The 55,337-nt window shown below is 71.1% G+C and carries 54 protein-coding genes and 1 tRNA gene (2 of these 55 running past the window's edge); 30 read left to right on the top strand and 25 right to left on the bottom strand.

What is annotated here, in order from left to right; genetic code table 11:
* The 9 genes in view from DVK07_RS01840 to trxA are tightly spaced (at most 58 nt apart) and all read left to right on the top strand, a layout consistent with a single transcriptional unit that may run on beyond the window.
* Window positions 1-1,049 carry the 3' portion of a cobyrinic acid a,c-diamide synthase gene (locus DVK07_RS01840; protein WP_121595449.1) on the top strand. Its footprint begins 280 nt before the window's first position, so 1,049 of the gene's 1,329 nt are visible here — the last part of the coding sequence; the start codon falls outside the window, past its left edge; the stop codon is at window positions 1,047-1,049.
* Window positions 1,046-2,065, top strand: a complete 1,020-nt coding sequence (locus DVK07_RS01835; RefSeq protein WP_121595448.1) for a CobD/CbiB family cobalamin biosynthesis protein — start codon at window positions 1,046-1,048, stop codon at window positions 2,063-2,065. The genes DVK07_RS01840 and DVK07_RS01835 overlap by 4 nt, the downstream gene beginning before the upstream one ends.
* Window positions 2,056-2,892, top strand: coding sequence for an adenosylcobinamide-GDP ribazoletransferase (gene cobS, locus DVK07_RS01830; RefSeq protein WP_121595447.1), 837 nt, complete (start codon window positions 2,056-2,058; stop codon window positions 2,890-2,892). Before DVK07_RS01835 ends, cobS begins: the two co-directional genes overlap by 10 nt.
* Complete coding sequence (locus DVK07_RS01825; protein WP_121595576.1) at window positions 2,892-3,611, top strand: NTP transferase domain-containing protein; 720 nt, start codon at window positions 2,892-2,894, stop codon at window positions 3,609-3,611. The genes cobS and DVK07_RS01825 overlap by 1 nt, the downstream gene beginning before the upstream one ends.
* A complete protein-coding gene (locus DVK07_RS01820) occupies window positions 3,608-4,663 on the top strand; it encodes an aminotransferase class I/II-fold pyridoxal phosphate-dependent enzyme (RefSeq protein WP_121595446.1) in 1,056 nt (351 codons plus the stop codon). The genes DVK07_RS01825 and DVK07_RS01820 overlap by 4 nt, the downstream gene beginning before the upstream one ends.
* The gene (locus DVK07_RS01815) at window positions 4,656-5,420 is read left to right on the top strand and encodes an adenosylcobinamide amidohydrolase (RefSeq protein ID WP_121595575.1); all 765 of its coding nucleotides are present in this window, start codon (window positions 4,656-4,658) and stop codon (window positions 5,418-5,420) included. Before DVK07_RS01820 ends, DVK07_RS01815 begins: the two co-directional genes overlap by 8 nt.
* A complete protein-coding gene (locus DVK07_RS01810; protein WP_121595445.1) occupies window positions 5,417-6,145 on the top strand; it encodes a cob(I)yrinic acid a,c-diamide adenosyltransferase in 729 nt (242 codons plus the stop codon). The genes DVK07_RS01815 and DVK07_RS01810 overlap by 4 nt, the downstream gene beginning before the upstream one ends.
* Window positions 6,146-6,164: 19 nt before the next feature.
* Complete coding sequence (locus DVK07_RS01805) at window positions 6,165-7,769, top strand: cobyric acid synthase (protein ID WP_121595444.1); 1,605 nt, start codon at window positions 6,165-6,167, stop codon at window positions 7,767-7,769.
* A 58-nt stretch (window positions 7,770-7,827) separates the two neighbouring features.
* Window positions 7,828-8,316 (top strand): thioredoxin, encoded by a 489-nt coding sequence (gene trxA / locus DVK07_RS01800; protein WP_121595443.1) that lies wholly within the window; start codon window positions 7,828-7,830, stop codon window positions 8,314-8,316.
* A 19-nt stretch (window positions 8,317-8,335) separates the two neighbouring features.
* Here trxA and DVK07_RS01795 read toward each other — a convergent pair whose 3' ends face one another.
* Window positions 8,336-9,052: a helix-turn-helix domain-containing protein gene (locus DVK07_RS01795; protein WP_121595442.1), complete on the bottom strand. Its 717-nt coding sequence runs from the start codon at window positions 9,050-9,052 to the stop codon at window positions 8,336-8,338.
* Between the two features lie 197 nt (window positions 9,053-9,249).
* Here DVK07_RS01795 and DVK07_RS01790 point away from each other — a divergent pair, with 197 nt between their 5' ends.
* Window positions 9,250-11,001: a globin-coupled sensor protein gene (locus DVK07_RS01790; protein ID WP_233565361.1), complete on the top strand. Its 1,752-nt coding sequence runs from the start codon at window positions 9,250-9,252 to the stop codon at window positions 10,999-11,001.
* Between the two features lie 49 nt (window positions 11,002-11,050).
* Here the strand turns inward: DVK07_RS01790 and DVK07_RS23200 are convergent, their stop codons facing one another.
* Both DVK07_RS23200 and DVK07_RS01785 read right to left on the bottom strand, forming a co-directional pair.
* A complete protein-coding gene (locus tag DVK07_RS23200) occupies window positions 11,051-11,221 on the bottom strand; it encodes a hypothetical protein (RefSeq protein WP_017342297.1) in 171 nt (56 codons plus the stop codon).
* A 184-nt stretch (window positions 11,222-11,405) separates the two neighbouring features.
* A complete protein-coding gene (locus DVK07_RS01785; RefSeq protein ID WP_017342296.1) occupies window positions 11,406-11,711 on the bottom strand; it encodes a MazG-like family protein in 306 nt (101 codons plus the stop codon).
* 113 nt (window positions 11,712-11,824) lie between these two features.
* Between DVK07_RS01785 and npdG the strand changes: the two genes are divergently transcribed.
* Together npdG and DVK07_RS01775 are read left to right on the top strand one after the other, a co-directional pair.
* Window positions 11,825-12,493: an NADPH-dependent F420 reductase gene (gene npdG, locus DVK07_RS01780; RefSeq protein ID WP_121595441.1), complete on the top strand. Its 669-nt coding sequence runs from the start codon at window positions 11,825-11,827 to the stop codon at window positions 12,491-12,493.
* A gap of 633 nt (window positions 12,494-13,126) precedes the next feature.
* Entirely contained in the window at window positions 13,127-13,969 is an 843-nt protein-coding gene (locus DVK07_RS01775) for a polyprenyl synthetase family protein (protein WP_121595440.1), read from the top strand.
* Window positions 13,970-13,996: 27 nt separating this feature from the next.
* Here DVK07_RS01775 and DVK07_RS01770 read toward each other — a convergent pair whose 3' ends face one another.
* Genes DVK07_RS01770 through DVK07_RS01750 form a run of 5 tightly spaced genes read right to left on the bottom strand, consistent with a single transcriptional unit; the run spans window position 13,997 to window position 20,034 of the window.
* The gene (locus tag DVK07_RS01770) at window positions 13,997-15,076 is read right to left on the bottom strand and encodes an ABC transporter ATP-binding protein (RefSeq protein WP_121595439.1); all 1,080 of its coding nucleotides are present in this window, start codon (window positions 15,074-15,076) and stop codon (window positions 13,997-13,999) included.
* Window positions 15,073-16,356, bottom strand: coding sequence for an ABC transporter ATP-binding protein (locus tag DVK07_RS01765; RefSeq protein ID WP_121595438.1), 1,284 nt, complete (start codon window positions 16,354-16,356; stop codon window positions 15,073-15,075). The genes DVK07_RS01770 and DVK07_RS01765 overlap by 4 nt, the downstream gene beginning before the upstream one ends.
* A complete protein-coding gene (locus tag DVK07_RS01760; protein ID WP_121595437.1) occupies window positions 16,353-17,372 on the bottom strand; it encodes an ABC transporter permease in 1,020 nt (339 codons plus the stop codon). The genes DVK07_RS01765 and DVK07_RS01760 overlap by 4 nt, the downstream gene beginning before the upstream one ends.
* A gap of 1 nt (window position 17,373) precedes the next feature.
* Window positions 17,374-18,366, bottom strand: a complete 993-nt coding sequence (locus DVK07_RS01755; protein ID WP_121595436.1) for an ABC transporter permease — start codon at window positions 18,364-18,366, stop codon at window positions 17,374-17,376.
* A 30-nt stretch (window positions 18,367-18,396) separates the two neighbouring features.
* A complete protein-coding gene (locus tag DVK07_RS01750; RefSeq protein WP_121595435.1) occupies window positions 18,397-20,034 on the bottom strand; it encodes an ABC transporter substrate-binding protein in 1,638 nt (545 codons plus the stop codon).
* A 168-nt stretch (window positions 20,035-20,202) separates the two neighbouring features.
* Here DVK07_RS01750 and DVK07_RS01745 point away from each other — a divergent pair, with 168 nt between their 5' ends.
* The 6 genes from DVK07_RS01745 to DVK07_RS01715 all read left to right on the top strand — a co-directional run bounded on the left by DVK07_RS01745 (window position 20,203) and on the right by DVK07_RS01715 (window position 26,580).
* The gene (locus tag DVK07_RS01745) at window positions 20,203-20,658 is read left to right on the top strand and encodes a hypothetical protein (protein ID WP_121595434.1); all 456 of its coding nucleotides are present in this window, start codon (window positions 20,203-20,205) and stop codon (window positions 20,656-20,658) included.
* A gap of 73 nt (window positions 20,659-20,731) precedes the next feature.
* Entirely contained in the window at window positions 20,732-21,445 is a 714-nt protein-coding gene (locus DVK07_RS01740; RefSeq protein ID WP_121595433.1) for a phosphoribosyltransferase family protein, read from the top strand.
* Window positions 21,446-21,571: 126 nt separating this feature from the next.
* On the top strand, window positions 21,572-22,951 hold the full coding sequence (locus tag DVK07_RS01735; RefSeq protein WP_121595432.1) for an NCS2 family permease: 1,380 nt from the start codon (window positions 21,572-21,574) through the stop codon (window positions 22,949-22,951).
* Window positions 22,952-23,443: 492 nt separating this feature from the next.
* Entirely contained in the window at window positions 23,444-24,931 is a 1,488-nt protein-coding gene (locus DVK07_RS01725; protein WP_121595430.1) for a glycerate kinase, read from the top strand.
* A gap of 20 nt (window positions 24,932-24,951) precedes the next feature.
* Window positions 24,952-26,010, top strand: a complete 1,059-nt coding sequence (locus DVK07_RS01720) for an ornithine cyclodeaminase family protein (RefSeq protein WP_121595429.1) — start codon at window positions 24,952-24,954, stop codon at window positions 26,008-26,010.
* Between the two features lie 69 nt (window positions 26,011-26,079).
* Complete coding sequence (locus DVK07_RS01715; RefSeq protein WP_121595428.1) at window positions 26,080-26,580, top strand: dihydrofolate reductase; 501 nt, start codon at window positions 26,080-26,082, stop codon at window positions 26,578-26,580.
* Window positions 26,581-26,637: 57 nt separating this feature from the next.
* Here DVK07_RS01715 and DVK07_RS01710 read toward each other — a convergent pair whose 3' ends face one another.
* From DVK07_RS01710 to gatB, 4 genes are all read right to left on the bottom strand, one after another.
* Entirely contained in the window at window positions 26,638-27,411 is a 774-nt protein-coding gene (locus DVK07_RS01710; protein WP_121595427.1) for a 23S rRNA (uridine(2552)-2'-O)-methyltransferase, read from the bottom strand.
* Between the two features lie 62 nt (window positions 27,412-27,473).
* Window positions 27,474-27,923, bottom strand: a complete 450-nt coding sequence (locus DVK07_RS01705) for a GNAT family N-acetyltransferase (protein ID WP_121595426.1) — start codon at window positions 27,921-27,923, stop codon at window positions 27,474-27,476.
* The gene (locus tag DVK07_RS01700; RefSeq protein ID WP_121595425.1) at window positions 27,920-28,153 is read right to left on the bottom strand and encodes a ubiquitin-like small modifier protein 2; all 234 of its coding nucleotides are present in this window, start codon (window positions 28,151-28,153) and stop codon (window positions 27,920-27,922) included. Before DVK07_RS01700 ends, DVK07_RS01705 begins: the two co-directional genes overlap by 4 nt.
* 610 nt (window positions 28,154-28,763) lie before the next feature.
* Entirely contained in the window at window positions 28,764-30,251 is a 1,488-nt protein-coding gene (gene gatB, locus DVK07_RS01695) for an Asp-tRNA(Asn)/Glu-tRNA(Gln) amidotransferase subunit GatB (RefSeq protein ID WP_121595424.1), read from the bottom strand.
* A 288-nt stretch (window positions 30,252-30,539) separates the two neighbouring features.
* Here gatB and DVK07_RS01690 point away from each other — a divergent pair, with 288 nt between their 5' ends.
* Entirely contained in the window at window positions 30,540-33,815 is a 3,276-nt protein-coding gene (locus tag DVK07_RS01690) for a PAS domain-containing protein (protein WP_121595423.1), read from the top strand.
* Between the two features lie 61 nt (window positions 33,816-33,876).
* Window positions 33,877-34,425, top strand: coding sequence for an orotate phosphoribosyltransferase (pyrE, locus tag DVK07_RS01685; protein ID WP_121595422.1), 549 nt, complete (start codon window positions 33,877-33,879; stop codon window positions 34,423-34,425).
* Window positions 34,426-34,453: 28 nt separating this feature from the next.
* Here the strand turns inward: pyrE and DVK07_RS01680 are convergent, their stop codons facing one another.
* The gene (locus tag DVK07_RS01680) at window positions 34,454-35,416 is read right to left on the bottom strand and encodes a MoxR family ATPase (RefSeq protein WP_121595421.1); all 963 of its coding nucleotides are present in this window, start codon (window positions 35,414-35,416) and stop codon (window positions 34,454-34,456) included.
* A gap of 153 nt (window positions 35,417-35,569) precedes the next feature.
* Between DVK07_RS01680 and DVK07_RS01675 the strand changes: the two genes are divergently transcribed.
* Window positions 35,570-35,654: transfer RNA gene (locus DVK07_RS01675), tRNA-Ser, on the top strand.
* Between the two features lie 60 nt (window positions 35,655-35,714).
* Here DVK07_RS01675 and DVK07_RS01670 read toward each other — a convergent pair.
* The 3 genes from DVK07_RS01670 to DVK07_RS01660 are packed head-to-tail and all read right to left on the bottom strand — an operon-like array spanning window position 35,715 to window position 38,982.
* On the bottom strand, window positions 35,715-36,338 hold the full coding sequence (locus DVK07_RS01670; protein ID WP_121595420.1) for a dolichol kinase: 624 nt from the start codon (window positions 36,336-36,338) through the stop codon (window positions 35,715-35,717).
* Window positions 36,339-36,342: 4 nt separating this feature from the next.
* Window positions 36,343-38,133, bottom strand: coding sequence for a glycine--tRNA ligase (gene glyS, locus DVK07_RS01665; protein WP_121595419.1), 1,791 nt, complete (start codon window positions 38,131-38,133; stop codon window positions 36,343-36,345).
* Window positions 38,134-38,982 carry a CBS domain-containing protein gene (locus DVK07_RS01660; RefSeq protein WP_121595418.1) on the bottom strand — a complete coding sequence of 283 codons (849 nt, stop codon included), beginning with the start codon at window positions 38,980-38,982 and terminating at the stop codon, window positions 38,134-38,136.
* 297 nt (window positions 38,983-39,279) lie between these two features.
* On the opposite strand from DVK07_RS01660, the gene DVK07_RS01655 reads away from it, so the two are divergent.
* Window positions 39,280-39,501 carry a hypothetical protein gene (locus DVK07_RS01655; RefSeq protein ID WP_121595417.1) on the top strand — a complete coding sequence of 74 codons (222 nt, stop codon included), beginning with the start codon at window positions 39,280-39,282 and terminating at the stop codon, window positions 39,499-39,501.
* A 53-nt stretch (window positions 39,502-39,554) separates the two neighbouring features.
* Here the strand turns inward: DVK07_RS01655 and DVK07_RS01650 are convergent, their stop codons facing one another.
* From DVK07_RS01650 to DVK07_RS01640, 3 genes are all read right to left on the bottom strand, one after another.
* The gene (locus DVK07_RS01650; protein WP_121595416.1) at window positions 39,555-40,457 is read right to left on the bottom strand and encodes a ketopantoate reductase family protein; all 903 of its coding nucleotides are present in this window, start codon (window positions 40,455-40,457) and stop codon (window positions 39,555-39,557) included.
* A gap of 75 nt (window positions 40,458-40,532) precedes the next feature.
* Complete coding sequence (locus DVK07_RS01645; RefSeq protein ID WP_121595415.1) at window positions 40,533-41,717, bottom strand: threonine synthase; 1,185 nt, start codon at window positions 41,715-41,717, stop codon at window positions 40,533-40,535.
* Window positions 41,717-42,673, bottom strand: coding sequence for a succinylglutamate desuccinylase/aspartoacylase family protein (locus DVK07_RS01640; RefSeq protein WP_121595414.1), 957 nt, complete (start codon window positions 42,671-42,673; stop codon window positions 41,717-41,719). The genes DVK07_RS01645 and DVK07_RS01640 overlap by 1 nt, the downstream gene beginning before the upstream one ends.
* A 149-nt stretch (window positions 42,674-42,822) precedes the next feature.
* On the opposite strand from DVK07_RS01640, the gene DVK07_RS01635 reads away from it, so the two are divergent.
* The 3 genes from DVK07_RS01635 (at window position 42,823) to DVK07_RS01625 (ending at window position 46,500) form a co-directional block, all read left to right on the top strand.
* On the top strand, window positions 42,823-45,015 hold the full coding sequence (locus DVK07_RS01635) for a caspase family protein (protein ID WP_121595413.1): 2,193 nt from the start codon (window positions 42,823-42,825) through the stop codon (window positions 45,013-45,015).
* Between the two features lie 344 nt (window positions 45,016-45,359).
* The gene (locus tag DVK07_RS01630) at window positions 45,360-45,608 is read left to right on the top strand and encodes a hypothetical protein (protein WP_121595412.1); all 249 of its coding nucleotides are present in this window, start codon (window positions 45,360-45,362) and stop codon (window positions 45,606-45,608) included.
* Between the two features lie 94 nt (window positions 45,609-45,702).
* Window positions 45,703-46,500 carry a winged helix-turn-helix domain-containing protein gene (locus DVK07_RS01625; protein WP_121595411.1) on the top strand — a complete coding sequence of 266 codons (798 nt, stop codon included), beginning with the start codon at window positions 45,703-45,705 and terminating at the stop codon, window positions 46,498-46,500.
* Window positions 46,501-46,517: 17 nt separating this feature from the next.
* Here the strand turns inward: DVK07_RS01625 and DVK07_RS24175 are convergent, their stop codons facing one another.
* Together DVK07_RS24175 and DVK07_RS01620 are read right to left on the bottom strand one after the other, a co-directional pair.
* Window positions 46,518-46,640, bottom strand: coding sequence for a hypothetical protein (locus tag DVK07_RS24175; protein ID WP_255410459.1), 123 nt, complete (start codon window positions 46,638-46,640; stop codon window positions 46,518-46,520).
* Window positions 46,641-46,737: 97 nt separating this feature from the next.
* On the bottom strand, window positions 46,738-47,271 hold the full coding sequence (locus tag DVK07_RS01620) for an inorganic diphosphatase (RefSeq protein ID WP_086220750.1): 534 nt from the start codon (window positions 47,269-47,271) through the stop codon (window positions 46,738-46,740).
* A gap of 448 nt (window positions 47,272-47,719) precedes the next feature.
* Between DVK07_RS01620 and DVK07_RS01615 the strand changes: the two genes are divergently transcribed.
* Window positions 47,720-48,070, top strand: coding sequence for a PadR family transcriptional regulator (locus DVK07_RS01615; protein ID WP_121595410.1), 351 nt, complete (start codon window positions 47,720-47,722; stop codon window positions 48,068-48,070).
* A gap of 94 nt (window positions 48,071-48,164) precedes the next feature.
* Here the strand turns inward: DVK07_RS01615 and DVK07_RS01610 are convergent, their stop codons facing one another.
* Both DVK07_RS01610 and rnhA read right to left on the bottom strand, forming a co-directional pair.
* Window positions 48,165-48,941: a hypothetical protein gene (locus tag DVK07_RS01610; protein ID WP_121595409.1), complete on the bottom strand. Its 777-nt coding sequence runs from the start codon at window positions 48,939-48,941 to the stop codon at window positions 48,165-48,167.
* The gene (rnhA, locus tag DVK07_RS01605; protein WP_007994899.1) at window positions 48,928-49,524 is read right to left on the bottom strand and encodes a ribonuclease HI; all 597 of its coding nucleotides are present in this window, start codon (window positions 49,522-49,524) and stop codon (window positions 48,928-48,930) included. The genes DVK07_RS01610 and rnhA overlap by 14 nt, the downstream gene beginning before the upstream one ends.
* A gap of 140 nt (window positions 49,525-49,664) precedes the next feature.
* Between rnhA and DVK07_RS01600 the strand changes: the two genes are divergently transcribed.
* From DVK07_RS01600 to DVK07_RS01590, 3 genes are all read left to right on the top strand, one after another.
* Window positions 49,665-50,660 (top strand): transcription initiation factor IIB family protein, encoded by a 996-nt coding sequence (locus DVK07_RS01600; RefSeq protein WP_049897700.1) that lies wholly within the window; start codon window positions 49,665-49,667, stop codon window positions 50,658-50,660.
* Between the two features lie 103 nt (window positions 50,661-50,763).
* Window positions 50,764-52,092, top strand: coding sequence for an Nre family DNA repair protein (locus DVK07_RS01595; RefSeq protein ID WP_121595408.1), 1,329 nt, complete (start codon window positions 50,764-50,766; stop codon window positions 52,090-52,092).
* A 69-nt stretch (window positions 52,093-52,161) separates the two neighbouring features.
* Entirely contained in the window at window positions 52,162-52,428 is a 267-nt protein-coding gene (locus DVK07_RS01590; protein WP_121595407.1) for a preprotein translocase subunit TatA, read from the top strand.
* A gap of 335 nt (window positions 52,429-52,763) precedes the next feature.
* Here DVK07_RS01590 and DVK07_RS01585 read toward each other — a convergent pair whose 3' ends face one another.
* Entirely contained in the window at window positions 52,764-53,060 is a 297-nt protein-coding gene (locus tag DVK07_RS01585) for a rubredoxin-like domain-containing protein (protein ID WP_121595406.1), read from the bottom strand.
* Window positions 53,061-53,586: 526 nt separating this feature from the next.
* Window positions 53,587-54,582: a radical SAM protein gene (locus DVK07_RS01580; protein WP_121595405.1), complete on the bottom strand. Its 996-nt coding sequence runs from the start codon at window positions 54,580-54,582 to the stop codon at window positions 53,587-53,589.
* 155 nt (window positions 54,583-54,737) lie between these two features.
* Here DVK07_RS01580 and DVK07_RS01575 point away from each other — a divergent pair, with 155 nt between their 5' ends.
* Window positions 54,738-55,337 carry the 5' portion of a DUF6517 family protein gene (locus DVK07_RS01575; RefSeq protein WP_121595404.1) on the top strand. 120 nt of this gene lie beyond the right edge of the window, so only the first 600 of its 720 coding nucleotides appear in the window; its start codon is at window positions 54,738-54,740; its stop codon lies off the right edge, out of view.

Below are 55,337 nucleotides of genomic sequence, written 5' to 3'. Positions count from 1 at the left end.
CCGCCAGCACGGCGGGAGTCGCGTCCGCGCTCGACCTCCCGGTCGTCCTCGTCGTCGACGCGAGCGCCGGGATGGAGAGCGTTGCGGCGACCGCGCTCGGCTTCGCGACGTACGCCGACCGGACGTCCCACGACGTCGACGTGGCCGGCGTGATCGCCCAGCGGGCGCACGGCGGCCGGCACGAGGACGGGATCCGCGAGGCGCTCCCCGACGAACTCGCCTACTGCGGCCGGGTCCCGCCCCGCGAGGACCTGGAGATTCCCGACCGACACCTCGGACTACAGATGGGCGAGGAGGCGCCGCTCGACGACGCCGCGCTCGACGCGACCGCCGAGACGCTCCGGACCGACCGCCTGCTCGACCTCGCTCGGGAGCCGACGCCGGCCGCGGAGGCGACGACCGAGCCGTCCGCCGGGAACTCCCCGGAGAGCGGCGACCGCCCGCGGGTCGCGGTCGCCGACGACGAGGCCTTCCGGTTCGTCTACCCGGCGACCCGCGAGCGGCTCGCCGAGCGGGCGACGGTCGTCCCCTTCGCGCCCGCGGCCGGCGACGACCTCCCGCCCTGCGACGGCGTCTACCTCCCCGGCGGCTACCCGGAGCTCCACGCCGCGGCGCTCGCCGAGGGCCCGGCGCTCGGGTCGATCGCGGACGCCGCGGCCGAGGGCACGCCCGTCCTCGGCGAGTGCGGCGGGCTGATGGCGCTCGCGGAGACGCTGACGACGGTCGAGGGGGTCACCCACGAGATGGCCGGCGTTCTCCCCGCGACCGTCGAGCGCCGCGAGCGGTACCAGGCGCTCGACCACGTCGAGCTTCGCGCGCGGCGGGACGCACTCACGGCGAGCGGCGGCGAGCGGCTCCGCGGCCACGAGTTCCACTACTCCGCGGCCGACGCCGCCGCCGACGCCCGGTTCGCCTTCGACGTCGAGCGCGGGACCGGGATCGACGGCGACCGAGAGGGGCTGACCGAACACCGCACCCTCGGCACGTACTGCCACGTCCACGCCGCGAGCGGCGCGTTCGACGCGTTCCTCGACGAGGTGGAACGGTGACGGGAGTCGGCTCCCTCCCGACCCCGGCCGTCACCCTGCTCGCTCCGCTCCTCATCGCCGTCGCGCTGGATCTCGCGTTCGCGGAGCCGCCCCGGCGAGTCCACCCGGTCGCGCTGTTCGGGCGTCTTGTCGGACCCTTCGACCGCGAGTGGGACCGTCCGGGGCTCGTCGGCGCCGCGGTCGCGCTTGCGCTCCCGCTCGCCGCCGCCGCGGTCGCCGGCGGGGGCGTCGCGCTCGCGGCCGCCTACGGGCCGCAGGTCGGGGGCGTTCCGGTCCTCGCCGTCGCCGTCGCCGCAGGTATCCTCTTCTCGGCCGCGAGCCTCCGGATGCTGCTCGACGTGACCCGTGACGTGGTCGCCGAGAGCGAGGCGGATCCGGACGCGGCCCGCGAGTCCGTCCGGGCGCTCGTCGGGCGCGACCCGACGGACCTCTCGCCGACCGACCTCCGGAGCGCGGCGGTCGAGAGCGCGGCCGAGAACCTCGCGGACGGGTTCGTCGCGCCGCTGCTCTGGTTCGCGATCGGAGCGACCGGGGGCGTCGCGCTCGCCGCGGTTACCAGCGTTCCGCCGGACGCCGCGAGCGCGCTGGCCGCAGGGGCCGCCGCCGCGGCCTGGGCGAAGGCCGTGAACACGCTCGACTCGATGCTCGGCTACCGGTCGAAGCCGGTCGGCCGGGCGAGCGCGCGGCTCGACGACGCCGTCATGTTCCTCCCGGCGCGGGCCGCGGCGTGCTGTCTCGCGGTCGCGGCCCGGTCGCCCGGAAGTCTGCGGCGCGCTCGACCGCTGGCCCGCGAGCCGGCGTCGCCGAACTCGGGGTGGCCGATGGCGACCGCCGCGGTCGCGCTCGGCGTCCGCCTGGAGAAGCCGGGCGCGTACGCGCTCGACGGGGGATCCGAGCCCCCGACGCCCGCGTCCGCCCGCGACGCCGTGCGACTCGTCGGCGTCGCTGGCGGCGTCGTGGTCGCGGCCGCGGCCGGGTGGCTCCTCGCGCTCGCGGGGGTAGTCGCGTGGTCCTGACGGTCGCCGCGCTCCGGGGCGCGCTCGGATTTCTCTCGCGGGTCCCCGTCGGTCACGCCGACGAGGACTGGGAGGCGTTCCGCCGGACGCCCGCGGCCATACCGGCGGCCGGGTACGCGATCGGCGCCCTCATCGCGCTGCCCGTCGCCGCCGCGACGCTGCTCCCGGTCCGAGTCCCGTCGCTCACGGTCGGGGTCGCGTTCGCCGCGTGGCTCTCCCTCGTCACCGGGATCACGCACCTCGACGGCGTCGCCGACCTGGGCGACGCGGCGGTCGTCCACGGCGACGCCGACCGGCGGCGCGAGGTCATGAAGGACTCCGCGCTCGGCGTCGGCGGAACGGTCGCGCTCGCCTTGGTCGTCGTCGGACTCGTGACCGCCGCGACGGTGATCGCGGACGTCGCCCGCCTCTCGCTCGTCGACGCGGTCGTCATCGTCGTCGCCGCCGAGGTGGGCGCGAAGGCCGCGACGGCGACGCTCGTCTGCGTCGGCGACGCACCGCACGAAGGGCTCGGGTCCGCGCTGACCGAGGCGTCCGGCCCCCGAGCGCTCGTCGGCGTCGCGCTCGCGACGGCGCCCGTACTGCTGCTCGGGTGGCCGGCCGTCCGTCCCAGCGCCGTCGTCTCTATCGCCGCGCCGATCGGCTCCGTCGGCTCCGTCGCCCCGATCGCCGTCGTGCTCACCGCTGCGTTCGCCGTCGCCGCGCTCGTGTTCGCGTGGGCGCGCTCGCGGCTCGGCGGCGTCAGCGGCGACGTCCTCGGCGCGACGAACGAGCTCGCCCGCGTCGTCGGGCTCCACGCGGGGGTGATCGCGTGGACGCTCTCGTGATGTGCGGCGGCCGCGGTACGCGGCTCGACGACGGCGAGAAGCCGCTCGTGACGGTCGCCGGACGGCCGATGATCGACCGCGCGCTCGACGCCCTCGCCGCGAGCCGCGTCGAGACCGCGTACGCGGCCGTCTCGCCGCACACCCCGCGAACGCGAGAGCGGCTGGTCGAGCGCCAGAACGGTGACGGGACCGAGCCGGAGCCGAGGTCGCTCGAACTCGTCGTCGTCGACACGCCGGGAGAGGGGTACGTCGCGGACCTTCAATCGGCGCTGGCCGAGGGACCGACGGCGCCGACCCTCACCCTCGCGGTCGACCTCCCGCTGCTGGACGGCCCGGCGGTCGACGCCGTCCTCGACGCCCACGGGGCGACCGACGCGGAGGCGCTGTCGGTCCGCGTGCCCGCGGCGCGCAAGCGGGAACTGGGCGCGAGCGCCGACGCCGCGACGCGGTACGACGAGGCGGAGGGTGGCGACGCGGCCGTCGACCACGTCCCGGCCGGCGTCAACGTCGTCGGCGCGCTCGACGGCGCGGGCGACGAGGCCGTCCGCGCGACCCGCGACGCCCGTCTCGCGGTCAACGTCAACCGCCCAGAGGATCGCCGGCTGGCGGAGCGGATCCTCGCCGGCGACCCGGACGCGCCCGCGCTCCCGAGCGGCGGGGTCGACTGGCTCGACGCGGGCGACGCGGGCACGGGGTCGGCGGGAGGTGAGCCCTCGTGAACCGCGAGCGCGCGGCGGCGCTCGGCCGCGAGCCGCACGGGAGCAGCGACGACCCCGACCTGCTCGACTTCAGCGCGAACGCGAACCCCGAGGTCCCCGAGGGGGTCGAGCGCGTGTACCGGGCGGCGTTCGAGCAGGCGCGGACGTACCCGCCCGAGCCGCCGGCGGCGTTCCGGCGGGCGGCCGCCGACTACGTGAACTGTGACCCGGAGCAGGTCGTTCCGACGCCCGGCGGGCTGGCGGCGATCCGGCTCGCGGTCTCGCTCGCGGTCGACGACGGCGACACCGCCCTGCTTCCGGCGCCGAGCTTCGGCGAGTACGCCCGCGAGGTCCGGCTTCAGGGGGGCGAGCCGGCGTTCGTCGACGCCGACCGCGTCCTCGACGCCGACCCGGGAGGCCACGCGCTGGCGGTCGTCTGTACGCCGAACAACCCCACCGGGACCGGATACGACCGCGAGGCCCTGCTCGCGTTCGCGGCGCGGTGCCGGGCGGCCGGGACCGTCCTGCTCGTCGACGAGGCGTTCCTCGGGTTCACCGAGCGCGCGTCGCTCGCGGGGACCGACGGCGTCGTCGTCGCGCGTGCGCTCACCAAGCTGTTCGGGCTGCCCGGGATCCGGGCCGGCTTCGCGGTCGCGACGGGCGACCTCGGCGCGGCGCTGCGGGGCGCCCGCCGCACGTGGAACCTGGGCGCCCCGGCGCTCGCGACGGGCGAGTACTGCCTCCGGCGGGAGGGGTTCGTCCGGGAGACCCGCGAGCGCGTCCGGCGGGAGCGCGAGCGGCTGCGGGCCGCGCTCGGCGAGCGGTACGAGGTGACGCCCTCGGAGGCGCCGTTCCTGCTCCTCGGCGTCGGCGACCGCGACGTCGACGGCGTCATCGAGCACGCCCGCGAGCGCGGTGTCGCGGTCAGGGACGCGCGCTCCTTCCGCGGCCTCGACTCGCACGTCCGAGTCGCGGTGCGCCGCCCGGCGGAGAACGACCGCCTGCTGGCGGCGCTGGGCGTCGGCGACGAGGAGCGGGACGACGGTAACCGAGGTGACGGCGCCGATGTTTGAGGCGACCGTCCGCGAGGGCGTCCTCCGGCTCCGACGACCGGGGACGCGCTGGCTCTCGACCGGGTGGGACGGCGGGCGGTCGCGGGCGGCGACCGCGTACAACGTCACCGTTCCGGAGGGGTTCGAACGGACCGACCTCGCGGCCTACCGCGACGAGCGGCTGGCCCGGGCGGAGTTCGGTGCCGAGGGGAACGTCGAGGACGACCGCGACGCCGCCCCGACGCTGTTCACGGGCGTCTCCATGGACCACGCCCGGGGCGCGCGGGTCGGGCCGGTCGTCGCGTACGCGACGGTCGGGCTCTCGAACCCCGCAATGCTGCCGGTGGAGTCCGAGGCGGCGTCGGCCGCGGGGACGGCGGGCGCGACCGAGTCGCGCGACGCGACGAGGCGCACCGAGGGGCGCCCGGACCCCGGCACGGTCAACCTGATCCTCGGGACGACGCGGCGGCTGGCGCCCGGCGCCGCGGCGAACCTCGTCGCGGTCGCGGCCGAGGCGAAGGCGGCGACGCTGCTCGCGACGGCCGGGATCCCGGGAACGACGAGCGACGCGGTCGTCGTCGCCGACGACCCGGCGGGCGAGCCCGCCGAGTTCTCCGGCAGCGCCACGGCGGTCGGCGGGGCGGCCCGCGCCTGCGTCCGGGACGCGGTCCGCGCGAGCCTGCGGTCGCGGTACCCGGACGGCGACGTGCCCGGCCCGGCGGCCGACGCCGAACACGGCGTCGTCACCGACGAGCGGGCGGAGGTATTCGACCCATGACACACGACACCGACACCGACGGCGACGAATCGGCGGACGAAGGACCGACCCGGAGCGACGACCGCGCCGCTCGCACGCCGGGCGGCGGTGCGGCCCCCGAGCCGCAGCCGATCGAGCCGGCCGCGCCCGAGGAGTTCGGGCTGGTTCAGGCGTTCTGGGGCGACGGCAAGGGGAAGACCACGGCGGCGATGGGAATGGGGTTCCGGGCCGCGGGCCACGGCTACCGCGTCCACATGCTCCAGTTCATGAAGGGCGGCGCCGACAGCGTCGAGGGCGTCAGGGGCGAGTACAACGCGATCGCGGCCGTGCCGGGGTTCTCCTACGAGAACGCCGGTCACTACGGCTGGCACGGCCTGCTCGACGGCTCGGCCGACGACGAACACGAGGCGAAGGCGGCGGCCGCCTTCGAGCGCGCGGAGGCGCTCGTCGCGGGCGCCGCCGACGCGGACCTCTCCGCCCCGCTCCCGTTCGACGGCGACCCCGAGGCCGGCGTCCACATGCTGATACTCGACGAGCTGCTGTACGCGGCCGACCGCGGGCTGGTCGACCCCGACGACGTCGTCGGGCTCGCCGAATCGAAACCCGAGGACCTCGAACTCGTCCTCACCGGGAGCCACGCCGAGCCCGAGTACCTCGACGGCGTCGCCGACCTGATCACGAACGTCCGGAAGGTCGCGCACCCGTTCGACGACGGCCAGCGCGCGCGGCGGGGCACGGAGTACTGACGATGGAGGGCGCGTTCGCGTGACCGATTGCGACGCGACGGCGGCTTCCGAGGACCCGACCGACGCGGACACCGTCCTGATCGCGGGCACCGCGAGCCACGTCGGTAAGAGCACGCTGGCGGCCGGCCTCTGCCGGCTGCTCTCGCGGCGGGGCGTCTCGGTCGCGCCGTACAAGGCCCAGAACATGAGCAACAACGCCCGGGTGGCGCTGACGCCGGACGGGGACTGGGGCGAGATCGGCGTCTCCCAGCACGTCCAGGCGCGGGCGGCCGAGGTCCCGCCGACGACCGACACCAACCCCGTGCTGCTCAAGCCCCGGGGCGGCGGGGAGAGCCAGGTGATCGTCGACGGCGAGGCGGTCGCGAACGCTCCCGCGTCGGCGTACTACGACGACCACTGGGACGACGCCCGCGCGGCCGCGGTCGCGGCCCACGAGCGCCTCGCGGCCGACCACGACGTGATCGTGGCGGAGGGCGCCGGCAGCGTCGCCGAGATCAACCTCCGCGACCGCGACCTCGCGAACGTCGAGTGCGCGCGGTTCGCGGACGCGGACATCCTGATCGCGGTCGACATCGAGCGCGGCGGCGCGTTCGCGAGCCTCTACGGGACCCTCGAACTGCTCCCCGACGACCTCCGCGAGCGCGTGTGCGGCGCCGTGATCACGAAGTTCCGCGGCGACCCGGACCTCCTCGAACCCGGCATCGAAGAGATCGAAGAGCGAACGGGAGTGCCGATCGTCGGCGTCGTCCCGCACGACGACCCGGGGCTCCCGGCGGAGGACAGCCTCTCGCTGCCGGACCCGACGACTCCCGGAGGGGAGAACGGGGGCGGGAGCGGGTGGGAGGGTGAGAGTGTTCTCGGCGCCGACGACGGCGTTCCCGAGGACGCGAGCGTCCGGGTCGGCGTTCCGCGGCTCCCGCGCATCTCCAACTTCACCGACTTGGAGCCGCTGTCGCGCGAGCCGGGGGTCCGGGTCGCCTACCTGCCGCTCGACGCCGCGCTCGACGGAGTCGACGCGGTCGTCCTCCCGGGATCGAAGAACACCGTGGACGACCTGCTCGCGCTGCGGGAGGCGGGCTTCGATGAGCGCCTCCGCGCGTTCGGCGGCCCTGTCGTCGGCGTCTGCGGCGGCTACCAGCTGCTCGGCGAGCGGCTCGTCGGCGCCGACGTCGAGGGCGTCGGCGACCGCGAGACGGTCCCCGGGGTCGGGCTCCTCCCCGTCGAGACCGAGTTCGCGACGGAGAAGCGCGTCGAGCGCGTGACGTGCGCCGTCGACGGCGTCGGTCCGATCGCGGGCGCCGACGGACGCGCGACCGGGTACGAGATCCACGCGGGGCGGACGCGGCTCCTCGATGACGCCGCGAGCGGCGACTTAGCGACAGCGCCCCTCGGCGCGGAGAGCGTCGCCACCGACCGCGTCCTCGGCACGTACCTCCACGGGCTCTTCGAGACGGCGGCGGTGCGAGACGCTTTCGTCGAGACGGTCTTCGCGAGCGCGGGCCGGACGCGCCCGGACGCGGAGAGCGCCGACCGCTCCCCGTACGAGCGCGCGGCCGACCTCGTCGCGGAGAGCGTGGACCTGACCGCGGCCGGGCTCGACGGCCTCGGCGGGTCGGCGGAGTGAGGCGTCGAGCGGATCCGGAGGCGGAAAGTATATTGTTCTAAGTACCCAATACTGAGGTATGAGCGACGCAGCCGACGCGAACGATTCGGCGGGGAACGACGCGAAGACGGAGCGCGAGCGCATCCGCGAACGGAAGCGCCGGGAGCTCGAAGCGCGTCTCGACGACGGAGAGTCGCTCGACGGCGGCGCCGGAACCGAGACCGGCGACGACGGCGGGGCGGCGACTCCGAACGAGCCGGTCCACGTGAACGGAACGGAGGAGCTCCAGCGGACGGTCGACGACCACGACGTGGTCCTCGTGGACTGTTACGCCGACTGGTGCGGCCCCTGTCAGATGATGGAGCCGACGGTCGAGGCGCTCGCGGCCGAGACCGACGCCGCGGTCGCGAAGGTCGACGTGGACGCGAACCAGGCGGTCGCCCAGCAGCTGGGCGCGCGCAGCATCCCGACGCTCGTCCTGTACGCGGACGGCGAGGCGGTCGACCGGTTCGTCGGCGCGCAGGACCGCGCGACGCTCGAGTCCGCGATCGACCAACACGCCGCCTGAGACGGCGCGGAGCGGAGGTTCAGTTCTTCCCGAGCGTCTCTTCGAGGAGCTTCCGCTGGGCCGTCGCGAGGTGTTCGGCGAACGTCGAGGGGGAGATGTCGAGCGCGTCGGCGACCGCGCTCGCGTTGGCGTCGCGGGGGCGCTCGAAGTAGCCCATGCGGTAGGCGGTCCGCAGCACCTCGCACTGACGGTCGGTGAGCCGGCCGCGGTCGACGAGCGTCCGATCCGACACCTCGTCGCCGCGCGACGCGCCGTGGACGAGGTAGCGGACCTCGACGCGCTCCGCGGTCCCGTCGAGCGCCGAGACGATGTCGCGCAGGCGTTCGAGGTCGGGGAGGTGGAGCGTTAAGAGGAGGACGCCGTCCTCGGCCCGCGCGTCCGCGATCGGACAGTCGAGCTCCTCGATGATCCGGCAGGCGCACTCCCGGTCCCGCGGGCGGTCGTACCGGTACACCCGCTCGTCGCCGAGATCGACGACCGACGCTGGCGACGGGACCCCCTCCGCGGCATCGACCGCGCCGGGGTCCCGGGCGCGAAACTCCTCGGTGTGCGTGTCGCCCGCGTGCGTCCAGTTGACGCCCGTGATCGGGCCGTCGTGGACGGTCGACGCGGCGACGACCGGGCAGTTCCCGGTCCCGTGGATCGCGACGCCGGCGCGAACGCCGTCGGGCGTGGCTTCCGGGCCGTCGGGCGCGTCCTCCGCGCCGTCGGGCGCCGATGTCCCTCCGGATCCCATCGGGTGCGGCTTAGAGTGACGGATACAAAGTCCTGATCCCCGGCTGACGGTTCCCGGGCAGACGGCGGGCCGTCGGCGGCCGATCCCGAAAAAACGGAGAGCCGGCGGTGGCCGATCCGGGCCGGCTGCGCGCTGTCAGTATCACGTGTGAGATGCGGGCGTTGATCCTTATATGACCCAGACGGAGAGCCTCCAGCATGCCAACATCGGGAGAGTACGGCCGCGGTGATTTCGGGCGGGGAGGCTTGAACGACCGACTCGACGTTTCCGAGCTGGTCGGCGAAATCGGGCTCGACGCCGACGAGATCGCGTGGCGGAAGGAGTTCGTCGGCTTCGACGAGGAGGACGAGCGGCGGCTGAGTCGGTACGAGGACGCGTTCGCGGAGAACGCGGACCAGATCGCGGACGACTTCTACGAGAACCTCACCGGCCACCAGCAGACGGTCGACGTGATCGGCCGGTCGGAGAAGGGGCTCGAACAGCTCAAGCGCACGCAGTCGGCGTACCTGGTGACCCTCGCGGAGGGCGACTACGGAGAGGAGTACTTCGAGGACCGGGCGCGGATCGGCAAGATCCACGACATGCTGGAGATGCCGATGAAACACTACCTCGGGCAGTACGGCGTGTACTACGACCTCATCCTCCCGCTCATCGGCGACCGCCTCACCGACTCGCTTACGGACCGGCTGGCTCCCGACGGCGTCGACGAGGAACTCGACGACGCGACCGCGGCGGCGGTCGAGGAGGAGGTCGACGACGCGATCGAAGACCTGCTCTCCGTCCTCCGGATCGTCAACCTCGACATGCAGGTCGTCACGGACACGTACATCCACTCGTACAGCGAGAAGCTCACGGAGGCGGTCGAGGAGAACGAGCGGCTGATGGCGGAGGTGGAAGACGAGGTCAGAGGACCGATCGGCGACCTCCGAGAGTCCGCGGGCGACGTCGCCGACCGCGCCGGCGAGGTCGGCGACGCGGCCGAGGACCAGTCGGACCGAGTCGCCGAAATCTCCTCCGAGGTGGCGAACCTCTCGGCGACGGTCGAGGAGGTGGCGTCGACCGCCGACGAGGTCGAACGCACGAGCAACCGGGCGGAGACGCTGGCTGAGGACGGCCGGGACGCGGCCGACGACGCCGCGGCCGCCATGGACGACATCGGCGACGCCGTCGGCGAGGTGGCGGAGGACGTCGAGGCGCTCCAAGAGCGCGTCGAGGAGATAGACGAGTTCGTCGACGCGATCAACGGGATCGCCGACCAGACGAACCTGCTCGCCCTGAACGCCTCGATCGAGGCGGCGCGGGCCGGCGAGGCCGGCGCCGGGTTCGGCGTCGTCGCCGACGAGATCAAGTCGCTCGCGGAGGAGTCGCAGGACCACGCGAGCGACATCGAGTCGATGGTCGACGGGATCCGCACCGACACCGAGGAGACGGTCGAGAGCCTCTCGGAGACGACGGTGCGGGTCGACGAGGGGAGCGAGCGCGTCGCCGACGCGACGGAGAGCCTCACGGCCATCGCCGAGGCGGTGACGGAGACGGCGGACGGGATCGACGAGGTCTCGGACGTGACCGACGAGCAGGCCGCCGCCGCCGAGGAGATCGCCGCGACGATCGACGGGGTGGTCGAGCAGTCCAACCGGATCAGCGAAGAGATGCAGGAGTTAGCGGCCGAAAGCGAGCGCCAGTCGGCGGCGGTCGAGGAGGTGGAACGGACCGTGCGCCGGTTGGCCCTTGACGGCGGGACCGACGGCGGTGTCGGCAGGGCGTCTCTGACGGACGGCGGAACGCGGGTGAAGCGGGCGGACGCGGAGGCGCCTACGGAGGCGGAGAAAGGTCGGTCGCTGCCGGCCGGGATTCCCGAAGGAACGCCCCGGTTCGTGATCGACCGCCTCTCTGACGCGGAACTGCGTGCGATCGCCGACGGAGAGCTAGAGATGGACGATCTGCGGTGAGTCGACGGGGCTGACCGCTCGACCCGCAGTCGGGGGACGCGGACAGAGATCAGGGCGCGAAGTACGCGTCCGGTCCCCGAACCTCGGGGAGTTCGCGGAGCGCCCGGACGCCGCACCGGCCGCAGACGGTCGGCTCGTCGGGGTCGGCGGGCAGCGCGAACACCGTCTCGCAGGCGTCGCAGACGACGTAGCGGAGTGCGAGCGACGGAGTCTCGGCCATGGGTCGGGTAGGTGGCCGACGCACTTGAACCGACGCCTCGGGGCGTCGCCGCTACATCGAGCCGGCGTCGTCGGCCGGGTCGCTATTGCCCGGAACCGGCGTCGTCGGCCGAGTCGCTATTGCCCGGAACCGGCGTCGCCGGCCGGGTCGCTACTGCCCCGAGCCGGCGTCGCCGGCCGGGTCGCTACTGCCCGGAACCGGCGTCGCCGGTCGACTCGATCCGCGCCTCGTACTTCGCCAGCGACTCGGAGAGCGCCGCGTCGGCGTCGACGTCGGCCGCCTCGGCGAGGGCGAGCAGCGCGAACAGCGCGTCGCCGATCTCGTCGGTCGCGATCGCGGCGGCCTCCGGATTCCGGCCGTAGTCGGTCGAGGTCGCCACTTCCTTCGCGACCTCGCCGACCTCGCTCTCCAAGTCGAGGACGCGGTAGGCGAGGTCGGTCTCTAACCCGTGCTCGGCGACGAACGCGGCCACGCGGTCCTGCTCGTCCATGGGCGTCGCCTCCGCACGTTCCGTCAAAAGTGCCCCGCTCTACGGTCGCCTTCGACCGTGGCGAGGACGGCCGGTCACGCAACCCCTAAGACGCGAGCGACCCCACGGATCGTATGAAAATCGCCATCTTGGGCGGAACCGGCGACATCGGCGAGGGGCTCGCGCTGCGGCTGGCGGCGGACACACCCCACCGGGTCGCGGTCGGGTCGCGGGAGGCCGAGAAGGCCGAGAACAAGGCGGAGGAGTACACGACCGAGCTGGAGAGCCGCGGGCTCGACGCGACCGTCGCGGGCGGCGAGAACGCCGCGGTTGCCGCCGACGCCCGGATCGTCGTCCTCGCGGTCCCGCCGTACCACGTCGGCGACACCGTCGAGGCGGTGGCGGGGGCGCTTGACGACGGCGACGTGCTGGTCTCGCCGGCGACGGGGATGAAACGCGACGACGAGGGATTCCACTACCACAAGCCGGGCGCGGGATCGGTGACGGCGATCGTCGCGGACGCGGCGCCCGAGGGCGTCGACGTCGTCGGGGCGTTCCACAACCTCGCGGCCGCGCGGCTCGCGAACCTCGACGCCGACCTCGGGGTCGACACGCTCGTCATCGGCGACGACGGGGACGCGAAGCGGACGGTCGCGGACGTCGCCGAGGGGATCGAGGGGCTGCGCGCACTCGACGCCGGCGGGATCGCCAACGCACCCGAAATAGAGGGGTTGACCCCGCTTTTGATCAACGTCGCCTCGAACAACGAGAAGCTCCACGACCTCGGCGTGCGGTTCCAATAAACGGACAGGCGCGAAGCCGACCGACCCGCGCACTATTTATAAGTAATCGGGCGACCGGTCGGCGTCGTTTATCACTCGAACCGAGCGGCGGCGACGGTCGCCGATCCGGTTGTTGGTCGCTTATAAATAACTGACCGCGGATCCGCGGCGGACACCGCCAAATCTCCAGCTGCTCGCTTATAAATAACCGATAGTAGCTCGGGGGGACACCACCGAAGCCCCAGCCGCGAGGCCGTACGTATTCGCTTATAAATCGCAGAGCGACACGACCACCACCGGAGCCCCAGCCGCGAGGCGGGCGCACGCTCGCTGCGCTCCTCGTCACTCGCTTCGCTCGTTCCTGCGGTGCTTACTTCACCTGCGCCCGCCTCGCGGCTGCCCCTTCGAGTCCCGCCCCCGCACCGCACAGCCCCGCACCTCACGCCTCCCCAGCCTCGTCGCTGGCGCCCTCCGCTTCGCTCCGGGAGCCAGCGACTCCCTCGCGCGTGCTCCTCGCGGCCGCCGAGGGCGGCCGCTCGCAGGCACGCGCCACCGCAGTGAGCGGGGACGAGCGAACGCCGTCGCCGTCGTCCGAATCGGCGTTCGGCGGGCGTTCCGTTAGGCCTTTGCGCGGCCGGTCCCTCCGGACGGTAGATGGAGTACTTGCAGCGTCGGGTCGGGCTGGTCGAAGACCGGATCGAGTCGGTCATCGACGACGTCGAGCCCGACGAGCTGTCCGACGAGGTCGGCCACGTCGTCCTCGCGGGCGGCAAGCGCGTCCGGCCCGCGGTGACCGTCCTCGCCTGCGAGGCGTTCGACGGCGACCCCGAGGAGGCGGTCGACTTCGCGGCCGGCATCGAGTTCGTCCACAACGCCTCGCTCGTGATCGACGACATCATCGACCGCTCGGAGGTCCGCCGCGGCACCGCGGCCGCGTGGGCGGAGTTCGGCTACGGCCCCGCGATCATCGCCAGCGACGGCCTGCTCGGCGAGGCGTTCGCGCTGTTCTCCGCCGAGCCGCGCGCGATGCGCACCGTCGCCGAGGCGATGGTCGAACTCGGCGAAGGCGAGGCGACGGAGCTCGCGGCGCGACCGACGAACGAGGAGGAGTACATGGAGCTCGCGCGCCGGAAGACGGGCGCGCTGTTCCGCGCCGCCGCCGAGCTGGGCGCGGTCGCGGGCGGCGCGGAGCCGCACGCGATCGACTCGTTCGGCGAGTACGCCGAGCGCGTCGGCGTCGCCTTCCAGATGCGCGACGACGTGTTAGACGCCACCGCCGACGCCGACGACCTCGGCAAGCCGACCGGACAGGACGCCGAGATGGACCGCCCCTCAGTCCTCCAGGTCACCTCGCTGTCCCCCGAGGAGATCAACGAGCGCGCCCGGGCGGAGTCGGAGCGCGCGCTCGCCGCCCTCGACGCGGCCGACCCCCCGGAGACCGAGGCGATCGAGTACCTCCGCGACCTCGCGGAGTTCGTCGTCGTCCGCGAGCGGTAGGCGCGAAAAAGGAACCCCGCGGACCGGTCAGTCGTCCGCCGGCTCGCCGGCCTCCGCCGCGTCCGACTCGTCGCCGGCCGCCGGGTTCTCGCCGATCGGCTCGCTGTCCCAGTACGCGTGGTCGTCGTCCGTCCGGAAGCAGGTCGCCGTCCGGCCGTCGCCCACGTCGTACCCCGGCGGCGCCGACTCCCGGCAGGCCGCGCGCGCCTCGGGACAGCGCGTGTGGAACCGACAGCCCGCCGGCGGGTTCCGCGGCGAGGGCACGTCGCCGTGGAGCGTCTCGAACTCCTCGTCGCGCGCCTCCGTGCTCGCCCGCGGGACGCTCGATAACAGCGCCTTCGTGTACGGGTGCGCGGGGTCGTCGAAGATCTCCTCGACCGGGCCGATCTCGACGATCTCCCCGAGGTACATCACGGCGACGCGGTCGCAGACGTGGCGGACCACGCCGAGGTTGTGCGCGATGAAGAGGAACGTGAGCCCGAAGTCCTCCTGCAGGTCTTCGAGCAGGTTGAGGATCTGCGCCTGAACGCTCACGTCGAGCGCCGACACCGGCTCGTCGAGCACGACGAAGTCGGGGTCCAAGGCGAGCGCCCGGGCGATCCCGATCCGCTGGCGCTGGCCGCCGGAGAACTCGTGCGGGTACCGGTCCATCTGGTCGGCGGAGAGCCCGACGCGTTCGAGCAGGTCCCGGGCCGTCTCGCGGCGCCCCTGCTTGTCCTCGATGTCGTGGATCCGGAGCCCCTCCGTGACGATGTCCCCGGTCGTCATCCGCGGGTCGAGACTGGAGAACGGGTCCTGGAACACGATCTGTGCGCGCCGCCGGAACTCGTTCAGGTCGCGGTCGGTCATCGCCCGGACGTCGGTCCCGTCGAAGGTGATCTCGCCCTCGGTCGGCTCGCGCAGCCGCAGCACCGTCTCCCCGGTCGTCGACTTCCCGCAGCCGGACTCGCCGACGAGCCCCAGCGTCTCGCCCTCCCGCACGTCGAAGGAGACGCCGTCGACCGCCTTCACGCTCTCCGACTCCTGGCCGAGCAGCCGGTCGACGAACGAGGGGTCGTCCGCGTAGTACTTCTTCAACCCCTCGACGGAGAGCAGCGGGTCGCTCATTCGCCCTCACCCCCGTCGGTCGCGGCTGGGTTGCCGTCGTCGGCCCCTGCGTCGCCGCCGGGACCGGCACCGAAGTAGTCGTCCGGGAGCGCGTCGGCCGGGTCGTACTCGCGGTCGGCGAGGACGCACTTGGCGCCGTGGTCGGCGGCGGCGTCGACAGTCGCCTCGGGCGGCTTGTCGAGGCACGACTCCATCGCCTTCGGGCACCGGTCCGCGAAGTAACACCGGTCGTCCATCTCGGCGTCGACCAGGCTCGGGACGTTGCCCGTGATCGGTTCGAGCCGCGCCTGCGGGTCGTCCACGTCCGGGATAGAGCCGAGCAACCCCTGCGTGTACGGGTGGACCGTGTCCTCGAACACCGAGTCGAGCGTGCCCCGCTCGACGACCTCGCCGGCGTACATCACGCAGACGCGGTCGCACATCTCCGCGATCACGCCGAGGTCGTGGGTGATGAGCACGATGCTCATCCCGCGGTCGGCCTGGATCTCCTTCAGCAGGTTCAGGATCTGCGCCTGGATCGTCACGTCGAGCGCGGTCGTCGGCTCGTCGGCGATCAGCACGTCCGGCTCGCCCGCGAGCGCCTGCGCGATCATCGCGCGCTGGAGCATCCCGCCGGAGAACTGTCCGGGGTACTCGTCGACGCGCTCCTCGGGGTCGGGGATCCCGACCTGCCCGAGCAGGTCGATCGCCCGGTCCATACTCTCCTCGCTCGTGTAGTCGCGGCCGGGGACGATCCCGTCGAGGAGGTACTTGCCGAGCCCGTACCCCTGCGTCCGCGAGCGCGTCGAGCGCGGGTTCGCCCGCGCCCGGCGCTGCACCTCGACCGCCTCGGCGATCTGCTCGCCGACCGTGATCGAGGGGTTGAAGCTGCTCATCGGGTCCTGGAAGATGACGCTGAACGAGGGGCCGCGCAGCGAGCGGCGGACGCGCGGCGGCACGGTCCGGAGGTCAACGTGGTCGCCGTCGACCCGCACCGACTCCGTGTCGCGGAACTCCTCGGCGAGGTCGGGGTCGCGGTACCACACCTCGCCCGCGGTGATCCGGCCGGGCGTCTCGACGAGGTCGACGAGCGACAGCGCGGTCACCGACTTGCCGGAGCCGGACTCGCCGACGACGCCGAGGATCTCGTCCTCGCGGAGGTCGAACGACACCGACTCCACCGCGTTGATCTGCCCCTCCTCGGTGAAGAAGCGGGTCGAGAGGTCCCGGACCGACAGCACGTCGTCCGGTCCGGGCGTTCCGGTCGGGGCCGCGTCGCCGCTTCCGAAGGCGTCGCTCATGCGGCACCCCCCTCGCCCTCGATGCCGGGGTCCAAGGCGTCACGCAGCCAGTCGCCGAGCAGGTTGATCCCGATCACCGACAGCATGATCGCGAGCCCGGGGATGGAGGCGATCCACCACTGGCCGGAGGAGACGTAGTCGCGCCCCTGCGCGATGTCGAAGCCCCACGACAGCGTGGTCCCGGAGAAGCCGAGGAACGACAGCGAGCTCTCCAAGAGGATGATCGCCGCCACCTGAACGGTCCCGAGGACGATGATCGGCGTGACCGCGTTCGGGAGGACGTGGCGGAGGATGATCGTGTTGTCGTCGGCGCCGAGCGCGCGCGACGCCTTCACGTACTCCTGCCCGCGCAGGGAGAGCGCCTCCCCGCGGGCGACCCGGGCGAACCACACCCAGTTGACGAGGCCGACGACGATCACCACCGTTATCGGCAGCACGAAGCTCTCGGGCATCTCCGGCGCGAGCCCGGCGGCGACGAACGGGTCGGGGATGTCCACCGCGGCCCGCCCCCACAGCCCGATCAGCGCGACCGCCAACACGAGCGAGGGGAACGCGAGGCTAATGTCCGCGATCCGCATTAAGGCGTCGTCGACGCGCCCGCGGTGGTACCCGGCGAGTAAGCCGACCGGCACGCCGATCGACGCCGCAAGCAGCGTGCCGAGCACGCCGACGGCGAGCGACGTCCGAGCGCCGTACACCACCCGCGAGAACATGTCGCGACCGAGCCCGTCGGTGCCGAACACGTGGTCGGGGTCCGCGGTGATCTCCACCTCCTCGGTGACCGTCTGGATCTCGCCGTCGACCATCTGCGAGGAGGTCCGCTCCGTCGTCTCCGAGAAGCCGATCGGCGGGAGCTCGCTCTGGTCGAGCTGTTGATCGGTCGGGTTGTGGGGCGCGATAAACGGGGCGAACACGGCGGTCAGCACGATTACCACCACCAGCGCCAGCCCGAGCTTCGCGAGCCCGCTCTGTCTGAACTCCTTCTTGAGATTGCGTATGACACGTGAAGAGACCATGTTAGTCGTTCACCACCTCCGGGTCGAGGTAGGCGTACACCACGTCGACGAGGATGTTGACGAAGACGAAGCTCGTCCCGATGACGATGAGGCTGCCCTGAAGCGTCGGCCAGTCCCGGTCGTTGATGCTGTCGATGACGAGCGAGCCGAGCCCCGGCCACGAGAACACCGCCTCCGTGATGACGGCGCCGCCGATCAGCGTCCCGAGCTGGAGGCCGAGGACGGTGATCACCGGGATCAGCGTGTTCCGGAGCGCGTGCTTGTACCGGATCAGGGTCTGCGGGAGCCCCTTGGCCCGCGCGGCCTGGACGTACCCCTTGCTGAGTTCGTCCAACATCCCCGACCGCGTCAGCCGGGTGATGAGCGCCATGAAGTACGTCCCGAGGGCGATCGCGGGCAGCGTGATGTACGCGAGCCACGTCAGCAGCGTCCCGAACACCGGCTCCGGCCCGACGAACGAGAGCGCGACGTCGCCGACGTTGACCCCGCGGCCGCTGGTGTTGAAGATGTTGAACTCCACGGCGAACACGAGGATGAGCATGATCCCGAGCCAGAAGTTCGGCGTGGAGATGCCGCCGAGCGAGAGCAGCGTCGCGCCGTAGTCGACCGGCTCGTTGCGACGGGTCGCGCTGATCACGCCCAGCGGAATCGCGAGGGCGATGGCGACGACGCTGGCGGCGACCGCCAGCTCGACCGTCGCGGGGAGGCGACCGAACACGAGCGTCGTGACGTCCTGTCCCTTGATGTACGAGAACCCCATGTCGCCGCGCAGGAGGTCGAAGATGTACTGGCCGTACTGGACGTACAGCGGCTGGTCGAGCCCCAGCTCGGCGGCGATCGCCTGCCGGGTCTCCTGGGAGGCGTCGAGCGGCGCGACCGCGTTGATCGGGCTGCCGGGCGTGACGAACCGGAGCGCGAACACGACGGTGACGACGCCCCAGACGACGCCGATCCCCTGGAGGCTTCTTTTGAGTACGAATCTTCCGAATGACATTAATAACGATGTGAGCGGGTGGAGACGGCGTTACTGCTGGGTCGCCGTGTCCGGGTCGATGAACTCGTCGGCGCGCGGCTCCCAGGAGATGGCGTTCGAGACGCCGTAGACGCTGAACTGCTGGTGCATGAACACCCACGGCGCGAGGTCGTGGGCGAGCTGGTTCGCCTCCTGGAGGATGTCGACGCGCTCGTCCGGGTCCTCGGTGGCCTCGGCGTCTTCGAGCAGCCCGTCGAGCTCGTCGTTCTCCAGCACGGTGAGCGCGCCGCTCGACGAGAGCAGCGGCGTCAGCGTCTGGCTACCGTCGAACTCCGCGTTCCCCCACCCGAGGAGGTTGAAATGCGGGCGGTCCTCGATGTCCGGCGCGGTGACGTCCTGAACCAGCGAGGAGAACTCGCGCTGCTCGACCTCACAGGAGACGTTCGACAGCGAGTCGATCTGGTTGGCCGCCGCCTGCGCGATCTCGACGTCGCGGAGGTAGCGCCCGATCGGCGTCTCCAGGGTGATCTCGACGCCCGCGTGCCCGGACTCCTCGACGAGGCGCTCGGCCTCGTCGGGGTCGTACGGGTACGGGTCGATGTCGGGGTTGTGGCCGACGTGGCCCTCGAGGGTCGGCTGCGCGGTGATGTTACCGAACCCGTTGAGCACGCTCTCGATGATGCTCTCGACGTCGACCGCGTGGTTCATCGCCTGCCGGAACTGCTGGCTGGAGAACGGCTCCACGTCGTAGCGCATCTGGAGGAAGATGATCCGCGCGCTCGCCACGGAGTTGATCCCGGCGACGTCGGAACCCTCGACGCGGGAGACCTCGTTCGGCGGGACGTTGGTCACGATGTCCGTCTCCTCGGCGAGCAGCTGGTTGACCCGCGTGCTCGACTCGCTGGAGGCGCTCATCCGGAGCTCGTCGACCTCGGGGGCGCCGTCCCAGTAATCCTCGAACGGCTCGTACAGCACCTCGTTGCCCGAGTCGTACTCGGAGAGTTGGAACGGCCCCGTCCCGTTGGCGTTCCGGTTGATGTAGTCGCCGCCGTTCTCCTCGACCCACGACTGCTGCATGACCGGGCCGTTCGTCGCGAACAGCTGGAAGGCGATCGGGTTGTATCCCTCGAAGGAGACCGTCACCTGCCCGTCACCGGTCGTGACCTCCGAGACCGAGCCGAGGTCGTTGGACTGCGGGCTGACGATCCCGACGTCCTCGAAGACGATCCGGCGGATGCTGTACCGGACGTCCTCCGGCGTGACATCGTCGCCGTTGTGGAAGGTGAGCCCGTCGCGTAGGGTGAAGCGGACGCTGCCGTCGTCGGTGCGCTCCCACTCGTCCGCGAGGCCGGCGATGATGCCGCCCTCCTTGTCGCGGTCGAGCAGGCCCTCGTACATCTGCCCGACGATGATCTCGGTGTTCGTCTCGGCGTGGTCCTGCGGGTCGAGCCCGGAGTCCATCTGGCCCATGGTGACGCCGACTTCGAAGGCGTTCTCCCCCCCGTCAGAGCCGTCCTCGCCGTCGGAACCGTCCGAACCGTCAGAGCCGTCCGACCCGTCGGAGCCGTCCGAACCGTCGCCGCCGTCGCCCCCGTTTCCGGAACAGCCCGCGAGACCGACCGCACCGGCCGTTCCCGCGTACTTGAGCACAGTCCGCCTGTCGACGTGATCGTCGTTGTCAGTAGGCATAGGCGATACCAAATCACAGAGCGTTATGAACCTACCGGCAGAGACCGCTCCTTTCGGGACGGCCGCTAGCGATCCGTTGACAGAACGCCCCGCCGAATCCCGGCCGGTCGGAGGCGGCGCGAGCGGAAACCGACGCCTATGTAGGGGCGCCGGCGGTAGGCGGGCGGTATGGACGCACCCGAGCCCGGACCGCGGTGGGACGCGGTCGAGGAGGACGCGGAGTCGACGGCGGCGGCGTACCGCGAGCGCGGCTGGACGGCGATCGCGGGGCACCCCGGGCAGGTGAACCCCGTCGCGGACGCCGCCCGAATCGACGTGCTGTTGCCCGGGTCGGAGTTCGACGCGGCGCTTTCGGCGGTCGACGAGGCCGCGATCGACGGCGTCGACGTGTACGCGGGCGCCGCCGACGGGGTCGCGTACCGGTTAGTGGTCGCGACCGACGAGGCGGCGCAGGTGGCGCTGTGCGTGCCGACGTACCTCGCGAGCGACGACCTCGCCGCGCTGCGCGCGGCCGCGGAGGCGGCGGGGACGCTCACCGTGCGGCTGCGCCCCCTCGACGACCGCGACCACGTCGAGATCGCGATCGACGAGCCGGCGGTCTTCTTCGACGCGCCAGAGGCCTGAAACCCACACACGTGGGTATCAGACGGTCGCGTAACTTCGACGTATTCATAGTTGTGCGATCGCGATCATTCCTATGAACCGCGCAGAGAAGGCGGCCCTCCAGCTACAGGCGGTCGCCGTGTTGCGGATGCTGAAGGAGACGCGAACGTACGAGGAGCTCTCCGAGGTGACCGGGCTGCCCGCGGGGGACCTGAACCGCTACGTGAACGGCCACGTGCTGCCCGGCACCGACCGCGCGAGCGAGGTCGTCGAGTCGGTCGGGCGCGAGGCGCTCGCCGACGAGTTGGTCGCGCGCGTCGATTTCGACGACGAGGGGTACGTGGACAACTCCGGGGTCGTCTTCGACCAGTCGTTCCTCGACCTCGTCGCGCCCGTCGCGGCGGAGACGTTCGAGTTCCAGTCGCCGGACGTGGTCCTGACGGCCGCGACCGACGGGATCACGCTGGGCGCGGCGATGGCCTCCTTCTTCGACGCGCGCTTGGCGTACGCGAAGAAGTCGAAGGAGACGGCGGTCGAGGAGTTCATCGAGTCGCGCCAGCGGCTCGCCTCCGGCATCGAGCTCACCTACTACCTCCCCGCGAGCGCGATCGACGCCGGCGACACCGTCCTCGTCGTCGACGACCTGATCCGCTCGGGCGAGACCCAGGAGCTCCTCCTCGACATCGCGCTCCAAGGCGACGCCGACGTCACCGGCGTGTTCGCGCTCATCGCGGTCGGCGACGAGGGGATGGACCGCGCGCGAGCGATCACCGACGCGCCGGTCGGGGCGCTGACGACGTTCGAGTAGCCACGTTCACGCATACTATTCGGATATAGACAGGAATTTACCCCACTTCGATCCACACTTATGTATAACTAAGCGCGGCGTTCAGCAAGGCTTATCATCCGATCCCGGGGAACACTCACCCGTTCAATGGGGCTTTCAGACACGCTGGCCGCGCGGTTCGACGTGGAGTCGCACGGGTCGGACGTTCGCACCGAACTGGTCGCCGGGCTCACGACGTTCCTCGCGATGTCGTACATCATCGTCGTGAACCCGTTCATCCTGGCCGACGCGATCCAGATCCCCGGGTACGAGTTCTTCGAGGTCGTCCAGATGATCGCCATCGCGACGGTCCTCTCGGCGGCGGTGGCGACCGCCGTGATGGCGCTGTACGCGAACCGGCCGTTCGGGCTCGCGCCGGGGCTCGGGCTCAACGCCTTCTTCGCGTACACCGTCGTCATCGGGCTCGGAATTCCGTGGCAGACGGCGCTCGCGGCGGTGTTCGTCGAGGGCGTCCTGTTCATGCTCCTGACCGCGGTCGGCGCGCGCGAGTACGTCATCCGGCTGTTCCCCGAGCCGGTGAAGCGCTCGGTCGGCGCCGGTATCGGGCTGTTCCTGCTGTTCATCGGGCTCCAGGAGCTCCAGATCGTCGTGCCGGACGACGCGACGCTGGTCACGCTCGGCGGGGTGTTCGGGAACCCGTGGGCGATCCTCGGGATCTTGGGGCTGGTGCTGACGTTCGTGCTGTGGGCGCGGGACGTCACCGGCGCCATCGTCATCGGCATCGCGACGACCTCGATCGCCGGGTGGGCGCTCACCCTCGGCGGCGTCTTCGCTCGCGGGACGGTCACCCCGGAGACGCTGCCGTCGGCCCAGTACGACATCACGCCGCTCGCGGGCGCGTTCGTCGACGGGCTGGCGAACATCGACCCGCTCACGTTCGTCTTGGTCGTGTTCACGTTCTTCTTCGTCGACTTCTTCGACACCGCGGGGACGCTCATCGGCGTCTCGCAGTTCGGCGACTTCCTCGACGAGGACGGCGACCTCCCCGACATGGACAAGCCGCTGATGGCCGACGCCGTCGGGACAACCTTCGGCGCGGTAGTCGGCACCTCCACGGTGACGACGTTCATCGAGTCGTCCGCGGGCGTCGAGGAGGGCGGCCGCACCGGGCTCACCGCCCTCGTCGTCGCCGTCCTCTTCCTCGCGTCGCTCGCCGTGATCCCCGTCGTCGCCGCGATCCCGGAGTACGCCTCCTTCATCGCGCTGATCGTCGTCGGCGTGATGATGCTTCAGGGCCTCGTCGAGGTCGACTGGCAGGACCCCGCGTGGGCCGTCTCCGCCGGGCTCACGGTCACGGTGATGCCGTTCGCCTACTCCATCGCCGACGGTCTCGCGGCGGGCATCATCGCCTACCCGATCATCAAGCTCGCGGTCGGCGAGGGCAACGACGTCGCGCTCGGCCAGTACGCCATCGCCGCGCTGCTCGCCGCCTACTACGTACTCCAGACGCGCGGCGTCATCCTCTGAGGCGGTCGACGCGCCGCGGTGAGTTTTTCAGCACACTGTTTTTCAGCTTATAAATGTCCACGAGAGAGTGCGGTTGATCTTATAAAAGCGGACGCGGTGGCGCGTGCCGACGAGCGCCCCTTGGGCGCGAGTCGCACGCGCGAGGGAGTCGGCCGGTCGGAGCGAAGCGGAGACCGGCCGACGAGGCTGGGGAGGCGTGAGGTGCGGTGCTGTGCGGGGTGGGGCGGGACTCAAAGGGGCAGTCGCGAAGGCGGCGCAGACGACGTAAGCACCACAGGGAGCGAACGGAGTGAGCGACCGAGGAGCGCAACGAGTGTGCGCCGCCTTCGCGACTGGGGCTTTGGAGGTGTTCGCCGTCGGTCCGCTCTCAGCTATTTATAAACGAGCGACTGGGGCTTTGGAGGTGATCGCCGTCGGTCCGGATTCGACTATTTATAGCGGCAGAACGCTCTTGAGCCAGCGGGACGCATCCAGACCGAGGCGACAGTAACGATGACCGACCAGTCCGACGACTCGACCGTGACAGTCGCCGACCGCGAGCGACACGCGAGCGACCCGGTCCGCGAGCTCGCGCTCGACTGCGTCGTCGCCGGGATCGAGGCGGCGCACCCGGAGCGAGTCGTCGCGGACGCGCTCTCGCTGAACGACGGGGAGCTCTCAGTCACGAGCGTCGACGACGAAACCGCGACCTACGGTCTCGACGCGTACGATCGCGTCCTCGTCGTCGGCGCCGGCAACGCCGCGGGGCACTTCGCGGCCGCGGCCGAGGAACTTCTCGGCGACCGGATCGACGGCGGCGCGGTCGTCACGGACGACCCCGTCGAGACCGATCGAGTCGCGGTCCTGCCCGGCGACCACCCGACGCCGAGCGAGGCGGGCGTCGAGAGCGCCAGAGAGGTCCGCGAGGTCGCGATCGACGCGGGCAAGGGCGACCTCGTGATCGGGCTGCTTACCGGCGGCGGGAGCGCGCTGTTGGCCGCGCCCGCCGAGGGGATCGATCTCGCCGACCTCCGCGAGACGACCGAGGCCCTGCTGGCGAGCGGCGCGACCATCGCGGAGATTAACGCGGTCCGGAAACACTGCTCGGCGGTGAAGGGCGGACGGCTCGCGCGGGCGGCCGCCCCCGCCGACGTCCTCGGCCTCGCGATAAGCGACGTCACCGGCGACGACCCGGCCGTGATCGCGAGCGGCCCCCTCTCGCCCGATCCGACGACCTACGCGGACGCACTCGGCGTCCTCGACCGGTACGGGATCGACGCGCCGGCGGCCGTGACCGACCGGCTCGAACGCGGCGCCGCGGGCGACCTCGCGGAGACCCCGAACCCGAGCGACCCTCCGTCCGACGGTGGCGGCGTCGACGTCCGCGTCGTCGCGAGCGCGCGCACCGCCCTCGACGCCGCGCGGGAGGTCGCCGCGGCGCGCGGGTACGAGCCGCTGGTGCTCTCCTCGCGGGTGCGCGGCGAGGCGCGCGAGGCGGCGAAGACCCACGCGGCGGTCGCCGAGGAGTGCCGGGCGGCCGGCGAGCCCGTAGAGCCGCCCGCGGTCCTCCTCTCGGCCGGCGAGGTGACGGTGACGCTCGGCGAGGATCCCGGCGAGGGCGGCCCGAATCAGGAGTTCGCGCTGTCGGCCGCGGTCGAGTTCGACGCGGCGGGCCCGGACGGCGCGAGAGAGGCGGGCCACGCCGCGGTCGCCGTCGCGAGCGTCGACACCGACGGGATCGACGGCGCCACCGACGCCGCGGGCGCGCTGGTCGACGACCGCCTCGTCGGGGACGGCCCCGACGGCGGCGCCGACGATGGCGGCAGCGACGGGTCGCTGGACCGCGAGACGGCCGCGGACGCGCTCGACGCGCACGACGCGTACCCGCTCCTCGACGGGGCGGGCACGCTGCTCCGGACCGGACCGACGGGGACGAACGTCAACGACCTGCGCGCGGTCGTGGTTCCGGGGTCCGGACCGCGTTCGGAAGACACTAAGTAGCGGCTGGCAAATTCTGCGGCATGCAGACGCTGCTCCTCAACGCGGACGACGTCGACGAGAACGCCGAGATGGACCGCGTGATCGACGCGGTCCGCGGCGCGTTCACGGCCTACGAGCGCGGCGACGCCAAGATGCCGGCGAAGTCGTACATCGACCTCCCCGAGTACAACGGCGACTTCCGCTCGATGCCCGCCTACCTCGACGTGCGCGAGGAGGACGTCGCCGAGGAGACGGCGACCGGCGACGGGTGGGACGCCGCCGGGATCAAGTGGGTCAACGTCCACACCGACAACCCCGCCGACCACGGCCTCCCGACGGTGATGGGAACGATGATCTACTCCGACCCCGAGACGGCGTTCCCGCTGGCGATCCTCGACGGGACGACGCTGACGATGAAGCGGACCGGCGCGGCCGCCGCGGTCGCGACCGACCACCTCGCGGTCCCCGACGCGAGCAGTCTTGGGATCGTCGGCGCCGGCGTCCAGTCGTACACGCAGCTGGAGGCGATCTCGACGGTACGAGACATCGAGGAGGTCGTGATCAGCGACCTCGACGAGGAGCGCGTCGCCGACTTCGTCGACGCCTTCGAGGACCGGTTCGACGTGCGCGCGGGCTCGATCTCGGAGGCGGGCCACTGCGACGTGCTCTCGACGGTGACCCCCGTCGAGGACCCGATCGTCGGCCCCGACGACGTGGGCGATCACACCCACATCAACGCGATGGGCGCGGACGCCGAGGGCAAACACGAGCTCGCGGACGACCTCCTCTCGGACGCCACCGTCGTCATCGACGACCACGAGCAGTGCACCCACTCCGGCGAGATCAACGTCCCGTACGCCGCGGGGACGCTCACCGACGACGACATCTACGGCGAGATCGGCGAGATCGTCGTCGGCCGCCGCGCGGGCCGTCCCGGCACGCCGGGTACGCCCGCGGACGCCGACGGCGTGACGGGCGTCAGCGTCTTCGACTCGACCGGCCTCGCGATTCAGGACGTGGCGGCCGCGCGCGTCGTCTACGAGCGCGCCGACGAGCTGGACAACGGCTACCCGTTCGACCTGCTCGGCCTCGACGGCTGAGATCGACCGACCCGCTCGGTCCCGGCGAGTCGACGCGCCGCTTTTGCCCCTCCGTCCCGTATACGGCCCGTGAAACTCGTCAGCGTCGCCGCGCTCGCGGAGAACCGGGTGATCGGGAAGGACGGGGAGGTCCCGTGGCCCCACATCGAGGCGGACGTCAGGCAGTACCGCCGGCGGGTCGCGGGGTCGCCAGTGATCTTAGGCCGGCGCACGTTCGACTCGATGCGCGACGACCTCCCCGGGAGCCGCCAGATCGTCGTGAGCCGGAGCGTCGACGCGGTCGACGTCCCGACCGCGACCGTCGCGAACGGCGCCGACGAGGCGATCGAACTGGCCCGCGAGGCCGCCGCCGAGGTCGGGGTCGACACGACCTACGTGCTCGGGGGCGGTGGGATATACGACCTCTTCCAGCCGCGCCTCGACGGGATGGCCCTCAGTCACGTCGACGGCGCCTACGAGGGTGACACGTACTACCCGGAGTGGGACGAAGCCGACTGGGAGGTCGACGAGGAGAGCGAGTACGACGGGTTCACGCTGCGCGAGTGGGTCAAACGCGGCGGGGCGAGCTGACCGCGCGCGACAGTGGAGCGTGACGCGGCGACGTGACGCCTCGCCCCGCGGGGCCCGTCAGTCCCCGTCGACGCACTCGGCGAAGCCGAACCGCGGCTTGACGTCGGTGACCTCGACCGCGAGCGTCTCGCCGACGTCGCCGTCGACGAACAGCGTGTACCCCTCGACGTAGGCGATGCCGTCGCCCTCGTCGCCCTCCTCCTCGACCGTCACCTCGACCCGGTCGCCCTCGGCGACGGGCGAGGTCGTGTACCCCTTCGCGACGAGGTACACCTCCGAGGAGGAGTCCCGCGAGGCGGGCGGCGAGACGGTCCGGACGTACTGGAACGAGTCCGCCACGTCGTCGCGGAAGGCGTCGAGGTCCTCCCCTTGGAACACCTTCACGACGAAGTCGCCGCCGGGCGCGAGCAGCTCGTCGGCGGCGTCGAGCGCCTGCCGCGCGAGGTGGACCGACCGGGCGTGGTCGAGGTGGTACTCGCCGGTCATGTTGGGCGCCATGTCCGAGAGGACCGCGTCCGCGCCGCCCTCGCCGACCGCCTCGCGGAGGTAGTGGCGGGTGCGCTCCTCGGTCATGTCGCCGCGGAGCGTCTCGATATCGTGGTCGTCGAACTCGTCGATCCGCTGGAGGTCGACGCCGACGACGGTGCCGCCCTCGCCGACCGCCTCGGCGGCGACCTGGAGCCACCCGCCGGGCGCGGCGCCGAGGTCGACCACGGTGTCGCCGGCCTCGAACAGGGACGCCTCCTCGTCGAGCTGTTTCAGCTTGTAGGCGGAGCGGGCGCGGTACCCCTGCTGTTTGGACCGGTTGTAGTAGTCGTCTTTTCCACTCATTGGCCGCTCGTAGGCCGGCCGGCCGTTTATCGGCGTCGTTCGCCGGTTGTCTCGGAGGCGGGTCACACCGAGCGACGACCGGTCCGTCGGCCCGCTGCCGCGCCGTCGGCGTCGACGGCGAACCCCAGCGCCTCGTAGAACTCGGCGAGACCGGCGTCGAACCGAGCGGTGACGGCCTCGACCGCGGGGTCCGACTCGCCGCGGTCGACGGCGGCCGCGACGAGCGCCGAGCCGATTCCGCGGCCGCGCCGCGCCCGCCTGACGGCGACGGCGTCGACGTGAAGCCGGTCCGGGTCGGGTCGCACGGCGACTAAGGCGCCGACGACCCCGCCGGTCCGCGTCGAGCGCGCGACGAGGGCGTCGCCGGCCGCGATCCGGTCGTCGACGGCGTCGGCGTCGGTCTCCAGCATCGCGGCGTCGAGAATTCGGAGCACGTCGAGCCGGTCGTCGGGGGTCGCGGGCTCGACGGTCACGTCCGCGGGCGGATCGGGGAGATCGTGATCTTCGGTCACGCGTCGGCGTCCATCTCGCTGGCGTCCGCCGCGCCGCCTTTTATAAGCCGCAGGACTCGCACCGTCTCGGCGTCGACGACGCGGTCGCCGGGGACCGGCGAGCCGTCGACCAGCGCCGACGCCTCCTGCGGGTGGTAGCCCGCGGCGCGGATCAGGTCGTCGTACGTCGCGTCGGCGGCGAGGCTGTGTTCCTCCGTCCCCTCGCCGACGACCTCGACGGTCACGTCCATGGGCGCCGTAGCGGGCGGGCGGGCGTCAATCGCACGGTTTCGGCGCGCTCAATAGTACGACGGTGGTTTTTATAAATAACTGACCGGCGCGAACACCACCGAGGCCTCAGCCGCTTACTTATAAACAGCTGCTCACTGACCGTCGGCGAACATCGCCAAAGCCCCAGCCGCTCGCTTATAAATAATTAACCGGAGATCGACGGTGAACACCTCCGAAGCCCCAGCCGCTCGTTTATAAATGATTGACCGGAGATCAACGGAGAACACCTCCGAAGCCCCAGCCGCGAGACGGGCGCACGCTCGCTGCGCTCCTCGTCACTCGCTTCGCTCGTTCCTGCGGTGCTTACGTCGCCTGCGCCCGTCTCGCGGCTGCCCCTTCGAGTCCCGCCCCGCACCGCACCTCACGCCTCCCCAGCCTCGTCGGTCGCCCGTCGCTTCGCTCCGGGCGACCGACTCCCTCGCGCGTGCTGCTCGGCCGCGGGGCGGCCTCGCAGGCACGCGCCACTGCGATTTTATAAGTAATCGCCGTCGAAGCTCACAGATTTAAATATCACGTCGCTGCTGTCGAGCCGATTCATCCAGTCCCGAAATCGCCCGACGCTCAACCCTCTCAGCCGTCTAACTCCTCGCGGAGCAGTCCGTTCACCTGTCCGGGGTCGGCGCTGCCGCCGGTCGCCTGCATCACCTGCCCGACGAGGAAGTTGATCGCGCCCTCGTCGCCGTCGTGGTAGTCGCTCACGGCGTCGGGGTTCTCGTCGATGGCGGCCGCGACCGCGGTCTCGACCTCGCCGCTCTCGGCCTTCCCGAGGTCCTCGCGCTCGATGACCGTCTCGGGGTCGTCGCCCTCGTCGAGCATCTCGCGGAGGACGACCTCCTCGGCGTTCTTCGTCGTGAGCTCGTCGGCGGCGACGAGCTCGATCAGGCGCGTGAACTCGTCGAGCCGCTCCTCGACGTCGGTGATCGCCATCTCGCGGTAGTTGAGCTCGCCGAGCAGGTTGTCGGCGACCCACGTCGCGGCGAGGTCGGGGTCGAACTCGCTCGCCACGTCCTCGAAGAAGTCCGCGACCGCCTTCGTGGAGGTGAGCTTCGAGGCGGCCTCGCGGTCCAGTCCGTACTCGTCGCGGAAGCGCTCGCGGCGGGCGTCGGGCAGCTCCGGGATCGCGATCCGGTCCTTCCAGTCGGCCACCTCTAAGGCGGGGAGGTCGCCCTCGCGGAAGTAGCGGTAGTCCTTCTCGGCCTCCTTCGAGCGCATCCCGACGGTGACGCCGCGGTCCTCGTCCCAGTGGCGGGTCTCCTGTTCGATCTCGCGGCCGCGCCGGAGGACGTTCTCCTGACGGGTGACCTCGTAGGCGAGCGCCTGCTCCGCGCCCCTGTGGCTGGAGATGTTCTTCACCTCGGCGCGGTTCACGTCGTCGAGCGCGTCGCCGTCGATCGACCCGTCGTCGGCGACGTGCTCGGCGGGGACGAGGGAGACGTTGGCGTCGACGCGCAGGCTCCCGTCGCGGCCGGGGTCGAAGACGCCGAGGTACTCCAGGACCTCCTCCAGCTTCGCGAGGAACGCCCGCGTCTCGGCCGGCGAGCGGAAGTCCGGCTCCGTGACGATCTCCATGAGAGGCGTGCCCGCGCGGTTGTAGTTGACGAGGGTGTGCGTCGCGGACTCGATGGAGCCGCCGGCGTGCTGGAGGCTGCCGGGGTCCTCCTCGAGGTGCGCGCGGGTGATCCCGATCGTCCGGGGGTCGCCGTCGACGCGGACCTCCAGCTCGCCGTCGGCGCAGATCGGCGCGTCGTACTGGGTGAGCTGGAAGTTCTTCGGGAGGTCGGGGTAGTAGTAGTTCTTCCGGTGGAACGTGGTGGTCTCGGGGATGTCGGCGTCGATCGCCTTCCCCACCTTCACGGCGGCCTCGACGGCGGCCTCGTTGAGGACGGGGAGCGCGCCCGGCAGCCCGAGGCAGGTCGGGCAGGTGCGCGTGTTCGGCTCCTCGTCGTCTCCGGGCTCCGTCGAGCAGCCGCAGAAGATCTTCGTGTCGGTCTCGAGCTGGACGTGGACCTCCAGCCCGATCACGACTGTCCGGTCCGCGGTCGCGGCCTGCGTGCTCATTACCGGGGGGTTGTGAGCGGGCCGCCTAAATCGTGTCGGGACGATCGCCGCGCGCGGCGCGACGCGGCAAAATCTCACGGCCGAAAGCTCGGAGGGAACGGTTATGAGGGGGCCGTTCGTACGTCACGCGATGAATGTACCGTCGATCCGCGGCGAGGGCGACTCGGAGGGCCCGAGGGCGCCGGTCGGGCGGCCGCTCGACTGCGCGAGACGGGAGGCCAGTCCGGCGAATGACCGCTGAGGAATCACCCCGTCGGGGACGGTCACCACGGAGTTCCTCCGTCACGGATGTTCGCTGAGTCGATCCTTCACGTCGGCGATCCGGTCGACGCCGCGTGGGGGAAGCTCCCCGATGAGACCCGCGTCCGCGGGGTGAGCGAGGTCGCGAGCGACGCCGGCGCGGACGGCGACGGGGACTCGGACGGCGGTCCGGAGCGCGTCGTCGTCCGGCTGCGCGACGACGGGGGACGAGTCGACGGCGACGCCGCCGGACCGAGCGGGGACGGCGGCGCGGCCGCGGACCTCGCGCTCGGGGACGACGCGGTCGCGGTCGATTACCTCGGATCGCTCCGGGAGCGGTACCCGGACGCGACGGTGCTGGCGTACACGGTCCGCGACGATCCGGACGCAGCCATCGACGCGAGCCGGCTCGGCGTCGAGTACGTCTCCGGGCGGCGGCTCGCGGCCGACGGCGAGACCCTCGCGGACAGGCTCGACGGCCGGGACGGGGGCCGGTCGGCGGGGCCCGCGCTCGACCCGGGGAGCGAGGCCGCGCTCGAACCGTTCATCCGGATCGTCTCGGACCGGACCACCGACCTCGACGAGAAGCTCGACGCGCTGTTACGGCTCGGCCGCGACCGGCTCGACCTCTCGATCGGCTACTCCTCGCGCGTCGACGGCGACCGGATCGAGCTCCGACGGTACAGCGACGGAACGGGGATGTTGGCGTCGCTCGCCGAGAGCGAACTGGACGACGACGGGACGATTCCCCTCGAACTGACCTACTGCCAGCGGACGGTCCGGAGCGACGACGTGGTCGCGTTCACCGACCCCGAAGCGGCGGGGCTCGGCGAGGACCCGGCCTACGAGCGGTTCGGGTTCGGGAGCTACGTCGGCGGGCGCGTCGTCGTCGACGGCGAGACGTACGGGACGCTCTGTTTCCTCAGCCCCGAGCGGCGCGACCGTCCGTTCGACGAGTCGGAGCGACTGTTCGTGGAGCTGCTCGCCGACTGGCTCGGCCGCGCGATTGAGCGCAGGATCGCGCGCGAGGAGCGCGAGGCGGCGGTCGAGCGGTTCGAGGACACGCTCGAACGGATCGACGACGCGTTCTTCGCGCTCGACGACGAGTGGCGGTTCACCTACGTCAACGAGAAGGCGGCGTCGCTGCTCGACCGCGAGCCGGACGAGCTGCTCGGCGCCGACGTCTGGGGGGAGTTCCCGGCAGCAATCGGCGAGGAGTACGAGACGAACTACCGGCGGGCGATGGAGACGCAGGAGCCGGTCTCCTTCGAGAGCTACTACGAGCCGCTCGACCTGTGGACCGAGGTGACCGCGTACCCCTCGCCCGACGGGCTCTCCGTATTCTTCGCGGACGCGACCGAGCGGAAGCGCCGCGAGCGGGTCCTCGAACGGCTCCTCGGCACCGTCGAGGAGCTCCAGCGGACCGACAGCAGGGAGGCCGTCGCGGACCGGCTGATCGAGGCCGCGGACGAGGTGCTCGGCTACGAGATCAGCGGCGTGCGGCTGTACGACTCCGAGGCTGACGAGCTCCGACTGGTCGCCACGAGCGGGGGCGTCGGCGACCGGTTCGCCGACAGCCGCGGCCCGCGCCGGCCCGGCGAGGGGATCACCGGTGAGGTGTTCGAGAGCGGGGAGCCGCGGGTGGACGACGACCTCGCCGGGGTCGAGGACGGGCGGCCCTACCACGGGATGCGGTCCGTCGCGACGGTCCCGCTCGGCGGGCACGGCGCGTTCGTCGTCGGCGCCGTCGAGCCGAACGCCTTCGACGAGGACGACGTCTCGGTGCTCGAACTGCTGGCGACGAACGCGGTCGCGGCGATGGACGCCGTCGACCGGCGCCGACGGCTCCGCACCTACGAGGACGCCCTCAAGAACGTCGACGACATGGTGTGCGTGCTCGACGGCGACGGTGCGGTCACGTACGCCACCGCGCCGTTCGTGGCGTGGGTCGGCGCCGACGACCTCGACGACGTCGCCGGGGAACCGCTCGACGCGCTCGTCGACGGCGACGACGCGCGGCGGGTGGCCGACGCGGTCGCCGCGCTCACCGACGCGACCGTCGAGGCCGGCGGGGCGCCGGAGCCGAGCCGGACGATCGAGCTGACCGCCGACGGCGACGACGACCGCCGACCGCGGCACGGGGAGCTGCGGCTGTCGCGGCTCTCCGATCACGGGGGCGGCGTCGTCGGGTCGCTGTCCGACACGACCGACCTGCGCCGGACGCGGACCGAGCTGTCCGCCGAGCGCGACCGCTTCCGGCGGCTGTTCGACCGTATCCCGGACCCGGTGATGGAGGTCGTCCTCGAAGCGGACGAGACCGTCATCGACGGGGTCAACCCCGCGTTCGAGACGCAGTTCGGCGCGGACGAGGACGCGCTCCGCGGTCGGTCGATCGGCGCGTTAGACATCCACGACGACCGGCTCGGTGACCGCGAGGAGCGCGGCGGGACCGGGACGGCGGACCTCGACTCGCTGGTCCGCGAGCGCGGGTTCGCGACGGAGGAGGTCCGGCGGCAGACCGTCGACGGGCCGCGGGAGTTCCTCTTCCGGGGGTTCAGCTACGAGACCGAGGGGACCCGCCGGGCGTTCGGCATCTACACCGACATCACCGACCGGAAGCGCCGCGAGCGGTACGTCCGGATCGTCAACCGGATCCTCAGACACAACATGCGCAACGAGCTGAACGTCGTGTTCGGCTTCGCCGGCGAGATCACAAACCGGACGGACGACGACCGGATCCGCGACTACGCCCGCCGGATCGAGGCCACGGGCAAGCGGCTGAGCGGCGTCGCCGAGGGGGCCGCCACCCTCCGGCGGGTCGTCGAGGAGGGGTACGTGACCGACCCCGAGCCGATCGACGTCGGCGCGGTCGTCGAGGAGGTCGCGTCGAGACACGCGGCCGACAGCCCGGACGCGCGGATCACCGCCGACGTGCCGGCGGGGATCGCGGTGCGCGGCGACGACCGCCTCTCGATCGCGGTCGACCACCTCGTGGAGAACGCCGTCGAACACGGCGGGGACGCCCCACGCGTCGCGGTGACCGCCGAGCGCGACCCGGACGACGGGGTCGTGGCGGTGCGCGTCGCCGACAGCGGTCCGGGGATTCCGACCGCGGTCCAGGAAGTGATCACCGGGGCCCGCGAGGTGACGCAGCTCCGGCACAACACCGGCGTCGGGCTGTGGATCGCCGCCTGGGTCGTCGAGGCGTACGGCGGCGAGATCCGGTTCGGCCCCGGGCTCGACGGGGAGGGGACGGCGGTGACGCTCGTCCTCCCCGCGGCGGAGCGGGGCGGTCCGGGGGTCGCCAGCGAGGAAGCGCGGTAGCCGGCCCGCGGCGTCCGCGCGTTCCGACCCGTTTATTGTCGCCGGCGGCCCGTCTCCCCGTATGACCGACGACGACCGACGACGCGAGCTGATCGCCGCGCTCACCGCCGCCGACGCCGTCCGGTTCGGCGAGTTCGAGCTGTCGCACGGCGGCACGAGCGACTACTACGTCGACAAGTACCTCTTCGAGACCGACCCCGACGCGCTGACGCTCGTCGCCGAGGCGTTCGCCGACCGGCTCGCCGAGACGGACGCGAAGCTCGCGGGCGTCGCGCTGGGCGCGGTCCCGCTGGTGGCGGTGACGGCCGCCGAGCTCGGCCGGCCGTACGTCATCGCGCGCAAGCAGGCGAAGGAGTACGGCACCGGCAACCGGATCGAGGGCCGGCTCGACGCCGGCGAGGAGGTCGTCGTCATCGAGGACATCGCCACGACGGGGCAGTCCGCGGTCGACGCGGTCGAGGCGCTCCGCGAGGCGGGCGCGACGGTCGACCGCGTGCTGGTCGTCGTCGACCGCGAGGAGGGCGCCGAAGAGCTGCTAGCCGACCACGACATCGAGCTGGAGTCACTGCTCACGGCGACAGAGCTGCTCGCCGAGCGGGACGCGGAGTAGTTCGCGGCTTCCTTTTTAAACCGGCGCCTCACGCCTCCGGCGCCTCGACCGTCGGCACCGCGACCCGGTCGAGGACGTCGGCGATCACGTCGCGCTCGTCGACGTCGTTGACGGCCGCGTCCGGGGTCAACACGAGCCGGTGGGCGAGCGTCGGCTCCGCGACGCGCTTCACGTCGTCCGGCGTGACGAACTCGCGGTCGGCGATCACCGCGGCCGCCCGCGCGGTCTCGAAGAGGCGCTGGGTGCCGCGGGGGGAGACGCCGGCCTCGACGCGGCGGTCCTCGCGGGTCGCCCGCGCGAGCGCCGCCGCGTAGCGCAGCAGGTCGTCGTCGACCCGCACCGACTCGGGCACCTCCCGCAGCGCCGCCACGGCGTCGGGGTCGAGCACGCGGTCGACCGTCGGCGACTGCTCGACGCGGCCGGCGCGCCGGCGGAGCAGCTCTAACTCGCCGTCCTCGTCGGGGTAGCCGATAGAGGTCTTGATCGTGAAGCGGTCGAGCTGGGCCTCCGGGAGCGGGAACGCGCCCTCGCTCTCGACCGGGTTCTGCGTCGCGATGACGTAGAACGGGCTCGGGAGCTCGTGGGTGTCGCCGTCGACGGTCACCTGTCCCTCCTCCATCGCCTCTAAGAGGGCCGCCTGCGTCTTCGGCGGCGCGCGGTTGATCTCGTCGGCGAGGACGACGTTCGCGAAGATCGGACCGGGCGAAAACGAGAAGGAGCCGTCGCGCTCGTCGAACACGTTGGTGCCGGTGACGTCGGCGGGCAGGAGGTCCGGCGTGAACTGGATCCGCGAGAACTCTAAGCCGAGCGCGGTCGCGAACGAGCGCGCGGAGAGGGTCTTGCCGGTGCCGGGCACGTCCTCTAAGAGGACGTGGCCGCGGGCGAGGATGCCGAGCGTGACGCGGTCGAGGAACTCGCGGTCGGCGACGACCGCGCCGCCGACCTCGTCGACGACGCGGGAACAGGCGTCGGCCGCTTCGGGGACGTCCATACCGACCGCACGGGAGCCGGGCCGAAAAGCGTTGCCGGAGTCGGCGGGGGCGACGCGGTCGGCCGACCGCGTCGGGACGGCGGCGCGCTCGCGGGAGCGTGGCGCGGGCGCGATCGAAACGCATAACAGCGGAACCGGTCAACGTGGAATCGAGCCGAGGTAGCCTAGCCTGGCCAAGGCGGTAGATTCGAAATCTACTGTCCATTCGGACACCGGAGTTCAAATCTCCGCCTCGGCGCTTCTCTCAGTCCCGTTCGGCGAGCGATGGCGCTACCGTGTCCGTTCGCTCGGTCGTCCCCTACGCGATCAGCGACGCCGCGAGGAACATCCCGCCGGCGGCCGCGGGCGGGATGGTGAGGTTGTCGTCGACGGCGACGCCGTAGATTAGCGGCGGGAGCCCGTCGGCGACCGCCGCCGGGAGCGCCCCCGCGAGCGCGACGATCACGCCGGGGTCGGGCCCGAACTCGGGGATCGCGTACGGGACGGCGATCCCGAAGCAGACGAACACCATCGCGGCCACCACGGGGAGCCGCTTCGGCTCCGTCGCCGCGTTCTCGCCGAGCCCGCCGCTTATCGGGTCGCCGATCGAGAGCATCCACATCGCGGGCACGGCGAACACCGGCGCGAATGCGAGCGCGGTCGCCGCCATCCCGACCTGATACAGCGCGTAGCCCGCGATCCCGTCGGCCTCGTACTCGCGGACGAGCGCGTCGTACAGGGGTTCGAGCGGACCGACCGAATCGGAGAGCCGCAGCGCCTCGAGGACGGCCGCGACCGCGACGCTCACGAGGAGCAGCCGCCCGGTCGTCCGCCAGGAGATCCAGCCCAGCAGGTACGGGACCGGGTAGAGGGTGCCGCTCGCGTGGACGAGCCGCCGCTCGAACTCCACGCGCTCGCGCCACGCGGCGGCCGGGAGGGTCACGCCCTCAGTTCCCCGCGGTCTCGACGTCGGTGTCGACCGCGTCGTACCGGTCGGCGACCGAGGCGAACGGCTCGCCCTCGCGCAGCGCGGTCAGCTCGTCGGCGAGCTCCGCGACCGGGATCCGGACCTGCGCCGCGGAGTCGCGCTCGCGGAGCGTGACGGTGTCGGGGCCGTCGCCCTCGATGCCGTCGCGGTCGACGGTGACGCAGAACGGGGTGCCGACCTCGTCCTGCCGGCGGTAGCGGCGGCCGATCGAGCCGGAGTCGTCGTACGCGACCGCGAGCCCCGCAGCACGGAGGTCGGCCGCGACCTCGTCGGCGAGCGCGGTGAGGCGGTCGTCGTTCGTGACGAGGGGGAAGACGGCGGCGTCCTGCGGCGCGACCTCGGGTTCCAAGGAGAGGTAGGTGCGCTCCTCGCCGTCGACCTCGTCCTCGCTGTAGGCGTGCGCGAGGAGGGTCTGGACCGTCCGTCCGACGCCGAACGAGGGCTCGACGACGTGGGGCGTGATGTGCTCGCCGCTCTCGGTCACCTCCTCGACGGCGAAGTTCGCGACGTCGGCGTCGACCTCGCGGGTCTCTCCGTTCACGTCGACCGCGACCGTCTCGCCGTCGAAGGCGTCGGGGTCGCGCTCGGCGAGCGCCTCCAGCGCCTCGGCGACCGCGGCGGCGTCGCCGCCGAACTCCGGCCCGAGGACGGACATGTCGGGGTCGACGGTCGCGCGCTCGACCGTCTTCGGCTCGTCGTAGCGCTTGAACACGGTGAACGCGTCGTCGCCGTACTCGTCGTGCTTCGAGAGGTCGTAGTCGCCGCGGTACGCGAAGCCCGCGATCTCGATCCAGTCGCCGTCGACCTCGCTCTCCGCGTCCCAGCAGTCGGCCGCGTAGTGGGCGCGCTCGCCCGCGAGGTGCTGGCGGAACCGGAACCGGTCGGTGTCGACGCCGACGCGCTCGTACCACTCCTGGGCGACGCCGAGGTAGTAGCCGACCCACGGGGAGCCGATGACGCCCTCGTCGACCGCCTCGCCGACCGTCGTGTTCAGGTAGTCGCCGTCGTCGGCCTCCTGCTCGGTCGCGGGGTACAGCCGGACCTCGACGTCGCGCACGCGGTCGAGCGGCGGCTCGTCCTCCTCGGGGTCGATGAACTGCTCTAGCTCGGCCTGCGTGAACTCGCGGAGGCGGAGCAGCCCGCCGCGCGGCGAGATCTCGTTGCGGTAGGCCGGACCGATCTGGGTGATCCCGAACGGGAGGTTCCCGCGGGCGTACTCCTTGAGCCGGGGGAACTCCACGAAGATGCCCTGTGCGGTCTCCGGGCGGAGGTAGCCGGGCTGGGCGTCGCCGGGACCGATGTCCGTCGCGAACATGAGGTTGAACGCCTCGACCGGCTCGCCGGCGAGCGGCGTCCCGCAGGCTGGGCAGGCGATGTCGTTGTCGGCGATCAGCTCGGCGACCTCCTCCCCGGGGAGCGCCTCGGCGTCCTCGACGTCGGTGGCGTCCTCGACGAGGTGGTCGGCGCGGTGCGACTCGCCGCACTCGGGGCACTCGACGAGCATGTCGTCGAACCCCTCCAAGTGGCCGGAGGCCTCGAAGACGGCCTCGGGCATGATCGTGGGCGCCTCGATCTCGCGGTTCCCCTCGCGGATGGTGAACCGGTCGCGCCACGCGTCCTCGACGTTCCGCTTCAGGGCGGCGCCCTGCGGGCCGAACGTGTAGAAGCCGGCGGTGCCGCCGTACGCGCCGTTCGAGCCGAAGAAGAACCCGCGGCGCTTCGCGAGTTCGGCGAGCGCGTCCGCGGCCATCTACAGCCCCTCCAGCAGGTCGACGTCGCGGACGATCCCGTCGAGATCCGTGCCCGAGACGAGCGGGACCTGCTCGATGTCGTTGCTGATGAGCTCCTGAGCGACCTCCCGCGCCGTCCGCGTGGCGTTGACCGTGATCAGGTCCTCGGTCATGAAGTGGCGGACCGCCTCGGCGGGGATCTCGACGTTCCGGGTCGGGAGGTAGCGCGCGCCGGTCGCCTTGATCCCCTCCCAGGACCACTCGGAGTCCTCCTCGGCGATCGAGTCGCCGGTGCTCGCCTCGCCCTCGACGACGCGGGCGACCTCCAGGATGTCGACCTCGGTGAGCATCCCCGCGACCGCGGCCTCGTCGTCGAGGACGACCGCGTACGGGACGCCGGAGAGCCCGATCTCGCGCTCGGCGACGGTCAGGGGCGTCCCGGCGTGGGTCGCGTTGACGGCGCGCGTCGCGAGCTCGCCGACGGGAGTGTCGCCGTCGACCTCGCCGCGGGCGATGGCCCGGACCACGTCGGTGACGGTGAGGATGCCGACGAGCTCGTCGCCGTCGACGACGGGGAGCCGCCGCGACTCCGCCTCGACCATCGTCCGGGCGGCGTCGACGATGTCGTCGTCGGCCCCGGCCGTCGGGACCTCGCGCATCAGCAGCGCGAGCTGGTCCTCGTCCGGCTGATCGATCAGGTCGTCGCGCGTGACGAGCCCGCGGTACACCTCGTCGCCGTCGACGTCTTTCACGACCGGGACCGAGGAGAACCCGTGTTCTTGAATGTACTCCAGCACGTCGTTCCGGCTCCCGGGAATCTCGACGACGACGAGCTCCGAGCGGGGCGTCATGGCGTCTGCGACGTTCATGCCCGTCTTTCAGCGTGCCACCTCTTGTATACTGCGAAGGTGTGCGGAGCCGGACCACCGGCCCGCGGCGTCGGAGCGCCAGCGGAGCGACGACGGATCGGCGGCGACCGGGGCCGGCCGCCGGCGTCCCGCGAGGGGACGCGAGGCGATGAGAAACTCGACACGTTCGGACAGATCGTCGCCCGAGCGGCGGTTTCTCGGGAGATACGTCGGTCGGCAGTCCCCGGAATCTCCGATCCGACGGCCGATCGCGGTCCGGTTCGCAACTCTTATACGTACTGTGAACTATTCACAACCATGTCACGGAGTTCCACTCCATGGGACGAGCCGGACCCCGACCGCCGCCGGACGGCGCTGCCGACGGACCCGACGCTCGACGCCGCCGACGCGCCGGACGTGATGGCGTCCATCGACTCCTCGTCGTCGCGATCGGAGCTCGTCATCGCGGACGTCTCGCGGGAGGACGCGTGGGTGTCGGTCGACGAGACCGACGCGACCGTCCTCGAAGAGTGGTGCTGAGCGCGTAGCGACCCGGATCGCCGACCGCGCGTCGTTCTTTTCGGAGTTCGTCGTCACCCCTGACGGAGCCCGCGCGCCGCCTCCCAGCCGCGGATCAGCGACCCGATCGTCCGACAGGTCGGCGCCGGGACGTCGTGGCGGTCCGCCCTGTCGACGACGGCGCCGTAGATCGCGTCGACCTCGGTGCGTCGCCCGTTCGCGACGTCCTCGTACATCGACGACCGGTTGGCGGCGGTGTCGGCGGCGACGCGCTCGACGGCCGCGACCGCGCGGTCGTCGGCGAGGTCGACCCCGACCGCCCGGGCGACGCGGGCCGTCTCGCGGGCCGCCTCGCGGGCGATCTCGCCCGCGGGCCCGTCGAGCGTCGTCCCGTTCTCGGTCCGCGCGAGCGCCGAGGGGCCGTTGATCCCGGCGTTGACCGCGAGTTTCTCGAAGCGGCGCGCCGGCATGTCCTCGGCGACGACCGCCTCGACACCGGCAGCCTCGAACGCCGCGCCGACCCTATCGGCGGCGGGGCTCGCGCCGCCGGAGAGCGCGCCGACCGTCACCTCGCCGACGCCGGTACAGGTGACGCGGCCCGGCTCCGCGAACCGGGCGCCGTAGCTCGCGGTGCCGGCGAGCACCGTCGCGTCGAGCGCGGCGACCAACCGCTCCTCGGTGAGCCCGTTCTGGAGCGAGCAGACCGCGTCGTACTCGCCGGTCGCGAGCGCTCGGGCCGCCGCGTCGGTGTCGTACGCCTTCGTCGTGACGAGGGCGAGGTCCGCGGCGCGGTGCGTCCCGTCGGTGAGCGCGCGCGGCTCGACGCGGGCGTCGACCTCGCCGTCGATCCGGAGCCCGTCCTCGCGGATCGTCCGCATGTGCGGGTCGCGGCCGACGAGCGTCACGTCGTGTTCGCGCGCCAGCAGCCCGCCCACGAGGTTCCCGAGCGCGCCGGCGCCGTAGACGAGCACCTCCATACGCGGTCGGACGCGCTCCGACAGAAAAGGGGTGACGGTGAGGTCGGCCCGCCTGCGCCTGCGAGCTCGCTCGGCTTACCCTTTTAAGCCGCTCCCCGTGAGCGGCACGACCACGTCCTCGTCGGCGCCGATCTCGCCGCGTTCGCGGAGCGTTCGCAGCGCCGCGGGCGCGACGGCGCAGGTCGGCTCGGTATAAAAGCCGGCCGCGTGGAGCCGGTCGAGTTCGCGGGTCGCGGCCGCCTCGGTGACCGCGAGCGCGTCGCCGCCGGTCGCGTCGATCGCCGCCCGGATCTCCCGGTCGCGGACCGGCTCGGCGATCTGGATCCCGTCCGCCGCCTCGTTGACTGCGCCGTCCGGATCGGCTGCCTCCGGACCGTGGAGCGCCCGGACGATCGGCGCGACGCCGGCCGCCTGCGCGCCGTAGAGCCGCGGGACGGAGTCGATCCAGCCGGCCCGTTCGAGCCGCCTAAACCCGCGGTGGGCGCCGAGGAACAGCGTGCCGTGACCGAGCGGCGTCACGACCGCGTCGGGGGCGTCCCAGCCGCGTTGGAGGGCGATCTCGTGCGCGACCGTTGCGGTCCCCTCGAAGAACGCCGGGTTCCAGGCGTGGCTGGCGTACCAGGCGGGTTTCTCCTCGTCGAGCGCCGCGACGCACGCGTCCGTCACGTCGCCCCGGCTCCCCTCGATCCGGACCGGCTCGGCGCCCGCGCGGCGGATCGCGCGGAGCTTCGACTCCTTCGCGTCGGCCGGGACGTATATTTCGGCCGCGATCCCGGCGCGGGCGGCGTAGGTCGCGATCGCCGCGCCCGCGTTGCCCGAGGAGTCCTCGACGACGCGCTCGACGCCCAGCTCGCGGGCCCGGGTCAGCGTCGTCGTCGCCCCGCGGTCCTTGAACGAGCCGGTCGGGAAGACGTACTCCAGTTTGAACGACGCGTTCCACGGGGAGAGGTCGGTTTCCGAGTCCTCACCGGACTCGCGCCCCTCGTCGGCGTCGACGAGCGGCGTCATCCCCTCGCCGAGCGTCACGCGGTCGCGGGGGTCGTCGCCGACCGCGAGGAAGTCGTCGAACGCCCACAGGCCGTCGCGCGCGTCGAACGAGTCGGGGGCGGGCGCCGCGCCGTCGGGCGTCGGCGAGTCAGCGAAGTCGAGCGGGGCGCCGCACCGGCAGCGCCAGCGGTCGCGGTACGTCTCGCCGCACTCGGGACAGCGGAGTCGGCGGAGATCGGAGTTCGAAGGGGCTGTGTCGTCGGGGTCGGCCATCAGTACTCGTCGACGTTGGTGCCGATCGAGCAGACGTACTCGCCGGCGGCCACCTGCGGGAGGCGGCGCGTCCGCCAGAAGATCCCGTCCGTGTCAGCGGTGACGCGGCCCTCTAAGGCGCCGAAGGTGTCGGTCACCTCGAAGAGGACGTCGCCCGCCGAGACGCGCTCGCCGAGCTCGCGCTCGAAGCGGACTAAGCCGCCGGCCGGCGAGCCGTACTGGTCGAAGCCGCGGGCGCGCGTCTGCGACTCGAGGGGCGCGTCGCCGTCGAGGAACCCGTAGTGGCGGAGCACGTTGAACACGCCCTCGACGCCGTACTGAATCGACTCCTCGTCCCAGCCGACGCAGCCGCCGAGCTCGGGGTCGACGGTGGGGATGCCGTGCTCCGGGCCGGCCCGGGCGAGCTGGCCGTCCGGGCCCTTGATGTCGAGGACGTGCCCGCAGCCGAACGCCTTCGCGAGCTCCAAGCACTCGCCGTGGAGGCGGTGGCGGACGCCGCAGCGCACGCGCGTCTCGTTTATCATCCGGCTCGTCGACCCCTGGTGGAGGTCGAGGATGTAGTCCGCGCGCTTGGCGACCTGGAACGTCTCGTGGGCGATCCGCTCGCTGGTCGTCCCGTCCGCGTCCCCCGGATAACCGCGGTTCATCTTCCGGTCGTCGACCGGGTTCCGGTGTTCCGCGGCCTGGAACGCGAAGTGGTTCACGATGCCGACGACGAGGACGGACCCCGACAGCTCGGCCGGGTCGAGCCGGGGGACGACGCGGTTGACGACGCCCAACCCGTTCAGCTCGTCGCCGTCGCTCACCGCTTGGACGTACAGCGTCGGCCCGTCGGCAGCGCCGTTGATCGCGGCGACCGGCAGCCGGACGGGGCTCCCGTCCCGCATCTCCCCCACCTCGAGACGGCCCGTGTCCGTCTCGCCCGGGGAGGCGCGGGCCGTTCCCAGCGTTATCATTACGCGGAGGTGGGGCGGCCGGGACTTTATCCGTTCGGTCCGCGGCGATCCGACCGACGCAAGCTTTATCGCCGCTATCGCCCAACCGGACGGTACTATCCCCGCGGCGTCGGTCCCGTCCGCCCCGACGACCGCCGCGGCGAGCCCCCATGAGCATCGACATCGACCCGCTGCGCGAGGCCGACGGGATCACCGTCACGGACCACATCGAGAACACGCAGTTCGAGGTGTACACCGATCGGCCGGTCGACCCGCGCCGGCGCCCCCAGTCGGACCACTACTTCCCGGTCGACGCCAGCGTCGCGGTCGAGACCGGATCGATCGAGATCCCGCGCGTCGCGGTCGTCGAGACGCGCGCCGGCGACGGGGAGCTGCTCACTCACGGCGACTGCTACGCGATGCCCGACGGGACGTACCACGTCGGGATCAACCCGGCGCCGACGAAGCTGTACCTCACCTTCGATTCCGGCTTCTCCGTCTCCACGACCGACCGGACCACGCGGATCGACCTCGACACGCCGGGTGCGGTCGGGCTCGGCTTCCGGTCGCTCCACCAGACGCCGGCGGGGACCATCACCACCCCCACGGACCCGGAATCGCTGATGGACGCCGTCTCGCTGCTCGGCTCCGCGCTCCAGACCACCAGTCCGGAGCGGTCGTTCCCCACCCTACGAGGGCACCCGCCGCTCATCGAGCCGGGCGACGAGTTCCGCGTTCCCGAGCGGGTCGAACCGATCGACAGCGGCGTCCGGATCGTCGTCCCCCCGGAGTACCGCTACCTCTACCCCGTCGTCTCGCTTGCGTACTACTTCGCGGCCGACCTCGTCCCGGGCGACGCTCCGCGAATCGAGGGCGACGGGTGGACGTATCCGCTCGAACCGGGGTTCGAGGAGCGGACCGCGCAGGTGCTCAGGCAGTCGTTCCACATGGACTGTCTCGCCCGTACGGAGGGCTTCTACCCGGTCGACCTCCACGAGCGCGAGACCACTGACCTCGACCTCGACTGGGAGCGGCTGTACGACCTCCCGCTCGCGGAGCGGCTCGGCGAATACCTCGACGTCCCGTTCGGCGACGTCGAGGCCGAACTGCCGCAGTGGACGCTGACGACCGACGTCCGTCCCGACCCGGAGAACGTGGAGATGCTCCCGTTCGTCGCCGGCGAGCTGTCGATCGTCCGCTCGCCGGAGACCGTCACGCCGGTGGACGACGACGGCGGCGTCGGCGTCGGCTTCTTCGGCGGTGCGGACCGAAGCCCGTCGGCGGCCACGAGGCGAGAGGTCCCGGTCGGCGGCGTCGCGCCCGACGGCGGCGGCAGCCTCGGCGGCGTCCTCGGCGACGACGAGTTCGTTCGCGGCGGCGCGAGCGCGGGCGCGGCGAACCCGGGAGCCACCCGCGGCGCGGACGCGACCGAGAACCGCGGCGCCGTGCCGGCCCAGACCGACTTCGTCCGGCCGGAGCCGGTCGACACCGTCGAGCACGCGTGGGTCGGCGACGGCGTCCCGCTGGACGCCAACAAGGCGACGCTCGACGCGTACCACCGACGGCTGGAGGCCGGGCAGGTCGAGCAGTCGCGCATCTCCGTCCTCGTGGTCTGTAACGACGACCAGATGCGCGAGGAGGGGAACGTCGCCGACCTCTACGGCCTCCGCGACATGGTCCAGTTCGACATCGAGGTGCGCCACGACCTCACCCGCGAGGAGATGCGCGAGGTGCTGGAGTCAGACGTCGACTTCCTCCACTACATCGGCCACGTCGACGACCGCGGGATGCAGTGCGCCGAGGAGTACCTGGACCTGACCGACGAGGACCTCGAGATCGGCGTCAGCGCCTTCCTGCTCAACGCCTGCCAGTCCTACCAGCAGGGCGAGGCCTTAGTCCACCGCGGCTCGCGCGGCGGCATCGTCACGCTCTCAGACGTGGCGAACTCGCCGGCAACGAAACTCGGTCGGATCATCGCCCGTCTAATGAACAGCGGCTTCAACCTTCGGACCGCGCTTCACGTGGCGAAGCGCGAGCTGATTACGGGTCACCAGTACATCGTGGTGGGGGACGGGGGGACGACGATCTGTCAGAGTCGGAGTGGGTCTGCGGTTGTGATTAATCTTAAAAGAGAGAGCTCCGAGGAGTGGAGAGTATCTGCAGATATGCTTCCAAACGGTCCGTACGGAAATGGAACTCTCACAACACTAAATCTGGCCACAGATGATTCAAACCATTACATTCCGGTGAAGCTAGACTACGAGGCGGTGAGTACTGAAGAACTTTCCAAATTCTTAGATTTAGAGACTGCACCCGTTTTCAAGTCTGATCAACTAGTTTGGAGTGACGAATTGAATTTTTAGGGTCCAGGGTTAGATGCAGCCATATTCGCCGCCGCGGGCGCCGCCTGCGTCAGCAGCAGGAGGGCGGTGAACAGGACGCCGGCCATCTTCGGGTGCTCTGCCACGTAGTCTGCCACACTTTCGTGCATATTCGAAAAGTATCAGGATAAATAAATATTAAGATTGTTCTGCGGTTGAGTAACAGGGATATTTGAAATGTAATTTTATTGTATTAAATAAGCAGGTCCGTTGAGCGTCGGAGAATCAGCCGTTTGCCATGCTGAATGGCGACGAGGACCAAACGCGCTCGCGACACCGACCGAGGACCGCGTTTTTTCACCGCGCGGCGCGGAACGGACCGTGCCATGACCGACATCGAAGCCGCGATCCGAGATGCGTTCGAGCACACGGAGTACGACCTCGGCGACGTCGCGGTCAACCGCCGGCAGGTCCGCGTGCCGGTGAGACAGGAGGGCGCCGACCCCGACGCGCTCCGGGCGGTGATCGAGGAGGCGCTCGGCGCGGACGCGCTCGCGACCGTGACGGTGACCACGGAGCGCATCGCCGGCGAGGACACCGTCGGCACCGTCGTGTCGTTCCGGTACCGGGACTGACGCGGCCGGCGGGCTCGGCGGGACCCGAACGCGTCGCCCGCGACCGCGACGCGGTACGATTAACAGGGCGGTACCCGTACACAGGGATCATACGATGACGGCCGAGGACGGACACGACGGCGCACAGTACCTCGCCGGCTCGCCCGTTCGGGTCGCGATACTCCGGGCGCTGCGCGAGGAGCCGCGGCGCCCGGCCGAGCTGACCGACGCGGTCGACGCCACCCGAACGACGGTCCAGCGGATCCTCGCGGGGTTCCGCGAGCGCGACTGGGTCGTGAAACGCGGCGCCGACTACCGGGTGACGCCGACCGGAGAACGCGTCCACGACGCGTACGAGACGCTGCTGACGGAGGTCGAACGCAGCGACCGCTACGGCCGGTTCGCCGAGACGGTCGAGCGCGTCGGCGTCGACTTCCCCGCGGAGGGGATCCCGGACAGCGACCTCACGGTCGCGTCCGACCAGAACCCGCTGGCGGCCGTCGACCGCCTCACCGAGCTCCTGCGCGAGAGCCGCGAGGCGGAGATCCGGGCCGTCTCCCCGGTCGTCCTCCAGCAGTTCAACGACGCGGCGGCCGCGGCGTTAGACGACGGCGCGAGCGTCGAGCTGATCGTCGACCGCGACGTGGTCGACGCGTCGGTCGCGGAGTTCGGCCCGGCGACCGACCGCGCGCTCACCGACGACGACGCGACGGTGTACGTGAGCGCCGAGCCGATCGAGTACGGGCTCGTCCGGTGTGGCGACGTCGCGTGCGTGACCGCGTACGACGAGCGGAACAACCCGCGGTGCGTGCTCGAATCGACCGACGATCCGGTGGTCGACTGGGTCGACGACGCGTTCGCGTCGCTTCGAGACGACGCGACGCGGCTCTCGGCGGTCGTCGAACGCGCCTGAGAAAGGGAAAGCGACCGCTACGCGTCGTCGCTCGCGGCGTCGTCGCCAGCGGCCGTCTCCGTCGTCGCGTCGTCCGGGTCGAAGTTCGCGGGCACGACCGTCGGGTGATCGATGCCGACGGAGGGTGTGGTGGCGCTCATGATTCTACGCGATCGTACGCGACTCCCGCCCTAAAAATCACCCATAGGCATAACGCATCCGGGCGCGGGCGACGGATGCGTTCGGGTTATATCGGCGTTAGGCGACCTGCTCGTCGTACAGGTCCTGCGCGTGTTCGATGGCCTCCTTGGCCGCCGCCTTGTCCTCCCAGCCGAGCGTTTCGACCTCCTTGCCGGCCTCGAGGTTCTTGTAGGTCGCGAAGAACTCGTCTATCTCGTCGAGGGTCTGCTGAGGGATGTCCTCGAGGTCCTCGATGTGGTCGAACCGGGGGTCCTCGGTGGGCACCGCGATCACCTTGTCGTCCTGCTCGCCGTCGTCGTCCATCTTCATCATGGCGACGGGGCGGGCCTCGATCACGCAGCCGGGGAACGTCTGGTCCTCGACGAGTACCATCACGTCGAAGGGGTCCTCGTCGTCGTAGTACGACTGCGGGATGAAGCCGTAGTCGTACGGGTAGTGGACGTTCGAGTGAAGCACGCGGTCGAGCACGACGCCGGGGATGTCCTTGTCGTACTCGTACTTGTTCCGCTCGCCTTTGAGACACTCGACGACGGCGTAGATCTCGTCCGGCGCGTTCGGTCCCGTCTCGAGATCCTCCCAGAGGTTGGCCATGTGTCCGTTGGTGGGTGGAAGTCGGCCAAAGTCCTTTCGGGATCGCGCGAGCGCGTCCGTCATCGATCCCCGTCGCAACGGTGGGGAGGCCGGCACCACTGACCCCCGTCGCAACGGCGGGGAGGCCGGCACCACTGACCCCCGTCGCAACGGCGGAGAGGCCGGCGCCACCGAACCACGAGGAGCCGAGGTCGCGAGGGCTGACACCGGGCGAGGCCGGATCTCCGCGGTTTCGATCGTGAGCCGTACGCCGAGCGCGACCGACGATCCCTCGGTCCACCCGCCGAAAGCGGAATCGATCAGTCGAACGCGTTCCATCGCCGGATACCACGAGCGTCCGCCGAGAGACCGTCGATACCGAGAGATCCGGACAACCGTGCGGGGTTACGCATCGCAACGGTCGTGAATGTTGAGAAAGATTATAAGTTCGGGTCCCCTCCCGTCAGGCATGTCAGAGGCACAAACAGTCACTGATGAATCGACGGCGGCAAGCGATCTCACGGCGTTCCAGCAGAACATCCTCACAATCCTCGCGGAGGAGCCGATGTACGGCCTCGCCATCAAGCGGGAGTTAGAGTCGTACTACGGCTCCGAGGTGAACCACGGCCGCCTGTACCCCAACCTCGACGACCTCGTCGACCACGGGCTCGTCGAGAAGAGCGAACTCGACAAGCGGACGAACCAGTACGAGCTCACCGACGAGGGCCACGACGTGGTCCTCGGCCAGATCGAGTGGGTCCTCGACCGGTTCGTCACCGACGAGGGGCGCGCGGACGAGGTCCGCGCGCTGCTCGAGTAAGCCGGAGCGCCGGCGCCCGCGCGGTATCGGTTTCCAACTGAAATTTTGGCACACGGCGCGGCGAAAGCCGCGTTCTCTCTCCGCCGAGCGACCGCTACGTCGAACCGTCGTCGGCCGACTCTCGGTCGTCGAGGGCCTCGACCGCGACGGACTCGTCCACGTCGGCGGCGACGGACTCGATCACGGAGAGCGACTCGTCGACGGCGTCGAGCTGCTCGTCGGTCGGCCAGCCGTTCCGGACTAAGTACTCCTCCCGGAACTCGGCGCGCATCTGCGGCGTGGCGTCGTCGACCGGGCGGACGTAGTGGTTGCTCATGAACGACGCGAACGTCTCCGCGGTCCGCGCGTGGACCTCGGCCTCGCGCTCGCCGACCGCCTCGGCGACCGCCTCGGCGACCGCCTCGTTGTACGCGGCCACCTCGCGGTAGCGGTCGGCGTCGCCGGGGCCGGACAGCGACACCTCGACCGCGCGGTCCGTGTCCTCCACCCGGTCGAGCTGAACGGTCCCGTCGTCCATCCACTCGTCGGGGTACAACACGAGCGCGTCGTCCTCGTCGCGGACGCGCGCGGTGTAGCCGTACTCGGCCGCGAGCGCGTCGCGCCGCTCGCGGTACTGGTCGGCCGCCTCCTCGATCTCCGGCGTCGGCTCCGCGGACTCGGCCTCGCGGGCGAGCCGCGTGAGCCGCTCCGCCTCGTCGACGGCCTCGACCGGCACGTCGGGGACGCGCTCGTCGTCGCGATCGGGGGACTCCGCGGCGTCGGCAGCGGCCGCGTCGTCGGGGTCGTCGCCGGTCCCCTCGTCTCCCGCCGCCATCATCTCTCGCGCCCGTTCCTTCGCCCACTCCGGCGGGTCGTCGTCAGTTCGCGTCATCGAGTGCCTCGTTCGCTAAGTCGTCGGCGCGCTCGTTTATCTCCCGCGGTACGTGGGCGATCGACCAGCGGTCGAACCGCTCTAACAGCTCCCGGGCGCGGACCCGCCGCTCGCGGAGCTCCGGGTCGTTGGCGTTCCACTCGCCGCGGACCTGCTTGACGGTGAGCTGAGAGTCGCCGCGGACGTCGACGGCGTCGAAGCCGTACTCGTCGGCCGCCTCCAGCGCGCGGATCAGCGCGGCGTACTCGGCCTGGTTGTTCGTCGCGCGGCCGATCCGCTCGCCGCCCTCGGCGACGACCCCGTCGGACGTGACCAGGCACCAGCCGACCGCGGCCGGACCCGGGTTCCCGCGGGACGCGCCGTCGAAGTAGACGTGCGCGCGGCCCCCGCCGTCGCGCAGCAGGGCGGTCAGTCGGGTGGGGTCGCTCCCCTGGACGACGACCTTGTCGTCGTACGCGACCGCGACGGCCCCGTCCCGCTCGGCGCGCCACCGCTCGTGGGGCGTGTTCCCCTCGTCGATCCGGACGCCCTCGCCCGCGAGGCGCTCGCGCGCGGCGGCCGGGTCGCAGTCGATCGTCGGCATTCGTCCGGTTTCCGCGCCCGCCGGACAAAGGGCTGTCCGTCCGCTGTCGACACGAGACCGACCGGGGGTCACAACCCGTGGTACTCCCCCACACGGTAACGAACTTTTAAGTTAAACCGTTTGGATAGTATATAAATGCGATGACACGGCCCACCCGGCAACGGGATCACGACCGGCAGCGCGTGGGGGACGAAGACGCCGAGGAAGACGAGATCGACGTCGAGGAGGTCGAGGACATCGACGAGTTGGACCCCGAGGACTTCGATCCGGAGGACCTCACCCGGACGGCCGACGGGGAGCTGATACACGAGGAGACGGGGATGATCATCGAGGACGAGCAGATCGATCCCGGCCCGGAGTGGCGCGCGTTCAACCACTCGGAGCGGCAGGAGAAGTCGCGCGTCGGCGCCCCGACGACCAAGACGATGCACGACAAGGGGCTGACGACGACGATCGACTGGAAGGACAAGGACGCCTACGGCCGCTCCATCTCCTCGAAGAAGCGGTCGCAGATGCACCGCCTGCGCAAGTGGCAGGAGCGCATTCGGACGAAGGACGCGGGCGAGCGCAACCTCCAGTTCGCGCTCTCGGAGATCGACCGGATGGCGAGCGCGCTCGGGGTGCCGCGGTCGGTACGCGAAGTGGCGTCCGTCATTTATCGACGCGCGCTCAACGAGGACCTCATTCGGGGGCGCTCCATCGAGGGCGTCTCCACCGCGGCCCTGTACGCCGCCTGTCGCAAGGAGGGTATTCCGCGGAGCCTCGAGGAGATCTCCGAGGTCTCGCGGGTCGACCGCAAGGAGATCGGCCGGACGTACCGCTACATCTCCCAGGAGCTCGGCTTGGAGATGCGCCCGGTCGACCCGAAGAAGTACGTCCCGCGGTTCTCCTCGGAGTTAGAGCTCTCCGAGGAGGTCCAGTCGAAGGCCAACGAGATCATCGAGACGACCGCCGAACAGGGGCTGCTCTCGGGGAAGTCGCCCACCGGCTACGCCGCCGCCGCCATCTACGCGGCCTCGCTGCTCTGTAACGAGAAGAAGACCCAGCGCGAGGTCGCCGACGTCGCGCAGGTCACCGAGGTCACCATCCGCAACCGGTACCAAGAGCAGATCGAGGCGATGGGAATTCACAGTTAGGGCGGTCTCGCGGTCGGTTCTCCCTCCCCTGCTTTCTCTTCCGGGCTTCGCGTCCCGTCGCGCCGGAAACGTTCAAGCCGCCGCGCCGCCAACGCCGATCCGAATGCGGCTCGACGAGTTCATCGAGGTCGAGGCGAACGAGCGCGCCGAGCGGCGGCGCCTCGCCGCGGAGAAGGACTACGGCATCCTCGACCACCTCGACTCCTTCGAGCGGCGCTTCGACGAGCACGTCTCCGACGACGCCGTCGTCGGCAGCGTCTCGCCCTCCATCTTCGTCGGCCGCGCGGACTACCCGAACGTCTCGACCGGACTGTTATCGCCGGTCGGCCGCGAGGAGCGCGCCGCGGCGTTCGAGACCTCTGCGGCGTGGTACGACGAGGGCGTCTCGATCTCGGACGTGTTCGACCGGCGGACCAGCCTGCTCAACTCGACGCGCGGCGTCGACGTGGCGGACGCGGGCGCGATGGGCGGCGTGAAGTCCGTCGGCGGCGGAGGCGGCCCGGCCGAGAGCGTCCACGACGCCTGGGACGGCTGGCTCGGCGTCCAACGCGAGGTCGCCATCGCGGACCGCCCTGTCGACGTGGAGATCGGGCTCGACGGCCGGCCGGACCTCGACTTCGAAGTCGGCACGGAGGACATCAAGACGCCGACCGGGCCGCGGGCGGCGGCCCGCACGGCCGACCTCGGCGAGAACCCGCACGTCCCGCGGCCAGTGAAGAAGACGCTCGAAGACGACGACTGGCGCGCCGAGGGGGCGATGACGTACCTCTACCGCCGCGGGTTCGACGTGTACGAGATCAACACGATCCTCTCGGCGGGCGCGCTCGGGCGCGGCGAGAACCGCCGGCTCGTCCCGACGCGCTGGTCGATCACGGCCGTCGACGACACGGTCGGGCAGTTCCTCCGCGGCTCGATCCGCGACAACCCGGCGGTCGACCGGATCGAGGTCCACCGCAACGAGTACCTCGGCAACGCCTTCTGGGTGATCCTCGTCCCGGGCCGGTGGGAGTACGAGCTCGTCGAGATGAAATCGCCGGGGTCGATCTGGAACCCCGACCCTGAGGCCGGCGTCTACCTCGCGGCCGCCAGCGAGGGGCGCGAGGGTCGGACCGGCTACGTCGAGGAGACGGCGGGCGCCTACTACGCGGCCCGACTCGGCGTCTTAGAACACCTCGACGACCGCGGGCGGCAGGCGAAGGCGCTCGTGTTGCGGCACGTCTCCGACGACTACTGGGGACCGGTCGGCGTGTGGCAGGTGCGCGAGGCCGTCCGGAACGCGTTCGAGGGCGAGTTCGGGGCCGCGGAGACGTTCGGCGAGGCGGTCCGCGGCGTCGCCGACCAGCTCCCCGTCTCGCTCGGGCGCCTCCGCCGGAAGTCGACGATGGCGGCCGGACTTCAGGCGAACCTCGGGGACTTCGTCGACGCCGACTGAGCCGAACGGGAGCGGACGGCGACCCCTCGCCCCCGATCCGCTTTAGTCGCGGGGGCGAGTGGACGGCGCATGGTCTCTCTCGTCCCCGCGTTCGGCGGCGTGCCCGGCGGTCCCGAGCTGCTGATCCTCCTGGTCATCGCCGTGCTCCTCTTCGGGGTTCCCCTCGTCCTCGTCGGGGGAGCGGTGTTGTACCTCACAACGCGCTCCGAGGACGAGACAGCCGCCGAGACGACGGACGACGACCGAATCGCGGAGCTGGAGGCGGAGGTCGAACGGCTCCGCGAGCAGGTTGGCGACGAACCGGACGAGCTTGAGGAGGAAGAGGAGAGCTCATAATTGCTCGAAGCGGTCGGCGCGCGCCTGCGAGGCCGCACCGCGGCCGAGCAGCGCGTGCGAGGGAGTCAGTCGCCGGAGCGAAGCGACGGCGACTGACGAGGCTGGGGAGGTGTGAGGTGCGGTCGCGGTCGGGTGGGACTCAAAGGGGCAGCCGTGAGGCGGGCGCAGGCGATGTAAGCACTGGAAGGAGCGAGTGAAACGAGCGACTGAAGCGCGCAACGAGCGTGCGCCCGCCTCACGGCTGGGGCTTTGGCGGCGTCAGCCGCGAGAGGGCCAGGCCGTCGGTATCGGACCGATCGGCCTCCACCATCAGCTCATCGCGGTACTACCCCCTCTCAGTCCTCGGCCCAGTAGTACAGGTCCTCGCGGGGCGCGTCGCAGCTCGGGCAGTTCGCGGGGAGCTGGTCGCCGATCTCGCCCATCTCGCCGCACTCCCAGCAGCGCCACATCACGTACGCGGTGCCGAACACGTCGCGGGCGTCGGTGAGCGTCAGCGTGTCCGTGCTCGACGGCGACGCGACGTAGAAGCCGTCGTCGTCGACCCCCCGGATCGAGCCGAGCCGCTCCCCGTCCTCGTTGTACACCGCCTGTCCGATACTCACGTCGGCGAACACGGGTTCTTCGGAGGCCATACGCGGCTGTACGCGCTGATCCCCTATAAGTGTGGGAGTAGATAACACGACTCGTGATGAATGTCCGACCACGGATCGGCGGCGAACAGCGCCAAATACCCAGTCGCCTGCTTATAAATAGTGACCGCAGATCGGCGGCGAACACCGCCAAAGCCCCAGCCGCTCGGCTGTACGACACTACTGTTTATAAACTGCTCATCGACACGAACGCCGCCAAAGCCCCAGCCGGGAGGACTCGCGCGGCTTGTTGCGCTCCTCGTCACTCGCTTCGCTCGTTCCTGCGGTGCTTACTGCGCCGTGCTTCGTCCTCCCGGCTGCCCCTTCGAGTCCCACCCCGCACGGCGACCGCACCTCACGCCTCCCCAGCCTCGTCAGTCGGCCTCCGCTACGCTCCGGCCGACTGACTCCCTCGCACGCGCTGACTCGCGGCCTCCGCTTCGCTCCGGCCGCTCGCAGGCGCGCGCCACCGCCGTCCCTGCGGGTAACGAACGAGAGTCGTTGACGATGAGAATCGAAATCCGCTCGTTCAGGCGACCGGCGTGCGTTCGACGACGGTACCGTCGACGGTCGGGTACTGCTCGACGATCTCGCCCTCGTCGAGGTCGCCGTCCTCGACCATCTCCTCGAGGAGCCACCACGCGACCTCGACGTGGTTCGATTTCACGGTGTAGAACTCCTCGGGGACGCCCAGCGACTCGAACCGCTCGCGGTCGGCGAACGCCTTCCCGTAGACTAAGGTTCCGTCGTCGGTCACCTCGTCGAACTCCCGACGGATGTTCTTCGCCATGCGCTTCAGGCGGTTCCGGTGTTGCGCGGCGTCCTTGAACACCGACGTACAGAAGTACACCTTCTCGTGGCTCGCCATCTCCTCGAGGATGGCGTCCTTCGACCCCTCGACCGCGGACATGTGCCCCTCCTGAAGCTCGAACCCCTCCTCTTGCATCCGGCGGTAGTTCCCGTCGGACATCTCGAACTCGTTGATGTTACAGAACTCGGCGGCGCCCTCGTCTAAGAACTCCAGGAACTCCGGTTCCGCGCGGATCCCGGGAATCTCGAAGGCGGGCGTGAGCCCCTCCTCGCGGGCGATGTACAGTATCTCCTCCCACTCGGTGCCGTGCATGTCGCCCCACAGCTCCACCGGCGGATGGAAGCGGATCTCGTCGAGGCCGGCCTCCGAGAACTTCCGCATGTTCTCGCGACCGCCCGTAATTCCGGTGTAGAGGTGTGTGTGGTGGTCCTCGCCGAACTCGTCTTTCAGCAGTTCGAGGTACCGGGTCGTCTTCGCCATCGCCTCCTGCGGCTCGCCGCCGGTGATCGACGTGCCGAGCGCGCTCATGCGCTTGGCCTCCTCGATCACGTCCTCGTCGGACTCGACCTTCCGCTCGTTGGCGTACACGTCGGTGACGTTCTTCCGGTTCTCTCCGAGGGGGCAGTAGAAGCAGTCCCGCTGGTCGCAGTAGCCGTAGACGAAAAGCACCATCTTTCCGCCCTTGGCGCACTGTTCACAGCCCTTGGAGATCATCTACCCCCTTCTACCGGCCGCGGCCTCAAAAAGCGTCCGAACCGCGCTGTCCCGAGAGATCCGTTGGCACGACCGCGGATTCGGCGGTCGAGCGACGTCGAGGGAGGAGGTGACCGAACACAAAGTATGTACCCCCGCCGCCGCCAGTGGCGGGCATGGATCGAGACCCGACCGCCGACGACGTCGAGAACGAGACACCGAGCGACGCGGTCACGCGCCGCCGAGCGCTCGCGGCCGGCGGCGCGGTCGGCCTCGCCGGGCTCGCCGGCTGCACCGCGCTCGACGTCGCGACCGGCGACGGGCCCGCGGAGTTCGCGGCGGGCACCGCGACCGTGAGCGACGCGACGCTCTCGGAGACGGGGTACGAGCTCAACGAGGTGTCAGACGAGCCCATCTCCCGCGAGGTGGAGGTCGCCGGACAGACCCGGGAGGTGCGCGTGACGAACACCGTCGCCGAGTACGACAAGGCCGTCGAGCTGTTCGGCGAGCGCTATCAGGCGGCCGTGTTCGCCGCGGTGACGACGCCGCAGATCGAGGTACTCGGCCGGGCGCTCAACCCGATCGCCGAGATGGGAACCCGCGAACGCGCCGAGCTCATCCTGAGCCGCTTCGAGAACGTCGAGAGCCTCGAACGGGGCTCGGAGTACTCCACCGAGGTCCTCGGCTCAGACGCCGCGGTCGTCGTGTACACGGCCGACGCGGAGATCGAGGGGACGGGCGTGACCACCGAGCTGGAGCTTCACATCGGCGAACCG

This window comes from Halorubrum sp. Atlit-26R, assembly GCF_003666015.1.
Classification (GTDB): domain Archaea; phylum Halobacteriota; class Halobacteria; order Halobacteriales; family Haloferacaceae; genus Halorubrum.
The sequence above is the reverse complement of the archived record's forward strand: the minus strand, read 5'-3'. Positions and strand labels throughout refer to the sequence as shown.

What these genes read in the sequence shown, in the direction of transcription:
- pyrE (WP_121595422.1), top strand. Translation starts at nt 33,877, where the DNA reads ATGACCGACGACGACCGACGACGCGAGCTGATCGCCGCGCTCACCGCC.
- DVK07_RS01700 (WP_121595425.1), bottom strand. Translation starts at nt 28,153, where the DNA reads ATGGACGTGACCGTCGAGGTCGTCGGCGAGGGGACGGAGGAACACAGC.
- DVK07_RS01610 (WP_121595409.1), bottom strand. Translation starts at nt 48,941, where the DNA reads ATGACGCGAACTGACGACGACCCGCCGGAGTGGGCGAAGGAACGGGCG.
- DVK07_RS01600 (WP_049897700.1), top strand. Translation starts at nt 49,665, where the DNA reads ATGACACGGCCCACCCGGCAACGGGATCACGACCGGCAGCGCGTGGGG.
- DVK07_RS01725 (WP_121595430.1), top strand. Translation starts at nt 23,444, where the DNA reads ATGACCGACCAGTCCGACGACTCGACCGTGACAGTCGCCGACCGCGAG.
- DVK07_RS01690 (WP_121595423.1), top strand. Translation starts at nt 30,540, where the DNA reads ATGTTCGCTGAGTCGATCCTTCACGTCGGCGATCCGGTCGACGCCGCG.
- DVK07_RS01680 (WP_121595421.1), bottom strand. Translation starts at nt 35,416, where the DNA reads ATGGACGTCCCCGAAGCGGCCGACGCCTGTTCCCGCGTCGTCGACGAG.
- DVK07_RS01735 (WP_121595432.1), top strand. Translation starts at nt 21,572, where the DNA reads ATGGGGCTTTCAGACACGCTGGCCGCGCGGTTCGACGTGGAGTCGCAC.
- DVK07_RS01760 (WP_121595437.1), bottom strand. Translation starts at nt 17,372, where the DNA reads ATGGTCTCTTCACGTGTCATACGCAATCTCAAGAAGGAGTTCAGACAG.
- DVK07_RS01790 (WP_233565361.1), top strand. Translation starts at nt 9,250, where the DNA reads ATGCCAACATCGGGAGAGTACGGCCGCGGTGATTTCGGGCGGGGAGGC.
- DVK07_RS01620 (WP_086220750.1), bottom strand. Translation starts at nt 47,271, where the DNA reads ATGGCCAACCTCTGGGAGGATCTCGAGACGGGACCGAACGCGCCGGAC.
- trxA (WP_121595443.1), top strand. Translation starts at nt 7,828, where the DNA reads ATGAGCGACGCAGCCGACGCGAACGATTCGGCGGGGAACGACGCGAAG.
- DVK07_RS01590 (WP_121595407.1), top strand. Translation starts at nt 52,162, where the DNA reads ATGGTCTCTCTCGTCCCCGCGTTCGGCGGCGTGCCCGGCGGTCCCGAG.
- DVK07_RS01785 (WP_017342296.1), bottom strand. Translation starts at nt 11,711, where the DNA reads ATGGACGAGCAGGACCGCGTGGCCGCGTTCGTCGCCGAGCACGGGTTA.
- DVK07_RS24175 (WP_255410459.1), bottom strand. Translation starts at nt 46,640, where the DNA reads ATGAGCGCCACCACACCCTCCGTCGGCATCGATCACCCGACGGTCGTG.
- glyS (WP_121595419.1), bottom strand. Translation starts at nt 38,133, where the DNA reads ATGGCCGCGGACGCGCTCGCCGAACTCGCGAAGCGCCGCGGGTTCTTC.
- DVK07_RS01580 (WP_121595405.1), bottom strand. Translation starts at nt 54,582, where the DNA reads ATGATCTCCAAGGGCTGTGAACAGTGCGCCAAGGGCGGAAAGATGGTG.
- DVK07_RS01655 (WP_121595417.1), top strand. Translation starts at nt 39,280, where the DNA reads ATGTCACGGAGTTCCACTCCATGGGACGAGCCGGACCCCGACCGCCGC.
- DVK07_RS01645 (WP_121595415.1), bottom strand. Translation starts at nt 41,717, where the DNA reads ATGGCCGACCCCGACGACACAGCCCCTTCGAACTCCGATCTCCGCCGA.
- DVK07_RS01745 (WP_121595434.1), top strand. Translation starts at nt 20,203, where the DNA reads ATGGACGCACCCGAGCCCGGACCGCGGTGGGACGCGGTCGAGGAGGAC.
- DVK07_RS01635 (WP_121595413.1), top strand. Translation starts at nt 42,823, where the DNA reads ATGAGCATCGACATCGACCCGCTGCGCGAGGCCGACGGGATCACCGTC.
- rnhA (WP_007994899.1), bottom strand. Translation starts at nt 49,524, where the DNA reads ATGCCGACGATCGACTGCGACCCGGCCGCCGCGCGCGAGCGCCTCGCG.
- DVK07_RS01630 (WP_121595412.1), top strand. Translation starts at nt 45,360, where the DNA reads ATGACCGACATCGAAGCCGCGATCCGAGATGCGTTCGAGCACACGGAG.
- DVK07_RS01660 (WP_121595418.1), bottom strand. Translation starts at nt 38,982, where the DNA reads ATGAACGTCGCAGACGCCATGACGCCCCGCTCGGAGCTCGTCGTCGTC.
- gatB (WP_121595424.1), bottom strand. Translation starts at nt 30,251, where the DNA reads ATGAGCACGCAGGCCGCGACCGCGGACCGGACAGTCGTGATCGGGCTG.
- DVK07_RS01710 (WP_121595427.1), bottom strand. Translation starts at nt 27,411, where the DNA reads ATGAGTGGAAAAGACGACTACTACAACCGGTCCAAACAGCAGGGGTAC.
- DVK07_RS01815 (WP_121595575.1), top strand. Translation starts at nt 4,656, where the DNA reads ATGTTTGAGGCGACCGTCCGCGAGGGCGTCCTCCGGCTCCGACGACCG.
- DVK07_RS01650 (WP_121595416.1), bottom strand. Translation starts at nt 40,457, where the DNA reads ATGGAGGTGCTCGTCTACGGCGCCGGCGCGCTCGGGAACCTCGTGGGC.
- DVK07_RS01615 (WP_121595410.1), top strand. Translation starts at nt 47,720, where the DNA reads ATGTCAGAGGCACAAACAGTCACTGATGAATCGACGGCGGCAAGCGAT.
- DVK07_RS01810 (WP_121595445.1), top strand. Translation starts at nt 5,417, where the DNA reads ATGACACACGACACCGACACCGACGGCGACGAATCGGCGGACGAAGGA.
- DVK07_RS23200 (WP_017342297.1), bottom strand. Translation starts at nt 11,221, where the DNA reads ATGGCCGAGACTCCGTCGCTCGCACTCCGCTACGTCGTCTGCGACGCC.
- DVK07_RS01775 (WP_121595440.1), top strand. Translation starts at nt 13,127, where the DNA reads ATGGAGTACTTGCAGCGTCGGGTCGGGCTGGTCGAAGACCGGATCGAG.
- DVK07_RS01740 (WP_121595433.1), top strand. Translation starts at nt 20,732, where the DNA reads ATGAACCGCGCAGAGAAGGCGGCCCTCCAGCTACAGGCGGTCGCCGTG.
- DVK07_RS01640 (WP_121595414.1), bottom strand. Translation starts at nt 42,673, where the DNA reads ATGATAACGCTGGGAACGGCCCGCGCCTCCCCGGGCGAGACGGACACG.
- npdG (WP_121595441.1), top strand. Translation starts at nt 11,825, where the DNA reads ATGAAAATCGCCATCTTGGGCGGAACCGGCGACATCGGCGAGGGGCTC.
- DVK07_RS01755 (WP_121595436.1), bottom strand. Translation starts at nt 18,366, where the DNA reads ATGTCATTCGGAAGATTCGTACTCAAAAGAAGCCTCCAGGGGATCGGC.
- DVK07_RS01585 (WP_121595406.1), bottom strand. Translation starts at nt 53,060, where the DNA reads ATGGCCTCCGAAGAACCCGTGTTCGCCGACGTGAGTATCGGACAGGCG.
- DVK07_RS01825 (WP_121595576.1), top strand. Translation starts at nt 2,892, where the DNA reads ATGTGCGGCGGCCGCGGTACGCGGCTCGACGACGGCGAGAAGCCGCTC.
- DVK07_RS01625 (WP_121595411.1), top strand. Translation starts at nt 45,703, where the DNA reads ATGACGGCCGAGGACGGACACGACGGCGCACAGTACCTCGCCGGCTCG.
- DVK07_RS01750 (WP_121595435.1), bottom strand. Translation starts at nt 20,034, where the DNA reads ATGCCTACTGACAACGACGATCACGTCGACAGGCGGACTGTGCTCAAG.
- DVK07_RS01770 (WP_121595439.1), bottom strand. Translation starts at nt 15,076, where the DNA reads ATGAGCGACCCGCTGCTCTCCGTCGAGGGGTTGAAGAAGTACTACGCG.
- DVK07_RS01720 (WP_121595429.1), top strand. Translation starts at nt 24,952, where the DNA reads ATGCAGACGCTGCTCCTCAACGCGGACGACGTCGACGAGAACGCCGAG.
- DVK07_RS01765 (WP_121595438.1), bottom strand. Translation starts at nt 16,356, where the DNA reads ATGAGCGACGCCTTCGGAAGCGGCGACGCGGCCCCGACCGGAACGCCC.
- DVK07_RS01595 (WP_121595408.1), top strand. Translation starts at nt 50,764, where the DNA reads ATGCGGCTCGACGAGTTCATCGAGGTCGAGGCGAACGAGCGCGCCGAG.
- DVK07_RS01795 (WP_121595442.1), bottom strand. Translation starts at nt 9,052, where the DNA reads ATGGGATCCGGAGGGACATCGGCGCCCGACGGCGCGGAGGACGCGCCC.